Consider the following 53,095-nt stretch of genomic DNA (forward strand, 5'->3'; position numbering starts at 1 on the left):
CTCCCCACCCACCCGCTCCGCGATCGCCGACAACATTCGCAACATCGGCTCGAACGCGTCGGCCGACGTATTGCCGAAACCGAGCACGAGCCCGTTGCCCGCCGATCCCGCATCGATCGAAAAACCCGACAGCGGAAACGGCCCGATGCCATGCGCACGCGCGGCGTCGACGATCGCACGATCGCGGTAACGCGCCGGCAGCCGCAGCGCGAGATGCAGCCCGCACGGCCCGCCCTCGATCTGATGCGGCACGCTCAGGTTGCCGTCGAGCGCAGCCAGCAGCAAGCGCCGCCGGTCGCGATACAGCCGGCGCATGCGGCCGAGATGGCGGCCGTACTCGCCCGTCTCGATGAAATCGGCCAGCGCGAGCTGCACGTGGCGCGTCCCGCCGCGCAGCATCTCGGGCAACACCGGCCGCACCGCGGCCAGCAGCGCGTCGGGCAGCACGAGAAAGCCGATCCGCAGCGCCGGAAACATCGTCTTGCTGAACGAGCCGAGATAGACGACGGGCGAATCGGGCGCGAGCCCGTGCATTGCGCCGATCGGTTCGCCGGTGTGACGGAATTCGCTGTCGTAGTCGTCCTCGACGATCCACGCGCGATGCCGGCGTGCGGCATCGATCAGCGCAAGCCGGCGCGAGATCGACAGCACGGCGCCGGTCGGGAACTGGTTCGACGGCGTCGTGTAGACGAGGCGCGGCGTCCGCGCGCGCCAGTCGTCCTCTTCGGCACGCAGCCCTTCCGCGTCGACCGGCATCGGCACGACGTCGAGGTCGGCCGCCTGCATCGCGGTGCGCGCGCCGCGATAGCCGGGCTCCTCGACCCACACCGTATCGCCCGGGTTCGTCAGCAACTGCGCACACAGCGCGATCGCACCCTGTGCACCTTCCGTGATCACGATCTGCTCGGGATCGCAGCGCACGCCGCGCGTCACGGCCAGGTGGCGCGCGATCGATTCGCGCAGCGCGGGCTCGCCGAGCGGGTCGCCGTAGCCGAGCAGGTCGCGGCCCGCGCGGCGCAGCGCGCGGTCGATCGCGTGGCGCCATGCGTCCGCGGGGAAATGCGTCAGCGCCGGGACGCCCGGACGGAAGCCCTCCGATTCACCGGTGCCGATGCGGCTCGGGCGAATCCGGCCGAGCCGCTGCGCGACGGCCGGCGGCGCGGCACGCCGGCGCGGCGGCGCCGGCCGCGACATCCCGACCACGCGCGTACCGCGGCGGTCGGACTGCAGGAAGCCTTCGGCGACGAGCTGCTCGTAGACGGCGGCCGTCGTGTTGCGCGACACGCCGAGTGTCTCGGCCAGCGCACGCGTGCCGGGCAAGCGCGTGCCGGCCGGCATCGCGCCGCCGAGAATCGCGTCGCGCACGCGGCGCAGCAACTGGCGCTGCAGCGAAGGCGCGCCCGGCGTGCGCGCCAGCGGCGCGTCGAGCGGCAGCAACGGCGCGTCGCCGGAAGGAAGAACAGTCGTCATCGGAACATCGCAGCGTGAAAATGTCGGAACGTGGCGCACGGCAAGTGGCGCACGGCGAGGTGCACACGGCCTGTGAAAGACGGCTCGCGATTCGCGCCCCTTCAATCATGGCACCATAAATTTGCCGATCTCTGGCGCTTCTCATGGTACCTCGTCAATACTACGATCGTCTGCATGCCGGTATGTCGCCGGCCGCCAACCGAAGCGAGATCGACCTTGTCCACGCTCACCAATGCTTTCCAGCAACCCATCGGCCACCCCGTTCCCGACTGGTCCACGCGCCCGCGCCCGGAGCGCATCGTGCTCGAAGGCCGCTACTGCCGGCTCGAACCGCTCGACGCCGAGCGCCACGCGGCCGACCTGCACGCCGCCTACTCGCAGGCGCCGGACGGCAGCGACTGGACCTATCTCGCACACGGCCCGTACGCCGACGAAGCGAGCTACCGCGAGTACGCGCGCACCGCGCAGGCGAGCCCGGATCCGCTGCACTACACGGTGATCGACCGCGCCACCGGCCGCGCGGTCGGCACGCTCGCGCTGATGCGCATCGATCCGGCCAACGGCGTGATCGAAGTCGGCTCCGTCACGTTCTCCCCGCTGCTCAAGCGCACGCCCATTTCGACCGAAGCGCAGTTCCTGCTGATGAAGTACGCGTTCGACACGCTCGGCTACCGGCGCTACGAATGGAAGTGCGACGACCTGAACCTCCCGTCGCGCAAGGCCGCCGCACGCCTCGGCTTCCGCTACGAAGGCACGTTCCGGCAGGCGATCATCTACCGCGGCCGCAATCGCGACACCGCGTGGTTCTCGATCATCGACGGCGAATGGCCGGATGTGCGCGCCGCGTTCGAAGCGTGGCTCGCACCGGAGAACTTCGACGCCCACGGCAAGCAACGCCAGTCGCTCACCGCGATCCGCCATGCGCAGGCAAGCGCGCGCGATGCGGCCAGCCGCGCGAACGACGCGACACGCGTCACGGTGCGCCCGCTCGTCGCCGCCGACGAAGCCGCGTGGCGCCCGCTGTGGCAGGGTTATCAACAGTTCTACGACACCGCGCTGGGCGAGGCGGTGTTCGCCACGACGTGGGCACGCCTGATGGATCCCGCCGAGCCGATGTTCGTGCTCGGCGCATTCGACGCATCGGGTGCGCTGGTCGGAATCGTGCACGCGATCTACCACCGCTCGTGCTGGACCGAAGGGCCGTACTGCTACCTGCAGGACCTGTACACCGCACCCGACGCACGCGGGCAAGGCGCCGGCGGCGCGCTGATCGAGGCCGTGTACGAACATGCCCGCGAAGCCGGGGCGAGCCGTGTGTACTGGCTCACGCACGAAACCAACACGACGGCACGCGCGCTGTACGACAAGCTCGCGAACAACGCCGGGTTCATCCAGTACCGGCACGACGTGAAGAAGTAACGCGGCGGCGCAGCCGGCCGGCGTTCAACCGCAAACGTCGGCCGGCTCGCGCGCGTCGTCGCCCTCCGCGGCGGCGTCACGTGCCAGTCCGGCCGCTCCCGGCACCGACGCCGGGCAGATCATCTCGTCGCCATTCGCCGGCACCGGCCTTCGCACCGGCCGGAACACCGGCTCGCCCGCCTCGATCGGCTGCCCCGAGATCGCACAGTGGCCCGGCTGCAACGCGACGCGCAAGCGCCAGCGCTGCTCGCCGTAATGGCACCGGCCGCTCTCGACCCAGCGGATCAGCAGCGCATGCTCGTCGGCCTCCAGCACCGTGACGAACAATTGCGGGCGCAACGGCGCCGCTGCGGCCGCCGCATGCTCCGGAATCGGCGCTCGGCCGATCGTCAAGAGCGGATGCGCAACCACGCCGCCGCACGACGGCATCGCGACGGCATCGGCCGCGACAGGCGCTTCGGTCATCTTCACCTCCGTTGAAGCGCCCGCGTGCAACGGGATGTCTCACGCGAGCGCAATCGGGACTGGCGCACATGATACAAATTGAAGTTAACTTCAAGTAAAGGGGTGAGTGCAACGATCCGTATCGGCGATGGCAGCGACGGCGGCAATGGCCGGCACGGCACGCGACGGCATCCTGGTCTAAGCTGATAGCTTCGCCTCGACAACGCCCCCCGCATGCCGACCGCCTCCCCCGCACCGGCCACGCTGTTCCCGCTCGACGAAGCGTGGTCCACCTTCTCGCGCCGCAAGGCGGCCGTGCGCACTTTCATCGCCGGGTACTGTGCCGCGCGCGACAGGCGCGATGCGCCGCTGCACGACGGCCCGGACGGCCATGTCGTGCAGTTCGACGACACGATGGGCCGGCCTTTCGAGCATTTCATGATCGAGGGTGCGCCGCTGGCCGGCACCGGCTCGTTTGCCGTCGGCGCGTGGATCACGCGCTACGGTGCGGCGCCGCTGCCGCCGGCACTGCACGGCAGGACGCGCCGGCTGACCGACGAGCACTTCATGGCCGCCGATATCGACGGGCTGTCCGGCGACGACGCGCTCGCGCAAGCGCTCGCCTGCGACACTGCGGACGCGATCGACGCGTTCAACGCCAGCGGCGCCTTCCCGCCGTTCCAGCCGAATCCGGCCGCGTTCCTGTTCGCTCACCGGCTCGACGGGCAGATCGCGGCCACCGCGCGCTATGGCTTCGCGTCGCCGCGCGATATCGTCGTCGACCGCGTCGGAACGGCCGACGCCTACCGGCGCCGCGGCCTCGCGACGCAACTGCTCGCCGCGATCGTCGCGCACGCACGGCACCGCGGTGCGCGCCGCGTGTGGCTCATCTCGACCGAAGCCGGCCAGCCGCTGTACCGCGCCGCCGGATTCACGCCGCTCGCCGCGGTCACCGTGGACGCAGTCATCGCCTGAACGCGAAGCGAGCCGCGTCGCGCGTCACCGTTCGTCTCGTGATTCGTCTCATTGCGCTGAGACGAACGTCCCGGCGTCTCACGCCACCCACCGTTTCGCTGCCGCAGCAAATTCGGCACTCCATTTCCACCCGATCCTTACCGGTTGGCAGAACGCGACATGGTGCATCGCACTCTCCGCACACGTCCGATCGCCACGCACCGCCCCGATTCACGCTGGCCCCGTTCCTGCATACCGGTCGATCGCGCAATCGCGCGACGGGCGCACCGGCAGCCACGCCTCGCGCCCGACGACAACCTGATGGAGACAGCAACGTGAGTACACCGGCATCGACCACCGCCCCCAGCATGAAAGCCGCCGTCTGGCACGGCCGCCACGACATTCGCGTCGAACAGGTTCCCGTTCCCGAGCGCCCGCCGGCAGGCTGGGTGACGATTCGCGTGCACTGGTGCGGGATCTGCGGCTCCGACCTGCACGAATACGTCGCGGGCCCCGTCTTCATCCCGGTCGATGCGCCGCATCCGCTGACGGGCCTGAAGGGCCAGTGCATCCTCGGCCACGAGTTCAGCGGCGAGATCGCCGCACTCGGCGCGGGCGTGACGGGCTACGCGGTCGGCGATCGCGTGACGGCCGACGCCTGCCAGCATTGCGGCACCTGCTGGTATTGCAAGCACGGGCTGTACAACATCTGCGAGAACCTCGCGTTCACCGGGCTGATGAACAACGGCGCATTTGCCGAATACGTGAACGTGCCGGCCGAGTTGCTGTACAAGCTGCCCGACGACTTCCCGACCGAGGCCGGCGCGCTGATCGAACCGCTCGCGGTCGGGCTGCATGCGGTGAAGAAGGCCGGCAACATCGTCGGGCAGACCGTCGTCGTGGTCGGCGCGGGCACGATCGGCCTGTGCACGATCATGTGCGCGAAGGCCGCGGGCGCCGGGCGCGTGATCGCGCTGGAGATGTCGGCCGCGCGCAAGCAGAAGGCGCTCGAAGTCGGCGCGAGCGTGGTCATCGATCCGAAGACGTCCGACGCGATCGCGGAAGTCAAGGCGCTGACCGGCGGCTACGGCGCCGACGTGTCGTTCGAGTGCATCGGGCACACCACCACCGCGAAGCTCGCGATCGACGTGATCCGCAAGGCCGGCAAGTCGGTGATGGTCGGGATCTTCGAGGAGCCGGCGCCGTTCAACTTCTTCGACATCGTGTCGACCGAGAAGGAAGTGATCGGCTCGCTCGCGTACAACGGCGAATTCGCGGACGTGATCCGCTTCATCGCGGACGGCCGCATCGACGTGCAGCCGCTCATCACCGGGCGCATCGCGCTCGGTGACATCGTCTCGCACGGCTTCGAGGAACTGGTCAACCACAAGGACCGCAACGTGAAGATCATCGTCCAGCCCGCCGTCGCCTGACCGCACACGCGGCCGCGGCAGCGATTCGCGCCGCGGCACACGTGCTGCGAGTGTCACCCTGAAGCGTCGTCCGTGCGCGGGCGGCGCACCTGCCTGCCGTTCCCTTCCCCCTTCCCCTTCCCTGCCGCCGGCATCCGTCGCGAACGTCGTGCCGCGCGCCGATCGAACACGACGATCGGAAACATTCGCAATCCAAACTATCCGTCGTAATGCGCCACCGGCTCGATTCGCGATCAGGGTTTCTCCGGATCCAGCGAAATTCGTCCGGTGTCGACAGGACACTGACGCAAGGTGATCCTGTGCAAGGCACGATCCGGCTGCCTGCCGCGATCGTGGCCGCCCCCTCGAAGGTGGCCCCGCCCCCCACAAAACCTTACGGTGTCACGGCGCCGACAGGCCGAGAATACGGGCCCACCCGGGATAGCTTGCAAACATGGTGTGTCATGAATCGTTCATTCTCGTTTAGCCGGGAACGCGCATATAACAATCGATCGCTGACGATCCAGCAGAAGACCCATATCGGCTTCGCACTCGTCACCACGCTGCTGGCCTTGCTGTGCGGCACGATCATCTGGGGGAGCTTCCGGCAATACCGGCAGGAGAACGCCGACCTGCAGAGCTTCGAATTCGTCCGTGGCGCGATGAGCGCCGCCAACGTGATCTCGGCCGAACGCGGCCCGACGAACGACCTGCTGGTCCGCCTGAAGGACGACGGCGCCGCCGAGGCCCGCAACCTGCTCGCCGCGCGCGTGCGTTCCGACCAGGCGCTCGAACGCTTTCGTGCCGGCATCGCGCAGGCGAGCGTGCTCGACGATCGCGAACGCAGCAACCTGCTGCATGCACTCGACTCGGTCCGGATCACGCTCGCCGATGCGCGTTCGGAAGTCGATGCACTCGGCATGCGGCCGCTCGCGACACGCAGCGTTCACGACATCCAGCACGCGCAGGCGCGCCTGTTCCGGATCGTCGACACGCTGTCGCTGCTGATCGACGGCGCAATGACCGATACCGCGATGCGCGACCCGCGCACGTCGGGTGCGATCCTGCTCGCGCGGCTTCTCGGCGAACTCCGCGAATACGCGGGCCGCACGGGCTCGCTGCTCATCGCGCCGATGTTCGCGCGGCAGGCGCTCGACCGCACGCAGTTCGCGGACATCATGCGGATGCGCGGCCACATCGAGCAATTGCGCGCGCTGATCGACGGCTCGATCGGCGCGCAGCTCGACGACCCCGACGTGGCACGCGAATACGCGCAGCTCAACGGGGCCTTCGACGCGCACATCCTACCGCTCGTCGACGCGGCCGTCGCCGGCGGCAAGAACGGCGCCTATGCGATGAGTGCGGCCGCCTTTTCCCGCGCGATCGTGCCGCATTTCCGGCCGAGCGAGCTGTTGCGCGACCACGTGATCGACCTTGCGCGGCGTCGCGTGATCGGCGACCGGAACACCGCCCGGATCAAGGTCGCGTTGTCGGCGTTCGCCACGACACTGTGCATCGCGATCCTCGCGTCGCTCGCGCGCGGCGTGCAGCGGCTGCTGTCCAAGCCGCTCGATGCGCTCGGCCGCCGGATCGTCGCACTCAGCGATGGCGATACGTCGCACGTCGCGATGCCGCGCGGCATCGGGCCGGAGATCACGCGGATCCATGACGCGCTCGAAACGTTGCGCCACGCGACCGTCCGCCGCGACATGCTCGAGCGCCAGCGCAACGACATGCTGACGCTGTTCTCGCACGACATGCGCGCTCCACTGACCTCGCTGATCATCCTGATCGACACGCAGGCGCGACAGGCGGGCGATGCGCAGACGAAGCAGCAGTTCGCGAGAATCGGCAAGCTCGCGCGGCACACGCTGGCGATGGCCGACGGCTTCGCGCAGCTCTCGCGGGCGGAGGCCAGCGACTACGAACGCGTGCCGGTCAACCTCGCCGACCTGATGAACGAGGCCCGCGACGCGGTGTGGCCGCTCGCGCACCGGAAATCCATGTCGATCGACGACGTGCCGCGGCGCGACGACACGATCGTGCTGGGCGACCCGGCGCTGCTGTCGCGCGCGCTGATCAACCTGCTGGACAACGCCATCAAGTACAGCGCGTCGCTGACGAGCGTCGAATGCAGGGTCGAGCCGGGCGCCGACGGCAAGACCGTGCGCTGCACGATCCGCGACAACGGGTGCGGGATCAGCAGCGCGGACCAGATGCGGCTGTTCGAGCGCTACCGGCGCTTTCGCACCGCCGGCCAGCCGGAAACCAGCGGCGTCGGGCTCGGCATGGCGTTCGTCAAGGCCGTCGTGGAACGGCACGAAGGCAGCATTCACGTCGACCGCGCCGTGCTGCAGGGCACCACGGTCACGATCACGCTGCCGGCCGCGGCAACGCCATGACGACGGCGCTGGCGGCGACGGCGGCACAAGCTGCAAGCAGCGAGGCGATGCCGCAGCCGCGCCCGATTCTTCGATATACTGGACCGAACCCTTTTCGGGGCAACCGCGGGCCACCACGCCCTTTGCAGGTTCGCCCCAACCTGCGTGGAATTGCCCACCGTGAAACCGCGAGCCGGACTGATCCTCGAACTCTTCGTCAACCTGGTGCTGCCCTGGGTCGCCTACCGGGCCGCGCAGCCGTATTTCGGCGAAACCGGCGCGCTGTATGCGTCGGCAGTCCCGCCGATCATCTGGTCGATCGTCGAATTCATCCGCTCGCGCCGCGTCGATGCGGTGGCGGCCATCGTGCTGCTGGGCATCGCGCTGTCGATCCTCGGGATGGCGCTCGGCGGCAGCCCGCGCACGCTGCTGATGCGCGAATCGCTCGCGTCGGGCACGATCGGCGTCGTGTTCCTGCTGTCGCTGTTCCGCGAACGCCCGCTGATCTTCTACCTCGCCCGCGCCACGGTGGCCCGCGAGATGGATGGCGGCGCCGCGCATTTCGAAGCCGTCTGGAACGCACAGCCGGGGCTGCGGCAGATGCTCCGGCGGATGACCTTCGTGTGGGGCGCGTTCATGACGCTGGAAATGCTGCTGCGCCTCTGGATGGTCATGACCTGGCCGGTCGAACGCGTGCTGGTCGTGTCGCCGGTCATGGGCTACACGGTGTTCGGCTGTCTGCTGCTGTGGACGTTCTGGTACCGGCGGCGGATGCGCGAGCGCAACAGCGTCCACGTCCCGGGCCGCGACGGCGCCACCGAAACCGCCGGCCGCTGACCGCTCCCCACCGTCGTCGCAAGACGGCTGCTGTATGATGCGCGGCGTCTCGTCCGACGAATGCCGCTCCTGTCATGTCCCTTTCGCTCCTTCCGTCCGCCACGACCTGGCTCGCCCTGTTCGCGGCCGCCGCGTTCGCGTGGCATCGCCCGCAGCACGGCCTGAGCGTCGGCCTCGCCGCGCTCGGCTATGCGTGCGCGCTGGCGTTCGGCATGCTCGGGCCGCTCGCGCTGGCCCCGCTCGCGTTGCTGGCCGCGGCCGCCTGGGGCGTGATGCCCGAGCGCCCGCGCGCGGTGCGCATCGCTGCGCACGTCGTCTTTGCCGCCATCGCGATCGCGCTCAGCCTGCACCTGATTCCCGGCTTCCACAATCCGCGCGTGATCGGCCCGACGCGATTCACGCCGGATGCCGCGCCGTTCACGATGTACCTGAATCTCGACAAGCCGCTCGTCGGCCTGTGGCTGGTGTGGGTGCTGCCGTGGGTCGCCCCCGACATCCCGCTGTCGCGCGCGCTGCGCACCGGCGCGGTGGCGGCCGTCGCAACGGCGGCCGCGTGCCTGGCCGGCGCGCTCGCGTTCGGGATGGTCGGGTGGGCGCCCAAATGGCCGCCGTCGGGCTGGCTGTGGCTCGTGAACAACGTGCTGCTCGTGACGCTCGCCGAGGAAGCGCTGTTCCGCGGCTACGTACAGGGTGGGCTGACGCGCGCGCTGCACGCGTTCGCATGGGGGCCGTGGGCCGCGCTTGCGATCGGCGCGGTGCTGTTCGGCGCCGCGCATGCGGCCGGCGGCTGGCAATGGATCGTGCTCGGCACGGTGGCCGGCGTGGGCTACGGCCTCGCCTGGCGGCGCGGCGGGCTGCTCGCGTCCGCGCTCGCGCATGCGGGGCTGAACGTCATCCACTTCGGCCTGTTCACCTACCCGATGCTCGACGCCGCGCGCTGACGGCCGCGCGGCGCCGCCGCTCAGTTGATCCCGACGACCGCGTGCGGCACGTACGGGCGTTCGAGCGTGGCGATCTCGTCGTCGGTCAGTTTCAGTTCGAGCGCGGCCAGTGCGTCGTCCAGCTGCCGCGGCTTCGAAATGCCGACGATCGGCGCGGTAACCCCGCGCTTCTGCGCGACCCAGGCGAGTGCGACCTGCGCACGCGGCACGTTGCGCGCGGCCGCGATCGTCGCAACGGCATCGACGACCGCCTTGTCCGACTCCGCCGTCGCGTCATAAAGCCGCTGGCCGACCGCGTCGCTCTGCTGCCGCTCGGTCGATTCGTCCCAGCTGCGCGTGAGGCGGCCGCGCGCGAGCGGGCTCCACGGAATCACCGCGATCCCTTCGTCTTCGCACAGCGGCAGCATTTCCCGCTCTTCTTCCCGATACAGCAGGTTCAGGTGGTTCTGCATGCTGACGAAGCGGGTCCAGCCGTGCAGCTTCGACGTGTGCAGCGCCTTCGCGAACTGCCACGCGAACATCGACGACGCGCCGATGTAGCGCGCCTTGCCGGCCTTCACGACGTCGTGCAGCGCCTCGAGCGTCTCCTCGAGCGGCGTGCCGTCGTCCCAGCGGTGAATCTGGTAGAGATCGACATAGTCGGTGCCGAGCCGCTTCAGGCTCTGGTCGATGTCGGTCATGATCGCCTTGCGCGACAGCCCGGCGCCGTTCGGCCCGGGCCGCATCCGGTAGAACACCTTGGTCGCGATCACGATGTCGTCGCGTTTTGCGAAATCGCGCAGCGCGCGGCCGACGATCTCCTCCGACGTGCCGTCGGAATACATGTTCGCGGTGTCGAAGAAGTTGATGCCGGCTTCGACCGCCCGCTGGATGATCGGACGGCTCTCCGCTTCCGGCAGCGTCCACGGGTGCGTGCCGCGTAACGGTTCGCCGAACGTCATGCAACCCAGCACCAGCTTCGACACTTCCAGCCCTGTCGATCCGAATTTCACGTATTCCATTGCGCGCCTCGCCATTGAAGTTGAGCTGACGGCCGGATGCGCGCCGCGCATCCGCCGAACCGTCGCATGGTATCCCGGGCGGCAGAAATGCGTGCGGCGTCGCCGCAAGGTGCGAAGGAGGTGCCCGCGAGCGCGAGGTCGTGCGGGGCGCCGGCCGCGCAGCACGTGCGCAGCGGCGCGAGGCGCCTGCTTACTTGGCCTGGTCGGCGATCGGCTGCAGGAACGCGGAAAAGCCGGTCAGCATGATCTGCACGCCGATGCACAGCAGCAGGAACGCCGACACGCGTTTCGCGACCTTGGTGCCTTCGCTGCCGAGGTAGCGCGACAGCAGCGCGGAGCGGCTGTAGACCTGCCAGATCACGATCGCAACCAGCACCGAGACGGCAATCGACACGATGCTCGACAGCGCGAACTCCGACAGCTTGTGCGTGCGGTTCGCGTTCAGCGCGATCGCGGTCGCGATCGAGCCGGGGCCGACCGTCAGCGGCATGGTCAGCGGGAAGAATGCGCGCGTCATGATCGCGTTCGCGTCGATCGGCTTGACCGGCGTGTCGCCGCCGCCGGGCCCGTCGGGCTCGTTCAGCATCTGCCAGCCGGCCACCGCAACCGCGAAGCCGCCGCCGATCCGCAGCGCTTCCATCGAGATACCGAAGAAATGCAGCACCGGCGTGCCGGCGAAGAACGCGACCATCAGCACGACGAACGCGTTGAACGCGACCTTCCTCGCGAGCAGGTCGCGTTCATGCTCGGTGAGCGCCTCGGTCCGTTCGAGAAACAGGAACGCGATGCCGATCGGGTTGATGATGCCGATCAGGCCGGTGAAGCCGAACAGGATCTCGGAGATAAGGCGGTTGACGATCATCGGATGAAGAATCGGTCGGGGCTGGGCCGGCAGCGCGCCGGAGGTCACGCATTGTAGAGCAAGCGCCCGCGCCCGAGCCGCAAAATTCGGCCGGGCCCGCCATGCCGGCGATCGTCGCCGTTTCCCCCTGGTTTCCCGTCGGTTTCCCCGCGGTTTCCCCTCGGTTTTCCGTTACTCGGCGCCCGCCTCCCACGCCGGCGGCCGCTTCGCGAAGAACGCGGCGAAGCCTTCCTTCGCTTCCGGCGTCGCCCGCACGCGGGAGATCGTCTGCGCGGTGAAGGCCGCACGCTCGTCCGACGGCGGATACTCGCCGATCGCATCGAAGAAGCGCTTGATCTCCATCAGCGCGCTCGGGCCGTTGCGGCCGAGTTCGGCGAGCGTCTTGTCGAGTGCTTCGTCGAGCGCATCGAGCGGCACGGCCTGGTGGATCAGGCCGATCGCGACCGCTTCGCCCGCGGCGATCTGGGTCGCCGTCAGCGCGAGGCGGCGCGCCTGGCGCTGGCCGACCGCCTCGACCAGATACGGGCCGATCACGGCCGGCAGGATCCCGAAGCGTGCCTCGCTGACCGAGAAGCGCGCGTGATCGCTCGCGATCACGATGTCGCACGCCGCGCACAGGCCGACGCCGCCACCGAACGCATGGCCCTGCACGCGCGCTACCGTCGGCTTCGGGCATTGCCGGATCGCGCGCATCATCGCGGCGAACCGCTCCGCATCGCGCAGGTTCGCGGCCGCATCGTTCGCGCTCGCGCGCTGCATCCACTGCAGGTCGGCGCCCGCGCAGAACGCGCGGCCATCCGAACGCAGCACGATCGCGCGCACGTCGTCACGACGGCCGAGCGTGGTGAACGCATCGGTCAGTTCGGCGATCATCGTCTCGTCGAATGCGTTGAGCACGTCGCCGCGCTGCAGCGCGACCGTTGCGATGCCGCGCGCATCGACCGTGACGGCCAGGGTCTTCAATCCATCCATCGAACAGGTTTCCTCGGGTAGAACGGCAAACATCGAAATCAGGCGGCCTGGCGACGATCGATCACGCGCCGCGCCTTGCCGGTCGCGGTCGCGGGAATGCCGCCGGCGGCCAGCACCGTCACGCCGGACGACACGCCGACCATCGTCTTGATCCGGTGCTGCAGCTCGCGCGCGAGTGCCGCGCGATCGCTTTCGCTGACGGACGCGGCCGCTTCGGAGCGCAACTCGACCGCGAGGTCGAGCCGATCCAAGTGCCCGTCGCGCGACAGCGTGATCTGAAACTGGCCCGACAACTGCGGCAGCGCGACGACGATCTCCTCGATCTGGCTCGGGAACACGTTCACGCCGCGCACGATCAGCATGTCGTCGGAGCGGCCCGTGATCTTCGCGAGACGGCGCATCGCACGCGCGGTCGGCGGCAGCAGTGCGGTGAGGTCGCGCGTGCGGTAGCGGATCACGGGCATCGCCTCCTTCGTCAGCGACGTGAACACGAGCTCGCCCTGGCTGCCGTCGGGCAGCACTTCGCTCGTGACCGGGTCGATGATCTCCGGATAGAAATGGTCTTCCCAGATCACCGGGCCATCCTTAGTCTCGACGCATTCGCACGCAACGCCCGGGCCCATCACTTCCGACAGCCCGTAGATGTCGAGTGCGTCGATGCCCACGCGCGTCTCGACTTCCTCGCGCAGCGCCTGCGTCCACGGCTCGGCGCCGAAGATGCCGATCTTCAGCGACGTCTCGGCCGGGTCCATCCCCTGCCGCACCATCTCGTCGATCAGGTTCAGCATGTAAGACGGCGTGACGAGGATGATCTTCGGCTCGAAATCGCGGATCAGCTGCACCTGCTTCTCGGTCTGGCCGCCCGACATCGGCACGACCATGCAGCCGAGCCGTTCCGCGCCGTAGTGAATCCCGAGGCCGCCGGTGAAGAGCCCGTAGCCGAATGCGTTGTGCAGCGTGTCGCCCGGGCGGCCGCCGGCCGCGCGGATCGAACGCGCGGTCACGTTCGCCCACGTGTCGATGTCACGCGCGGTGTAGCCGACCACCGTCGGCTTGCCCGTCGTGCCGCTCGACGCATGCACGCGCACGACCTGCTCGCGCGGCACCGCGAACAGCCCGAACGGATAGTTGTCGCGCAAGTCGCTCTTGGTCGAGAACGGGAATTTCGCGAGATCCGCCAGCGACTTCAGGTCGTCCGGATGCACGCCCGCCGCATCGAACGTGCGGCGATAGTGCGGGACGTTGTCGTACGCGTGGCGCAGCGACCACTTGAGGCGCTCGAGCTGCAGCGCCTGCAGTTCGTCGCGGCTGGCGGTCTCGATCGGCTCGAGGGCGGCGGCGGGATGCGTCGGGTGAGTCATCGGGGTGCTCCTCCAATGGAGTGATGTCGTTATCGTGTTCGAAGCAACGGGAGGCGAGGCTACGACCGGAACGTGCGGCCGGCGGCATGCAGCGCGGCGATGCGCGGCGACACGCGATAGCGGTCCTCGCCGTAGCTCGCCGCCAGGTTCGACAGCACGCGATGCACGCGGCCGATGCCGATCGCATCGGCCCACGCGAGCGGGCCGCACGGGTAGTTCACGCCCTTCTCCATCGCGAGATCGAGATCGGCGGGCGAGCACACGCCCTGGTTCACCGTATCGGCCGCCTCGTTCGCGAGCATCGCGACGGTGCGCATCGCGACCATGCCCGGCACGTCCGCGACGCCGACGACGCGAAAACCCGCCTGCTGGAACAGGCCGACCGCATCCGCATAGGCCGCATCGCTGCACTGGAGCGCGCGCGTCACTGCAATGAGCCCGGCCTGCGCGTAATCGCGCGCAAGATCGACCAGCACGAGATCGGCCACGCCCGTCTGCGCGGCGCGCACGGTCGCGGTACGGCCGTCGGTCAGCGCGATCGATGCACGGCCGGCCGTCGCGAGCAGGTCGTCGGCATGCGCGCCGGCCTGCCGGGCGCCCGGAATCCGTTCGGCGAAGCGCGCATGCAGCGCGGCGGCCGGGCCGTCCTGCGCAAACAGCGCGACGTCGGCCGGCGCGTCGCGCGGTGCTTCGAGATCGGGTGCGGGCGGCGGCGCGCCGTCCGCATATGAATAGAAGCCGCGGCCCGACTTGCGCCCGAGGAACCCCGCGTTCACGAGTTCCTGCTGGATCAGCGACGGCGTGTAGCGCGGATCGTTGAAGTACGCGCGGAACACCGATTCGGTCACCGCGAAGTTCACGTCGTGGCCGATCAGGTCCATCAGCTCGAACGGCCCCATCCGGAAGCCACCGGCCTCGCGCATCACCGCGTCGATCGATGCCGGTGTGCCGCCTTGCTCGTTCAGCACGCGCAGCGCCTCCGCGTAATACGGCCGCGCGACGCGGTTCACGATGAAGCCCGGCGTCGATTTCGCCATCACGGGCTGCTTGCCCCACGCGGCGGCGGTCGCCACCAGCACCTGGGCAACCTCGGGCGCGGTCGCGAGCCCGCTGACCACCTCGACGAGCGCCATCAGCGGCGCCGGGTTGAAGAAATGCAGGCCGGCAACGCGCTGCGGCACACGCAGCCCGGCCGCAATCGACGTGATCGAGATCGATGACGTATTGGTGGCCAGCAGGCACGCGTCGTCGACATGGCGCTCGAGCGTCGCAAAGATCTCGCGCTTCACGTCGAGCCGCTCGGCCGCCGCCTCGACGATCAGCGCGGCGCCCGCGAAGTCGGCCAGTTCACGCACCGCGCGAATCCGGCTGCCGGCCGCATCCGCCTGCGCCGGTTCGAGCCGGCCCTTCTCCGCGAGCCGCGCGAACTGCGCGCGGATGCCGGCCAGCGCCTTGTCGCAGGCGGCTTCGTTCAGGTCGTACAGCAGCACCGCATGGCCGGCCGCCGCCGCGACCTGCGCGATGCCTGCGCCCATCGCGCCGGCGCCGATCACGCCGACGACGGCCGACGGCGCCAGCGCGCCCGGGTTCACCGAATGTGGAGAAGAAACAGCCATCGCTTGCGATCCGTCATGAAGTGGAAGTGCGAGCGATTATAAACCGACCGGTCGGTAGATTTATGTCAGGGCGAGCCCGAATTTGTCGTGCAAGAGACCGTTACGGAAACTGCAAAGACGAAAATTTGAAAGGTCGGGGCACTTTTTATGAACAGAAAGGTCTATGAAAGGATTCGAATATGAGATAGTGGCCCCCGAACGCCTGATAAAATTCGACAAACCGCCGGATTTCAGGGGGAAACCGCGTGTCACGCCGCCACCGCCGTCCATCGTCGGCCGCCCTTTCGGGGTCGGAACCGAGCCTCCGGCCCGTGCGTCGTCACACGTGCTCGCCTCGCCGTTCGCGGCCGGCTGCATCGAACCGTTTCATCCAGCGACGGGCTTCGGCCCGCCCGCGCCCCTCGCCGCCTCATGGCGGCGAACCCCGGGCAGCACCGTTGCGTGCCGCCCCCTTCGGTTTCATCATCCTCGTTCGGCGGATAGTACGGCCGGGCTTCGTCAATCCGTGACGGCGCGTCGCGCGCCGTCACTCGCATAAGGAAACCCTCCATGCCGCTCTCGTCCAACCAGCTCCCGCGCTGGACCCTCGTGGCCCCGCTTGCCGCGTGGCTGGTGCTCGCGCTGTCGCGCGTCGTGCCGGCCGAAGGCCTCGTCATCGCGGTGTTCGCCGCCGCCCTCGCCGGCGCCGTGTTCGCCGCCGTCCACCATGCCGAAGTCGTCGCGCACCGCGTCGGCGAACCGTTCGGCACGCTCGTGCTCGCGGTTGCCGTGACCGTCATCGAAGTCGCGCTGATCGTGTCGGTGATGCTCGGCGCGGGCCCCGAGAAATCGGGCCTCGCCCGCGACACCGTGTTCGCCGCCGTGATGATCATCTGCAACGGAATCGTCGGTATCTGCCTGCTGGTCGGCGCGTGGAAGCACGGCGAACAGGACTTCCAGGGGCGTGGCGCCAGCAAGGCGCTCGCAGTGCTGGCGTCGCTGTCGGTGCTGTCGCTCGTGATGCCGAACTACCTGAACGCCGCGCCGGGCCCGTTCTTCTCGAAATCGCAGCTCGCGTTCGCCGGCGTGTCGTCGCTCGTGCTGTACGGCGCGTTCGTGTTCGTGCAGACCGTGCGCCACCGCGACTACTTCCTCGCCGAGCACGACAGCGCGAACGAGGCCGTCCACGCGGCAGCGCCGAGCAACCGCACCGCCGTGATCAGCATGCTGCTGCTGTTCGCGAGCCTCGTCGCGGTCGTGCTGCTCGCGAAGCTGCTGTCGCCGGCCGTCGAGCACGCGGTGATGCGGCTCGGCGCACCCGAGGCCGCGGTCGGTATCGTGATCGCCGCGCTCGTGCTGCTGCCGGAAGGGCTCGCGGCCGTCACCGCCGCACGCGCGAACCGCCTGCAGACCAGCATGAACCTGGCGCTCGGTTCGGCGCTCGCGAGTATCGGGCTGACGATCCCGACCGTCGCGGCCGTGTTCATCTGGGTCGGCCAGCCGCTCACGCTCGGCATCGGCCCGATGGAAACCGTCCTGCTGGCGCTCACCCTGCTCGTCAGCACGCTGACGCTCAGCCAGGGGCGCACGACGGTGCTGCACGGCGTCGTGCACCTGTCGCTGTTCGCCGCATACCTGTTCCTGTCGATCACGCATTGACGCAGAAAGGCGCGCGGCCCGGCGGATAATCTCCGCCGGGCCGCGCGCCCTCCTTCACGTCCCTTCAGCTTCCTTCGTTCACGCCGCGCCGCCGTTACCGCACCGGAATCACCAGATGCTGGCCCGCCAGGATCAGGTTCGGGTTGGCGAGGTTGTTGCGGCGTTGAATCTCGCGATAGCGCTGGCCGCTGCCGAGCTTGCTCGCCGCGATCATGTTCAGCGTGTCGCCCGCCTTCACCACGTACGTATGCTCGCCCGACGCGGCCGCGGTCGTCACCGCCTGGTCGCTGACGAAGTACTTGCGCAGCAGGTCGAGATACTGGGGCGACTGCTTGAGCTTCGCGATCGCGGCATTCAGGTAGATCAGCAGATCCTGGTCGTCCGCGCGCACGCCGATCTTGTACGCGATGTTCGAGCCGTCGAGCTTGGTCACCGCGAACTTCAGGTCGGTGTCCTTGATCGAGCTGACCGCGAACGGATAGTCGTAGATGAACGCGTCGACCGTATGGCCGTCGATGCTCTTCGCAATGAAGGCCGGATCGGAATCGTCGACCTCGACGAACTTCACGTTCGGGTACTGGCGCGTGACGAACGCACGCACGTCCGGGTCACCCTTCAGGATGCCGACCGTCTTGCCCGCAAGATCGTCGGTCGAGCGGATCGCGGAGCCCTGCCGCACGATCAGCGAGTAGCCGAAATCGTCGACGTACGGCACCGAATAGACGACGCCCGACGGCGTGTTGTCCGGGAACGTCAGCCCGTCCATCGCCACGTCGACCACGTGGTTCCCCTTCGCATCCGTATCGAGCAGCTGCTTCGGCACGCCCGGGTATGTGTCGACCTCGTGACGCGTATCGACGACCACCGGCTTGCCGCCGTGCGAGAACGACGGATCCGCGAACAGCAGCCGCGCGAATTCGACGTTGAAGCCGTGCGGCGTGCCCTTGTCCTCGCCGAAGAACGGTTCGCTCGGGTTCTGCACGGAGATCCGCACGATGCCGTTTTCGGCAATCGATTTCAGCGCGCTGGCCTGCGGCGTGAAGCCGGCCGGCAGTACGTTGGCCGACGGGGAAGACTGAGCGGACTGGCCGGCGTCGCCATTTTGCGCGGACGTCGATGCCGGGGCCGCGTCATGCGCGGGAATCAACGTCGACAGGCCGCCCTGATGCACGATCCATACGCCGACGAGCACGACCAGAAATGCGATGGCGCCAAGAAGTTTTTTCATGGTTGCAAGCCTGCGGGAAGTTATTGTTGTTTCGACGGCAGCTGTGCGGGGGTCGTCGCGTCGAGCCCGGGCGCGTGCGGCGCGTTCATCACCGCCTGCTGCTGGGCCTGCTTGACCTCGGGGTTGTCCATCAGCGACGTCTCCATTTCAGAGAACGCCTTGTTGACCGAGCGCATCACCGAATCGACGGCCACGTCGGTCTTGATCTGTTCGAACGTGTCGGACGCTTGCCGGCCCGCGAGCTTGTTCATCTGCTGCGCGGCTTGCGACATGTCCCACATCGCCTTCGCGCGGTCGATCGCCGATGCGAAGTTCTTCAGTTCGGCCTGCACCTGCTTGTAGCGGCCCTCGCGAAACGAGAGCAGCTGCTTCATCGTGTCGAGCTGCTGCCGGAAGCGCGGCGCATCGTCCGGATACTGCTTCTCGAACAGCTCCGTCTTGTTCTCGAAGTTCTTCACCTCGGTGCGAAACGCGGTGATGCTGTCCGCGAATTTCTGCGCCGCCTGGCGCTTTTCCGCGAGCTGGTTGATCAGCGTCTCGATCGGATTGGCCTGCGCCTCCTGGACGATCATCTTCACCTTCTGGTTCGCGAACTTCATCGCGACGACCGGCGCGAAATAGATCGCGCCGAGGCCGATCACGCCCGCCGTGACCAGTGCGATCACGCCCTTCAGGATGAACAACGCCGCCGGTGCCGCGATCGCGACGCCTGCGATGATGATCGCCCACTTGATCAGCTTGACCTTGCCACTCCCCGAACTGCCGTTTGCTTCTTCATTCGAAAGCTGCGACATGAGTTTTTCTCCTTGAACCTCGAACCGAACTGCGTGCGTTTGCCTCTTCAAGCTCAATCGAAATGCTTCGGACTCCGGTGCCGCCGGGCAGTCAGGCAAGCCGGCGGCGCAATGCAAGGATGGGCGCGACGGACGTCACGAGACGCCGGTGTAGGCGCCGTTCGGGATGCGGTGGTGAGGAGCGGCAGACGACGCTGCGATGCGGCGCGCCGGACGGGCGCCGTTCATCGTCGCGGCTCGTGCGCGGACGGGAAAGTGTACCGATGCACGGTACGAAACGGGATGACGGATACGTGACGCGACAGGCGTCGGGTGAAGCGTTGTTCCGGCGGGCCGACAAACGCGGGGCCGGTATTCCGGTACAAGTGCGTAAAGGCTCATCGTTGTTCTTCTGCGTATCGCGGGTGCAGGAACCGCGCGGCCGGCGCGTCCCGCTCCAAATGCACGGACGTATCCTGCGCCGACCGGCATGCAGCGTCAAGCAGTTGTCGCAGTGCAGCGACGCACTGCGTTCCTCCGTTGGAACACCGGTTGCGAACCGGCTTTCAGCACGGTAAGGATTCGCAGGACTGCGACCTGTCGTGCTCGGTCAGGATTGCTTGCCATCGCTTGCGCAAGCTTCCGGACTGAAAGCTTGTCACATCGCACGGACGTATTCCGTGCGTACGCCGTTACGCACCGCCCTGCTCCTGCGAGAGGAACCGCTCGACCATCGCGTTGAACACCGGCAGCGCCGGATTGTCGTTGTCCGCGCGCCACGCGAGATACAGCTCGGCCGCCACGTCGGCGCCCGCCAGCGGCCGGAACACCACGCCGTCGACATGCAGTTCGCGCGCCGACGCCGGCACGAGCGCGGCGCCGAGCCCCGCGCGCACGAGGCCGAGGATCGTATGCGTCTGCCCGACGTAATGCAGGTAGTTCGGCAGCCGCCCCGCGTTCGCGAACACGCCGGAAATCAGATCGTGGAAGTACTTCCCCTCGTTCGGCGAATACGCGATGAACGGCTGCCGGTCGAGATCATCGGGACCGATGCGCTCGCACGCGGCGAGCGGCGCGCCCTCCGCGACCGCTACCAGCATCGGCTCGCGCTGCACGAGCCGGTATTCGAGCGGCTGGCGCGCGGCGCGCTGGCGCACGAAGCCGGCGTCGAGCATCCGCGACGCCAGCGCATCGATCTGCACGGTCGACACCATCTCGCGCAATTCGATGTCGACGTCCGGCAGCGCGTGCGCGGCGTGCGCCAGCAGCATCGGGATCATCCGGTACGCGCTGACCGCCGTGAAGCCGAGCGTGATGCGGCCGGCGCCGCCGTGTGCGACGCGCTGCGCGGCCTGCTCGGCCCGTGCGGAGAATTCGAGGATGTGCCGCGCGTCGCGCAGAAAGCGCTCGCCGGCCGCGGTCAGGCTGACCTGCCGGCTGCTGCGTTCGAGCAGCGCGATTCCGAGCGCATGCTCGAGCAGCTGGATCTGCCGGCTGAGCGGCGGCTGGGTCATGAAGAGCCGTCGCGCCGCACGGCCGAAATGCAGTTCCTCGGCAACCGCGACGAAGCAGCGAAGCTGGTGCAGTTCAATCATCCAATTCTTGAATCAATCGATAGTCTTTTGATGTTAGACGGATATCGATGCGATTTCTATACTCGGTTGCACCTGATACGCAGCCCGCGCCGCGCACGCCGACCGAGACCTTCATGACCATCGACATCCTCCTCACCCAACCGCTCCCCGACGCCATCGACGCCGAACTGTCCGCCCGTTACGCGGTGCACCGGCTGTATGCGGCCGAGCAGCCGGACGCGCTGCTCGATCGCGTGGCCGCCCGCATTCGCGGTGTCGTGACCGGCGGCGCGAACGGCCTGTCCGCCGCGCTGATGGACCGGCTGCCCGCGCTCGAGATCGTCGCGATCAGCGGCATCGGCACCGACGCGGTCGATCTCGACCGCGCGCGGGCACGCGGCATCCACGTGACGACGACGCCCGACGTGCTGACCGACGACGTCGCCGACATGGCGATGGGGCTGATCCTGATGACGCTGCGCGACCTCGGCGCCGGCGAGCGGATCGTGCGTGCCGGCCGCTGGGGCAAGACGTCCCAGCCGCTCGCGACGCAGGTGACCGGCAAGCGGCTCGGCATCGTCGGGCTGGGTCGCGTCGGACGCGCAATCGCGCAGCGCGCACAGGCGTTCCGGATGCCCGTCAGCTACTTCGGCCCGCGCGAGCATCGCGACAGCGGCTATCGCTTCGTGCCCGACCTCGCCGCGCTCGCGCGCGACAGCGACGTGCTCGCGATCGCGGCATCGGCCGATCACGGCAACGTGCTCGTGACCGCCGACGTGCTCGCCGCGCTCGGCCAAAAAGGATTCCTGATCAATATCGCACGCGGCAAGCTGGTCGACGAAGCCGCGCTGATCCGCGCGCTCGCCGACGGCACGATCGCCGGCGCCGGCCTCGACGTATTCGCGAACGAGCCGCACGTACCGGCCGAGTTGCTCGAGCTCGACCGTGTCGTCGTGCAGCCGCACCGTGCGAGCGCGACCCGCGAAACGCGCGAAGAGATGGGCCGGATCGTGCTGGCCAACCTCGCCGCATGCTTCGCGGGCCAGCGCCCACCGACCAGCGTCACGCGCTGATCACGGCGCACCACACGGCGGCCCCTCGTTACAACACCGGATGCCTCCGCTCGACGGAGGCCAGGAGACACGCATGCCCAATCGATCCAGCGGCGCCGCCCTCGCCGCGTCGCCCGCCGCCTCGCGCACGATCGGACGCGTCCGCTATGCGGTCCTCGCGCTGATCTTCGCGGTCACCGTCATCAACTATGCGGACCGCGCGACGATGTCGATCGCCGGCACCGGCGTCGCGCACGACCTCGGGCTGACGCCCGTGCAGCTCGGCATCGTCTTTTCCGCGTTCGCGTGGGCCTATGCGATCGGCCAGATCCCGGGCGGCTGGCTGCTCGACCGCTTCGGCGCACGGCGCGTGTACGGCCTGAGCCTGCTGCTGTGGTCGGTCTTCACGATGCTGCAGGGCACGGTCGGCTGGCTCGCCGTGCAAGGCGCGTCCGCCACGCTCGCGCTGTTCGTGATGCGTTTCATGCTCGGCCTCGTCGAATCGCCGGCGTTCCCGGCCAACTCGAGAATCGTCGCGTGCTGGTTCCCGACCGCCGAACGCGGCACGGCATCGGCCCTGTTCAATTCGGCGCAGTACATGGCCGTGGTGCTGTTCACGCCCGCGATGGCGTGGCTCACGCATGCGCTCGGCTGGGAACACGTGTTCCTGTGGATGGGGATGCTCGGCATCGCGCTCGCCGCGCTGTGGTTCGCGTGGTATCGCGAACCGCACGGCCATCCGCGCGTGAGCGACGCGGAGCGCGACTACCTGCGCGCGCACGGCGCGCTCGTCGATCTCGAGGCGAACCGCGTGCGCCATCGGCCGCGCGTGTCGTGGCACGACGCGTCGCAACTGTTCCGCCACCGCAACCTGTGGGCGATCTACATCGGCCAGTACTGCATCACGGCACTCACCTACTTCTTCATCACGTGGTTCCCGATCTACCTGATCAAGGGGCGCGGGATGACGATCATGGAGGCCGGCTGGGTCGCCGCGCTGCCGGCGATCTGCGGGTTCACGGGCGGCGTGCTCGGCGGCGTGCTGTCGGACTGGCTGATCCGGCGCGGCATGCATCCGTCGAAGGCGCGCAAGACGCCGTTCGTCGTGGGGATGGCGATGGCGACGCTGCTCGTGCTTGCGAACGGCGCAACGTCGAATGCGGTCGTGATCGCGCTGATGACGATCGCGTTCTTCGGCAAGGGGCTCGCGGCGGTCGGCTGGGCCGTGCTCGCCGACACCGCGCCGGAAGGCATGGTCGGCCTGAGCGGCGGCGTGTTCAACGGCCTCGGCAACATCGCGGGAATCGTCACGCCGCTCGTGATCGGCTATTTCGTCGCCAGCACCGGCTCGTTCGCCGGCGCATTGTGGTTCGTCGCCGCGCACGGGTTGCTCGGCATTGCCGCCTACGGATGGCTCGCGGAGCGCTTCGAGCGGATTCGCATCGCGCCGCGCGCATGAACCACGCCGCGGCACCTGCGGTTCGCGCGGCGCACGCCCGTGCGGATCGTCACGCGCGCTTGCGGCCGCCCGGCATCTGTTCGGTCGTCAGCCGGTCGAGTTCGCGCAGGTCGTTCTCCAGCGCGGGCGTGAGCGTCGTGCGCAGGTGGTCGAGGAACGTGCGGATCTTCGCGTCGAGATAGCGGCGCGTCGCGTAGACGGCGTACACGCTCACCGTCTGCAGCCGGTACTCGGGCAGCACGCGGATCAGCCGCCCTTCGCGGATGTCGTCAAGCACCGTGTACAGCGCGACGCACGCGATCCCGCGCCCGGCGCGCACCGCGACGCACAGCGCGTCCGGCACGTTGACCTGGAACGGCGCGGGCTGCAGCTCGTAGACGGCCTCCTCGCCATCGCTGCGCTCGAGCCGCCATTCGCCGGCCGGCGATGCGGGCGTATCGAGGCGCAGGCACACGTGGTTCGGCAATTCGTCGGGCGACTGCGGCGTGCCGTGGCGCGCCAGGTATTCGCGCGACGCGACGAGCACGCTGCAGCTCGTGCCGCAGGTCTGCGCGACATAGCCCGAATCGGGCAGTTGCGACGCCGTCACGATCGATACGTCATACCCCTCCTCGACGAGATTCGGCATCCGCTGCGCGAGCGTCAGCTCGACCGACACGTCCGGGTTGTCCTCCTGGTAACGGACGATCGACGACACGACATGACTCTGCCCGAGCCCCGTCATCGCATGGATGCGCATCTTGCCGCTCGGCCGCAGCAATGCGTTGCGCGCCTCCGCGTTCGCGTAGTCGATTTCCGCGAGGATCGATTTCGCGCGCTCGAAATAGCGTTCGCCGCTTTCGGTGAGGCCGAGGTGGCGCGTCGTGCGATGCAGCAGCCGCGTCTGTACGTGCGCTTCGAGGTTCGATACCGCGCGCGAAACCTGCGCGGTGGTCGCGTAGATTTCCTTCGCGACCGCAGTAAAACTGCCGGATTCGACAACGCGCACGAACAGGCGCATGTTTTCGAGCATGTCCATTGAATTGGCTTCGGGGGAGTCAGTGGGGAGGCGTCGGCAGCGCTCGCGTCAGGTGGGGAACGGAACGCAGCCGCGAACCACGTCGAATCGATCACCGTGCCGGGGGAAAGGCGGGAGAGCGGGCATCGCGTACGGGGTTCTGGCATGACGGGGGATTCAGTGGCCCGAATTGTACGCCGCTGCAGACAAATTTGCGCTGGTTTCCGGCCCGCAACCTCTCATCTGATGAAAGGTTCTTGCAAGCAATGCGCGTCGCGCACGTGCAACGGCTTGATGCAGCACGACAATTTGTATCACAACACGATATAATTCGCGGCTCGTCGCTGCGCGCATCCGCGCCGTCACCTTTATCGCTTACGTCCATGTCGTCAGGCTCCCCTTCGTCGCGCCGCACGTTGCGGCAATGGCTGCACAGCTTCATTCCCCATCCGATGTCGCTGGGCTGGCGCGAGCGCCTGCGTTCGTGCACGGGCGCGCTCGTCGGCATCGCGACGGTCGGCGTGACGATGCGGCTGCTGCCCGGCGTACCGGGCCTCGTACCGCTGCTCGTCGCGCCGATGGGCGCGTCGGCCGTGCTGCTGTTCGCGGTGCCGGCGAGCCCGCTTGCGCAACCGTGGTCGATCATCGGCGGCAATCTCGTCGCGGCGACCGTCGGTGTCGCGTGCGCACAGTGGATCGCCGATCCAATCACGGCCGCCGCGGTTGCGATTGCCGGTGCGATCGGCGGCATGTTCGTGCTGCGCTGCGTGCACCCGCCGTCGGGCGCCGTCGCGCTCACGGCCGTAGTAGGCGGCCCCGCGATTCATTCGCTCGGGTTCAGCTTCGTGCTGGAGCCGATCGCGCTGCAATCGGCCATCCTGCTGTCGGCCGCGCTCGCCTATCACGCGCTGACCGGGCACCGTTACCCGCATGGCAGCGTGCGCCCGGAAGCGAAACCGCAGGCAGGCGGCGCCGCACCGGCGCGCGGCGGCTTCACGCGCGGCGACCTCGATGCGGTGCTGAAGCGCCGCGGCGAATGGCTCGACGTCGATCCGGACGATCTCGAGGCGCTGCTGCGCGAAACCGAGATGCAGGCCTATGCGCGCACCTTCGGCCAGCTCTCGTGCGCCGACCTGATGACCAGGCATGCGATCGAAGTCGCGCCGTCGACGTCGGTGACGGCCGCGCTCACGCTGCTCGACCGCCACCGCGTGAAAGCGCTGCCGGTCGTCGACGGCGAAGGTCGCCTGACCGGCATCGTCACGCGCGCCGACCTCACACGGCAGCTGCGCCGCCCGCCCCCGCTGTGGCAGCGCCTGTCGGCACGGCTGCCGCAATCGCTCGGCGGCCAGGCGGCGAGCGTCGCCACCGTGATGACGCGCGATGTCGCGTGCGTGCCGGAAACGATGCCGATCACCGCGCTCGTTCCGCTGTTTACGCATTCGGGCCACCACCACATTCCGGTCGTCGATGCATCGCGCCGGCTCGTCGGGATCATTACGCAGACGGATCTCGTCACCGGCCTCTATCGCCAGGCACACATGCTCGAGGCCGCTTAGCGCATGCCGCGCACGTAACGCCACGCAGCAGCCAACGCAACACCGAATGCATTCATTTCGCCATGATTCGGCCATTTATATCATGTCGTGATATATTTATCGCTACCGAAACTGACCGTCCGACCGCCCCGATGAACGATACCCGACGCGCGCTGGCGAAAAGCGATTTCCAGCAACTGTCCGAGTTCCGCTACCAGATGCGCCGCTTCGAGCGCTTCTCCGAACGCGCCGCGCAAAGCGAAGGCGTGACGCCGCTGCAATACCTGCTGCTGCTGCACATCAAGGGCTATCCGCATCGCGAATGGGCAACCATCGGCGAACTCGCGGAACGCCTGCAGGCGCAGCATCACGGCGTCGTTGCGCTGGTCACGCGCTGCGAATCGCTTGGCCTCGTGAAGCGCAAGACGAGCGAAGCGGATCGGCGGCAGGTCGAGGTCCACCTCGAGCCGGCCGGCGAGACGCTGCTCGCCCGTCTCGCGGCCATGCATCGCGCCGAGCTGAAGTCGCTCAAGGGCGCGTTCCAGGTTCCCCAGATCGATTACTGACCCTGCCCTTTCCACTCCGATGAACGCACCCCACAAACGCGATTTCGCGACCAACGACCGCCTGCCCAGGATCGCGTTGCTCGCCGCCGCGATCGGCCTGCTCAGCACGCTGGCCGCATTCGTGCTGTTGAGCCTGATCCACCTGTTCACGAACCTGTTCTTCTACCAGCAGTTCTCGTTCGCCGACCGCTCGCCGGCGAACCACACGCTGGGCGCATGGGTGATCGTCGTGCCGGTGATCGGCGGGCTGATCGTGGGGTTGATGGCGCGCTTCGGTTCGGAAAAGATCCGCGGCCATGGCATTCCCGAAGCGATCGAGGCGATCCTGTTCGGCAAGAGCCGCATGTCGCCGAAGGTCGCGATCCTCAAGCCGCTGTCGTCCGGCGTCGTGATCGGCAGCGGCGGCCCGTTCGGCGCCGAAGGCCCGATCATCATGACGGGCGGCGCGCTCGGCTCGCTGATCGCGCAGTGCGTGCACGTCACCGCCGCCGAGCGCAAGACGCTGCTCGTCGCCGGCGCGGCCGCCGGCATGACGGCCGTGTTCGGCACGCCGGTCGCCGCCGTGCTGCTCGCGGTCGAACTGCTGCTGTTCGAATGGCGTCCGCGCAGTTTCCTGCCGGTCGCGCTCGCCTGCGCGGTGGCCGGTTTCGCCCGCGCCGTGTTCTTCGGCGTCGATCCGCTGTTTCCGCTGACCACCGCCGCGCCGACACCTGTCGCGCTGCTGTCGTGCATCGTCGCGGGCCTGCTGGCGGGCATGCTCGCATGCGGCCTGTCGGCGGCGCTGTATCGTGTGGAGGACACCTTCGCAAAACTGCCGGTGCACTGGATGTGGTGGCCCGCGCTCGGCGCGATCGTGATCGGCATCGGCGGCTGGCTCGAGCCACGCGCGCTCGGCGTCGGCTACGACGTGATCGGCGACCTGCTGCATCAGCACATCGCATTGAAGATCGCGCTCGCGCTGCTGCTCGTGAAGGCCGTGATGTGGGTGATCGCGCTCGGCTCGGGCACGTCGGGCGGCGTGCTGGCGCCGCTGCTGATGCTCGGCGCCGGCCTCGGCACCGTGCTGTCGCCGATGCTGCCGGGCGGCGATCCGGCGCTGTGGCCGCTCGTATGCATGGCCGCGACGCTCGGCGCGACGCTCGGTGCCCCGCTGACCGCGATCGTGTTCGCATTCGGCCTCACGCACGACGCGAATGCACTGCTGCCGCTGCTCGCGGCGACGCTCGTCGCGCACGGCTTCGCGACCATCGTGATGAAGCGCTCGATCATGACGGAAAAGATCGCGCGCCGCGGTTATCACATCTATCGCGAATACGGCGTCGATCCGCTCGAGCGGCACGACATCGGCGAAGTGATGACGTCGGCCGACCTGCTCGTCGCGATCGACGGCGCAGCGACGCTCGATATCGTCGAGTCGCAGTACTTCGGCGCGAAGCAGACGCACCGTGCGTACCCGGTCGTGCAGAATGGCCGCCTGCTCGGTCTCGTCGATCGCGCGACGCTCGATGCGCAGCGCGCTCAGGCCGCGGCCGACACGCCGATCGCGGCCGCATTCGCCAACCATGCGCCTGCGGTCGCGCAGGCGCACGAAACGTGCCGCGTCGTCGCGTCGCGACTCGCGATGCTCGGCCTCGAACGCCTGCCCGTCGTCGCCGACGAGCAATCGATGCGTCTCACGGGCATCGTGTCGCGCAGCGACCTGATCAAGCCCGCACTCCAGCACTTCGACGACGAACAGAAGCGCGAACGCTTCCGCCCGATCGTCCCGGCCAACCTGCGCGACATCGGCACGCGCAAGGCCGGCTGACTCACCTGGCGGCGCGGCACTCTCACCGCGCACGACCCGCTCGCGTCACCTTCCGCCCGATGCGGCACGCCCCTCGTGTGCCGCATCGCATTCCGTCGCTTCCCGTGTTTAAAGTTGGTTAACAATCAGACGGGCGAAAGTTTGTCATCATGGTACTCATGCGACGGGGCCAACCATCCAGCCATTCCACATCGCGATCAAATAAAGAGTCACGGCACGGCATGCAGACGCATGCCGCTCGCCGCGACCGTCACGTCACCACACGACCGGGCAGCGCGCCGACCACGCAGCGCATGGCGTCGTGCCGCACACGATGCATGCCGTGCCGCAGCAAAGTGCACAGCATCGCAGCCGCCATTTGGCAAGCGCGTTAACAACTTGTTTCGGAATAGCCGGAACCGTGCTCTGCCGATGCAATCTCACTAGTACGCAGTCCTGTGCTGCGCATCCCACTCAATCAATCACGACTCGAGGGAGATAACGTGAACGCGAAATACTTACCGCTCATCGCATTGACCGTGGCATTTTCTGCTCATGCAGCCGATTCTGCCCTGCAGAACGTGGGACAAAGCCAGAAACCCGCCGACGAGGTCGCGCAGTGCATCGCGAAGACCTGGGCCGACAAGTCGCAGCAACAAGTGACGTCGCAGTATGAACTCGCGAACGGCCTCGCGATGGCCGTGTATGCGCCGGGCCAGCAGCCGCCGAACGGCGCTGCCGCCGTCGTGCGCCCGGCCAACGCCGCGAATGCGAAAACCTGGGTCGGTTTCCGCGGCGGCGATGCATCGTCGGCCGGCGACATCAACGCCTGCCTGTAACGAGAACAGGCGCTCCGGATGGCCATGGCGCCATCCGCTTGCTACAAGCCCCGCTTCGGCGGGGCTTTTTCTATTGCTGCGCGGCTGCGTGTTACAGGTAGCTGCAGACGTAATCGAGCGTCTCGAGCACTTCGATGTCGAAGCGGCTCTTGCCCGGCACCGAGAACGATTCGCCGGCGCCGTAGGTCTGCCATTCGCTGCTGCCGTCGAGCTTCACGCGGCACTTGCCGGCCTGCACTTCCATCAATTCGGGGGCGTCCGTGCCGAAGTTGAGCGCGCACGGCAGGATCACGCCGAGCGTCTTGCGCGTGCCGTCCGGGAAGAGCACGGTATGCGACACGCACTTGCCGTCGAAATAGACGTTCGCGCGCTTGACGACCGATACGTTGTCGAATTGGGTTGCACTGGTCATGAAATGCCTCTGATTGCTGGATGCCGGATGGCGATGTTGTTGGAGGCCGGCCGGAGCGGCGGGCCGGCCGCTATGATACCGGCTCGCGCGGCATGTGCCGGAATGGCGGGCCCGCCGCGCAAGCCGCGTGCCCGTTACACCATGGCAACGCCTCACGGATAATCGTCAGGATGACGATGCATTTAGGATCGTCAACCGCGGGCGCCGGTTCACCGCAGCCCCTTGCGCCGCGCGGAATCACGCAGGCAGTCGAGCAGCATCGCCGCCGCCGGGGTCAGCGGGCTGTCGCGGCGCGTGATGACCTGCACCGAGACGCCCGGCAGGCGCTCGCGGATCGGCAGCACCGCGAGCTGGTCGCGCGCCCACTCGGCCTGCAGCAATTGCTCGGGCATCGACGCGATCAGGTCGCATTCCATCATCAAGCTGCGCGCGAGCCCGAAGCTCGGGCATTCGACGACGCGCGCCGGCACCGGCAGCCCGTAGGCGACGAACGAATTGAACAGCACCTGCGTCGAGCTTTCCGGCGACGGGTTCATCAGCCAGTCTGCCTCGACGAGCTCGGCGAGCGACGTGGCCGACGCGAGCGGATGCCCCTTGCGGGCGACGATCAGCGACCGGCTGGCATAGAGCTCCGCGTGATCGAATTCGGCGGCCAGCAGTTCGGGCACGACGACGGCCACCGCGAAGTCGAGCGAGCCATCATGCAGGCGCGGCAGCGCGACGCCCGGAAACCCTTCGATCAGGTTGACGCGCGCCACCGGGAAGCGGCGCCGGAATGCGCGAAACGCGTCGGGCAGGATCGTCACGGCGGCGGCAGGCGTGATCGCCGCCGCGACGGAGCCCGTCATCGCGCCCTGCGCCTGCTCGATGTCGTCGCGGGCGCGCTGCATTTCGGCGACGATCAGCCGCGCGCGCACCTGCAATTGCTGGCCGAACGCGGTGAGCTGCACGCCGCGCGCGGTGCGCACGACGAGCGACACGCCGAGCGCGATCTCCAGTTCCTTGACCGCCTTCGTCAGCGCCGCCGGCGACACGTTCAGGCGCCGCGCGGCCGCGCGAATGCTGCCCTCTTCCGCGACGGTGACGAACGCTTTCAACTGATGGTATTTCATGGCGGCAACGCGTGACCCGTGGAAACCCTGTGCTGCGCGGCACACGCCGGATAAGGGTATTCCCGAGCGGCAACCGGTGGTGAGCACCAAAGCAATTTATCAGCTTCTGGTGCACAAAAGAAATTTATATGCTTGCTCGTCACAGGTGCGTCAAACGCCCCACCTGCCCCACAGGAGAGACCATGCTGCAAGCCGTGAACCCCGTCATCCCCGGTATCGCCGCGATCGCACCCGAGCTGGTCGACGTGCGCCGCCGCATCCACGCTCACCCCGAACTCGCGTTCGAGGAAACGCTCACGAGCGATCTCGTCGCCGAACTGCTCACCGGCTGGGGTTATGACGTGCATCGCGGCATCGGCAAGACGGGTGTGGTCGGCGTGCTGCGCGAAGGGCAAGGCACGCGCACCGTCGGGCTGCGCGCCGACATGGATGCACTGCCGCTCGGGGAAACCACCGGCCTGCCGTACGCCAGCCGCCACGCGAACAAGATGCACGCATGCGGCCACGACGGCCACACCGCGATGCTGCTGTGCGCGGCGCGCCACCTCGCGGCCACGCGCCAGTTCTCCGGCACGCTGAACCTGATCTTCCAGCCGGCCGAGGAAAACTTCGGCGGCGCGAAGGCGATGATGGACGACGGCCTGTTCGACCGCTTCCCGTGCGACGCGATCTTCGCGATCCACAACATGCCGGGCCGCGCGGCCGGCGACATGGCTTTCCGCACCGGCGCCGCGATGGCGTCGGCCGACCGCGTGACGATCACGCTGCGCGGCGTCGGCGGCCACGGCGCGATGCCGCATTTCGCGCGTGATCCGATGTCGGCCGCGGGCAGCATCATGGTCGCGCTGCAGACGATCGTCGCACGCGAGGTCGATGCGCAGCATGCGGCCGTGATCACGGTCGGCAGCGTGCAGGCCGGCGAGACGTTCAACATCATTCCCGAAACCGTCACGATGAAGCTGTCGGTGCGCGCGCTGAACGCCGACGTGCGCGCGCTGCTCGCGCGCCGCATCGAAGCGCTCGCGAAAGGCCAGGCGGAAAGCTTCGGCGTCACGGCGGAAGTCGACTACGACTACGGCTACCCCGTGCTCGTCAATCACGCGGAGCCGACCGCGTTCGCGGCCGACATCGCGCGCCGGATGCTCGGCGCCGAACGCGTCGAAACCGACACCGCGCGGTTGATGGGCAGCGAGGATTTCGCGTTCATGCTCGAAGCGCGCCCCGGCTGCTATGCGTTCATCGGCAACGGGATCGGCAGCAAGGGCGGCTGCATGGTGCACAACCCCGGCTACGACTTCAACGACGACATCCTCGCGATCGGCGCGAGCTACTGGGTTCGCATCGCCGAAGCCTGGCTCGCGGCCTGACGGCCCTTCACCCCATCGTATCGCGCCCAACCGGGGAGCCCCACATGGAAACGTCCGCCCTTTCGTTCGCCGGCACGCCGGTCGATGCCCGCGCCGCCGCGAAGAAACGCCGGCTGATCGCGGCCGCCGCCGTCGGCAACGCGCTCGAGTTCTACGACTTCACGGTCTACAGCTTCTTCGCGATCCTGATCGGCAAGCTGTTCTTTCCCGTGCATTCGTCGTTCGGGCAATTGATGCTCGCGGTCGCGAGCTTCGGCGTCGGCTTCGTCACGCGCCCGCTCGGCGGGCTCGTGATCGGCATGTATGCCGACCGCGCCGGCCGCAAGAAGGCGATGATCCTCACGCTGCTGCTGATGGCGCTCGGCACCGCGACGATCGCGGTCGCGCCGACCTTCGCGCAGATCGGGCTCGCCGCACCGCTGCTGCTCGTGCTCGCGCGCCTGCTGCAGGGGTTCGCGTCGGGCGGCGAAGTCGGCGCGTCGACGACGCTGCTGCTCGAACAGGCGCCGCAGCATCGTCGTGGCTTCTACGCGTCGTTCCAGTTCTCGAGCCAGGGGCTCGCCGCGCTCGCCGGTGCGCTGACCGGCGTCGCGCTGACGTCGACGCTGAATGCCGCGCAACTCGAAAGCTGGGGCTGGCGCGTGCCGTTCATCATCGGCACGCTGTTCGTGCCGCTCGGCTACTGGCTGCGCCGCACCGTCGAGGAAGTGCCGGCCGCCGCGCCGGCAGCCGCGCATGACGAGCCGGTTGCATCGCTGCCGCTCGCCGACGTGCTGCGCCATCACGGCAAGGCCGTATTCGCAGGCCTCGGCGTGACCATCGGCGGCACGTCGATCCACTACATCATCGTGTTCTACATGGCGATCTACGGCGTGCAGGTGCTGCACCTGCCGACGTGGCTGTCGATGACGGCCGGCTGCGTCGCGGGCGCGATCCTGATGCTCGTGACGCCGATCGGCGGCCACCTGTCCGACGTCTACGGGCGCAACCGGATCGTCTGGTGGACGCGCATCGTGCTGATGGCCGCGATCTATCCGGCGTTCGTCGCGCTGAACCGCTGGCCCGGCGCCGCATCGCTGCTGTCGATCATCGCCGCGCTGTCGATCGTGCATGCGATCAACATCGGCGCGACGGGCGCGATGCTCGGCGAACTGTTCCCGCGTGCGGTGCGCGCGACCGGCGGCGCGCTCGTGTACAGCATCGGCGTCGCGATCTTCGGCGGCTTCGCGCAATTCTTCGTCACGTGGCTGATCGCGGCGACCGGCAACCCGAACGCACCTGCGTGGTACTCGATCGGCTGCGGTGCGATGACGCTGCTTGCCGTGCGCTGCATGGATGAAAAGGCCGGGAAGGCACTTGACTGACCGGTGGCCGATGCGCGATGCGCGATTGACGTGGTGCGCGCGCATCGTGCATGATCGCTCCATGCGCCACATCACGACCACCACCTCGACCACGACGCGCACGACCGCCTTCGGCGGGCTCGTGCGGCGAGTGCGCGCAAGGTCGTAGCGCCATCCCTCACAGGCCCCGCCGGTTCCGGACGGGGTCTTGTCGTTTCTCCGTCCGTACCGGTCACTCAGGAGAAACGCAATGTCCGAAGTCTCTTCCCCGAAACGCGCACTGCTCGTCGTCGACATGCAGGTCGGCCTGTTTCACGGCCCCGAGCGTCCGTACGACGGCGAACGCGTGCTCGCCAACATCAACCGGTTGATCGGTCGCGCGCATGAAGCCCGTGCGCCGGTGTTCGCCGTGCGTCACACCGGGCCGGCCGGCTCACCGATCGCACCCGGAACGCCGCTGACCGCGCTGGTGCCGGAACTCGCGATCGATACGGCGCGCGACACCGTGTTCGACAAGACGCGGCCGAGCTGCTTCGCGGGTACGCGGCTCGCCGAATGGTTGCGCGCAGCCGGCATCGGCGAGATCGTCATCGCGGGAATGAAGACCCAGTACTGCGTCGACACGGCCTGCCGTGCGGCCGCCGATCACGGCTTTCGCGCGGTGCTCGTGACCGACGCGCACACCTGCATGGACACGCCGGCGCTGCCGGCCGAGCGGATCGTCGCGCATCACAACGCGACGCTCGGCGGCCCGTTCGCGACGCTCACCACGACCGACGCGTGCGTGTTCTGAACGACACCGTTCACGCACCGTAAACGCAACAACGCACGGGCAGCCGCCGCCCGTGCGTTGTGTACCGGTCGCGTAACCGCCCGCTCAGAACGTATGCATCATCCCGACATACGCGCCCGTCTGCGACTCGCCCGTGATCGGGCTCGTGCCCGACGTCGCATCGCGCGGCGTCGCGAGCAGCGAGAAGTTGGAGTTGCCGCCGTTGCGTACATACGCGACCGTCCCGTACAGGAAGGTGCGCTTCGACAGGTTGTACGTGGTGCCGAGCACGTACATCATCGCGTGGCCCGACGGATCGTGCGATGCATCGCCGCCGCCGTCGCCCACCTTCACGTAGTAACCGCCACCGGTCACGGCCCATTGCGGCGTCGCGGTATAAGTCGCGCCGAGCCAGTAGTGATCGGCACGATCGGCCACGCCGGCCGGGCTGTCCGGCGCCTGGTAGTGCGTATACGCCCCCTGGATCTTGAACTTCGACACCTTCACGTTCGCGCCGACGAAGTACTCGCGCGACGCGGTGAAGATGTTGCTGAACTTGCCGTTGTTGTCGCGCAGTTCGTCGTAGATGCCGCGCACGTCGAGCAACGGCGAGTGGTACGAGATCATGATCCCGTCCGAGCGGCCGAAATCGTCGGCCGCGCCGTAGTTGAAGCCGCGCGATTGATTGCCGAACGCGTATTGCGCCTGCACGTCGAAGCCGCCGATCACCGGGCTGTGATATTCGATGTTGTTGCTGGTCTGCTGCCAGTTGCGGCCGCGCACGAGCGAGGCCGACGAAAACGCCTGCTGCACGAACGGGTCGAATTCCCACACGCCGTCGCTGTCGATGAACAGGTTGCGGCCGGCCTGCAGCTGGCCCCACGTGTTGCTCTTCAGCCCGACGTACGCGCGGCGCGACCACATGCGGCCGCCGCCCGTCTGGCCGTTCATCACCTGGAACGCGGTTTCCAGGTTGAAGACCGTCGACAGCCCGCCGCCGAGATCCTCGATGCCCTTCAGCCCGAACATGCTGGTGCCCCAGTCGCCGCTTTCGGCGCTCCAGCGGGTCCCGCTGCCGCCATTCGGCTTCGCGATGTGGTTCAGGTATTCGATGCCGCCGTCGACGCGGCCGTACAACGTCACGCTCGTCTGTGCAAAAGCGGCCGCCGGTGTGGCGGCCGCGATCAGCCATGCGAAATGTTTGAGTCGCAAAATGATGCCCCCTCGGAGTCTCGACCTTCCAGCGCGCGCCCCATGCGCGCGCCCCGGGTCCGTTTATCCGCGATCGATCGAAAAACGCCCGGGGCCCGCCGCGCAAAGCGCGAGCAGGCCGCCGACGATCGCGATGTTCTTGTAGAAATGAATCATGTTGTTGATCTGCTCGCCGCCCGTCATCGTCCAGTAGTGGTGGCCGATGATGCCGGTGCCGATCGTATAGAGCGCCAGCAGCAGCGCGAGCGCCCGCGTCTGGAAGCCGACCAGGATCGCGACCCCGACGAACAGCTCCATCACGACGGAGATCGCGGCGGAGATGATCGGCGCGGGCGCGCCTTCGGAACCCATGAACGCAATGGTCCCGGGGAAGTCGACGATCTTCTTCCAGCCGAACATGATGAACAGGATCACGAGCAGGATCCGGGCAAGCAGCAGCAGCACATCGCGCTGGGACGCGAGAAACGGTTGATTCGGTGTCATGGTGTCGATCAACGAAAACGATGCGCGTAGCCCGAACAGCGCCGGCGCACCGGATTGCGAATGAACCAGGACGGGCGGCCGCCTGCGCCGCCCGCCCCGCTCTGCAACAACCGGCATCGGGCGACGACCCGATGTGCTGTACTCCTCCTCTTGTCAGTTATCGCCCTGCTTCGTCACGCGCCGCATCAACGCAGCTTCGCGACGTCCTGCTCGGTCACCTTCGCAGCCGGATTGCCGAACTGCCCGGTCAGGTAGTTCGTCAGCGCGGCGATCTGCGCATCCGACAGCTCGTGGCGGAACGCCGGCATCCCGACGTCCTCGCTGCCGGCCTTGCGCTGCACGCCGTTCAGGATCACCTGCACGAGGTTGGTCGGATTCGGTGCGCCGACCGTCGTGTTGTGGAACAGCGGCGGGTAATAGCCGTCAGGCGTGCCCTTGCCCTGCATCTGGTGACACGTTGCGCAGTTGCCGAGATAGAGCCGTGCCGGGTCGATGCCCGACGACGCGAGCGCGACGCCGCGCAGCGTCAGGCCATCTTCGGCCGGCTTGCCCCACGACGCGCGCGACTGCTTCGCATCGCCGCTGGCGACGGCCGGCACCGTGCGAATGTACGTCGAGATCGCGCCGATGTCGGCTTCGGTCATCTTCGAGAAGCTGTGCTCGATCGCCTCGGCCATCGGGCCGGCCGCCTGCGCGAGACCCGGCACGCTGCCGGTGCGCAGGTACTGGACGAGCTGCTGCTGCGTCCAGCCGCCGATCCCCGCGTTGGCGTCGGACGTGATGTTGTAGCCGTCCCAGCCCGCGAGCACCGAGCCCGACAGGAAGCTGCCGCCCGTCTCGTCAAGCGACTTCTCCTGCATCGCGATGCCGCGCGGCGTGTGGCACGTGCTGCAGTGCGCCAGGCCCTGGACCAGGTACGCGCCGCGGTTCCACTCGGCGCTCTGCGCCGGCTTCGGCTCGTACGCGCCGTCCTTCAGGAACAGCCAGTTCCATATCTTCAGCGGCCAGCGCATGCTCAGCAGCGCGGGGATCTCGTTCTTCGGCGGCGCCTGCTTGACCGGCTCGACGCCGTGCATGAAGTACGCGTACAGGGCCTTCACGTCGTCGTCGTTGATCTTCGCGTACGACACGTACGGCATGGCCGGATACAAGTTGTCGCCGTTCTTCGACACCCCGTGGCGCACCGCGCGCTCGAAGTCCTCGGCCGACCAGTTGCCGATGCCCGTGTCGGGATCGGGCGTGATGTTGCTCGTGTAGACCTTGCCGAGCATCGGGATCGGCATGCCGAGGCCGCCCGCGAACGGCTTGCCGCCCTTCGCGGTGTGGCACGCCATGCAGTCGCCCGCGACCGCGAGATATTCGCCGCGCTTGACGAGCGCCGGATCGGCCGCATCGGCCGCGCGTACGAGACCCGGCAGCGCGAGGCAGCCGGCGAGGAGGAAGGTGAGAGTAGATTTCCGCACGGTCAGACTTCCTTCTTCAGCGTGTCCGACATCCGCAGCGCAAGCGCCGCGATCGTCAGCGTCACGTTCACCGTACCGACGGTCGGCATCGTCGAGCTGCTCGAGATGAACAGGTTCGGATGGTCGAACGTGCGGCAGTCCTTGTCGACGACCGAGTCGCGTGCATCCGCGCCCATGATCGTCGCGCCCGTGATGTGGTTGTTCGGCGCGAACTCGTCGTTGAAGACGACTTCGGTGCCGCCCAGCACCTTCGCGGCCGTCGCGTAGACCTCGCGCGTGTGCACGGCGCCACGCTTCACGTAGTCGTCGATCGCATACGTGATCTCGGGGCGCGGAATGCCGATCGCGTCGGTGGCCGTCTTGCTCGGCACGATGCGGTTCTCGGGTTGCGGCAGGATTTCGTGGAAGCAGTCGAACTGCACGTAGCGCGCGGAACGGTCGCGGATCTGCGCGTCGAGCTCCTCGGGCTTCATCAGCTTGCCGCCCTTGAAGATCTTCTGCGTTTCCTGGTTGATGCGTGACATGTTCGACAGGTGGATCTTCTTCGCGGCTTCGGTCGCGCGGAACGGGCCGTCGCGGAAACCGATCAGCGACGTCATTTCCTGCGGGCCGCGGCCCGGCCATAGCTTCTCGTTCGCGTAGAACGACACGCCGGTGCCCGGGTGATCCATCAGGTTGCGGCCGACCATGTCCGAGCTGTTCGCGACACCGTTCGGGAAATCGCGGTTCGCGGACATCAGCAGGATCTTCGGCGTCTCGATGCCGTTCGCCGCAATCACGAAGTACTTGCCTTCGACGCGATGGTCGGCGCCCGTCTTGTCCTTGTAGACCGCGGCGGTGATGCGCTTGTCCGGCCCGGTCTCGAGCTTGTAGACGACCGCGCTGTCGATCAGCTTCGCGCCGGCCAGCTCGGCCTTCTCGACGTGAACGATACCGTTGTACATCGCGCCGATCGGGCAGATCGGCATGCAGTTGTTGTTCCCGCAACAGGTCGGCCGGCCGTCGTACGGGCGGCTGTTGCGCGCGACCGGCTCGGTCACCACGTGGAACTTCGGGTCGTAGCCGTTGAGCGCGCTCTTGATCGTCTGCTCGTTGAACGACAACGGCAGCGGCGGCATCGGGTACGGCTCCTTGCGCGGCGAGTACAGGTCTTCCTCGGGGCCCGGGCCCCACACGCCGAGTTCCTCTTCGGCGCGCTGGTAGTAATGCTCGAGGTCGTCGTACTGGATCGGCCAGTCGCGGCCGACGCCGTACACTGTCTTCATCTTGAAGTCGTTCGGGATGAAGCGCCACGCCGACGCGGCCCAGTGCCACGTCGTGCCGCCCACCGCGCGGATGTACTGCGAGTTGAACTTGTGCTCGCCCTTCAGGATCAGGTAGTCGTTCGGCGGGCCGTATTCCGGATGCGGCGCCCATGCGCTCGACGGATACGGCGCCATGAAATCGGTCTTGTCGACCTGGTTGCGGAAGCGCTCGACGATTTCCCAGCGCGGCATGCGCGGGCCGGCTTCCAGCAGGATCACGGACTTGCCCGCCATCGCGAGCTGGTGTGCAACGATCGCGCCTGCGACACCCGACCCGACGACGACGACGTCGGCCTTTTGCGTATCGGTATCGGCCATCAGGCTTGCCTCTCGATCGGTTTTTCGGCCCAGAAGCCGGGTTTGTTGGGGCAATACGACGGGATCACGAGCGTATCGGATACGACGCTGAACATTAATGCTTCTTCGTAGGTAATCACGACGTTGTCCACGATACCGAGATACCACGCTTCAAGAATCTTCAGCGCGAGTGCTTCCTGATCGGGATTCAGCGAACCGGACGCGAGTGCGCCGGCGAGTTGCGGCAGGCCGTCGGCCGTCTTGAACGAACCCTTCTGCAATGCCTGCAGGAAGCGCTGGCCGAGCACGCGGCTCAGCCCCTTCTTGCCTGTCACTGCTTCGGAGAGCGTCATGAACGTATCGAGCGGCGCGGTGCCGGGATCGTCGGCCAGGGCCTGCAACGCCAGCGAGCCCGTGAGGCCCGCTGCCGTCAGCGCCAGTGCGCCCTGCAGCCATTGACGCCGTGTGATGCCTGTTACGGCTGTGTCGCCTGTGCGACGCGAGTGGGGAGTGTTGTCGTTGTGCATGTTTCCTTCTCTCGAACACCGGATTCGGGAAAACCACGCTTGATATTTCTCAAACATTGGCGCGGACCTGAAATGTACGCGCACAAATCGGATCGAACAATCTTTTTATAGTCCATTAAATGTTCCGCAATCCGAGACAATCGACATTTCGCTGCATTTTTGTGTCGTTGACGCGACAAATCTGCGGCGCGCACCCCAGTGTCGCACGCCGACGACACACCGTGCAGCGCGATGCGCGCGCAGGTCGGTCGGTTAGAATCGCGTGCAATCAAACAGAAAGCTTCCCTCCAAGGGCAACGAGCGATGAAGCAACGCGACAAACAGAACAAGGCAAAGCGAACCGACCACACCACCCGGCTGCTCTGGCGCATCGGCGCCGTCGCGGCGCTCGGCGGCGCCACGGCGCTGTCGCTGCATGCGGGCGCGGCGCGCACGGTGAGCGTGTCGCCGCAAGGCACCGTCACCGAGGTCCGGCAAACCGTCGTCAAGTTCGACGAACCGATGGTCGCGTTCGGGTCGGCCTCCGCGCCGAATCCCGCCCGCGTCACCTGCAACGATTCCACGGCGGCGCGCGGCCAGGGACACTGGCTCGACGACAAGACCTGGGCTTACGATTTCGAAAACGACCTGCCGCCCGGCGTGCGCTGCTCGGTCGCGCTCAACGACACGTTGCGCTCGGTCGCCGGCAATGCGGCCAGCGGCCCGCGCCGCTTCACGTTCCAGACGGGCGGCCCGTTCCCGGTGAACGTCCGCCCCGGCTCGCGCGAGATCGAGGAACGGCAGATGTTCGTGCTGAAGCTGAACGGCCCGGCCGAACCGCGCTCGGCGCTCGCGAACATCTGGTGCGAAGCAGCCGGCATCGGCAACCGCATTCCCGTCACGGCCGCCGACGACGATGCGCGCAATGCACTCCTCGACCATTTCGGTCTGAAGAAGGATGCCGCGCGGGTGCTGACGCTGTCGTGCGCACAGGCGCTTCCGGCGAGCGCGAAGATGCAACTCGTGTACGGCAAGGGCGTCACGAGCCCGAGCGGGATCCCGAACGAAACGGAACGCCGCTTCGATTTCACCGTGCGCGCCCCGTTCGCCGCGAGCTTCTCGTGCGAACGCGAAAACGCGAAGGCGCCCTGCACGCCGCTGCGCCCGCTCACGCTGTCGTTCAACGCGCCGATCGCGCGCAAGAACGCCGAGGCGATCAAGTTGCGCGGCCCGGACGGAACGCTCTCGCCGACCTTCGCGGCCGACGACAAGAGCGAGGAAGTCACCACCGTCACGTTCAACCCGCCGCTGCCCGAGCAGGCCGGCCTCACGATCGAGTTGCCGTCGGGCCTGCGCGACGTGACCGACCGCTCGCTGTCGAATGCCGACCTGTTCCCGCTCGCGACGCGCACCGCGCCGATGCCGCCGCTCGCGAAGTTCTCGTCGGGCACCTTCGGGATCGTCGAGCGCTTCGCCGAACCCGATTCGCCCGCGCTCGTGCCCGTCACGCTGCGCAACGTCGAGGCCGACCTGCATATCGACGGCCTCAACACTCAAGGTGCGCAATTCTCGAACCTGAAGGTCGACGACGACACCGCGATTCGCCAGTGGATGCGCACGGTCGACCGCTTCGACAACTGGTCGATGACGGCCGGCTCGATCGACAGCCAGATTCCCGGCCTGCTCGAACGAAAGGGCCAGCATCCCGTGTACGTGCCGCGCGAAGCCGGCGAGAAGGCGCCCGCGCCGAAGGATCGCCGCATCGACGTGCGCTCGCTGACGCTGCTCAAGGGCCAGCCCGGCGTGCAGGCGCTGACGCTGCCGAAGGCGGACCCGAAGGCGCTGCGCCCGTTCGAAGTCGTCGGCGTACCGATCGAGAAGCCCGGCTTCTACGTGCTCGAGCTCGCGTCGCCCGCGCTCGGCCGCTCGCTGCTCGCGAAGCCGTCGAGCATGTACGTGCGCACCACGGTGCTCGTCACCAACCTCGGCGTGCACCTGAAACAGGGCCGCGAAAACAACCTCGTGTGGGTCACGACGCTCGACAAGGGCAAACCCGTGCCGAACGCGCAGATCCGCGTATCGGACTGCAACGGCGACGAGATCGCGTCCGGCAAGACCGATGCGCAGGGCCTGCTGAAGATCGACGGCGCGTTCGAATCGAAGCGCGCCTGCAGCTCGTCCGATTCGGAGCAACGCTTCGACGACTACTTCGTGTCGGCCCGCGTGAACGATCCGAAGACGGGCCCCGACATGGCGTTCGTCAGCTCGGGCTGGAACCGCGGAATCGAATCGTGGCGCTTCAACGTGCCGACCGACACGGACAGCGCACGCACCGTGCGCGCGCATACGGTCTTCGACCGCACGCTGCTGCGCGCCGGCGAAACCGTGTCGATGAAGCACTTCATTCGTGCCGAAACGCTGCAGAGCCTCGCGTTCCCGGCGCAATACCCGACGCGCTTGACGATCCGCCATCTCGGCACCGGCCAGACCTACAAGCTGCCGCTCACGTGGGCAGCCGACCACAGCGCGGACACGCAGTTCACGCTGCCGGCCGCCGCGAAGCTCGGCGAATACAGCGTCGAGCTCGAAGGCGGCCCGGAAGACGCACCGACCGCCACCTATTACAGCGGCAGCTTCCGCGTCGAGGCGTTCCGCCTGCCGGTGCTGAAGGGGTCGATCGGCGCGCGCGACGCGCAGAAGAGCCCGCTCGTCGCCGTGAAGGAAGCGCCGCTCGCGGTGCAGATCGACTACGTATCGGGCGGCGGCGCATCGAACCTGCCGGTGCAGGTGTCGGCGCTGATGAAGTGGGCGTCGCCGCCGTTCGCGGATCGCTTCGAGGACTTCAGCTTCACGCCGTATCGCGCCGACAAGAGCGACGGCAACGCCGACGACGATTCGCAGGACGGCGACAACGCATCGGCGTCGAACAACGATCCCGACGCAACGAAGCTGATCGCCGACAAGCTGCCGCTGACGCTCGACCGCAACGGCGCGGGCTCGGTCACGCTCAAGGGCCTGCCCGACGTCGACGCACCGAAGCGCATCGCGCTCGAAGCGACGTTCGCCGACCCGAACGGCGAAGTGCAGACGATTCGCGGCGACACGATCCTGTGGCCGGCCGCGGTGGTGGCCGGCATCAAGGCGGGCCGCTGGGTATCGGTCGGCCAGCGCGTGCCCGTGCAGGCACTGGCGGTCGACCTGCAAGGCAAGCCGCGCGCGTCGGTGCCGATCGAGATCAAGGGTGTCGCGCACGTCACGACGTCGTCGCGCAAGCGGATGGTCGGCGGCTTCTACGCGTACGACAACAAGAGCGACACGCGCGACCTCGGCGTGCTGTGCTCGGGCAAGACTGACGACAAGGGCCGCATGGCCTGCGACGCGACGCTCGAACAGGCCGGCAACGTGCAGCTGATCGCGGTTGCCAAGGACGGCGACGGCCGCACGTCGAACGCATCGACGTCGGTGTGGGTCACGCGCGAGGACGAACTCTGGTTCGGCGGCGACAACACCGACCGGATCGACGTGATCCCCGAGAAAACCGCGTACGAGCCGGGCGAAACCGCCCGCTTCCAGGTACGCATGCCGTTCCGCTACGCGACTGCGCTGGTCGCGGTCGAACGCGGCGGCGTGATGGAAACGCACATCGTCGAGCTGAACGGCAAGAACCCGACGGTCGACCTGAAGGTCGACGAATCGTGGGGGCCGAACGTCTACGTGTCGGTGCTCGCGCTGCGTGGCCGGATTCGCGAAGTACCGTGGTACTCGTTCTTCACGTGGGGCTGGAAGGCGCCGGTCGAATGGGCGCGCGCGTTCTGGCGCGAAGGCCGTCACTATGAAGCGCCGACCGCGTTCGTCGACCTGTCGAAGCCCGCGTTCCGCTATGGTCTCGGCGAAATCAAGGTCGGCACGGGCGTGCACCGTCTCGGCGTGACCGTGACGACGGACGCGACGCGCTACACGGTGCGCAGCAAGGCGCAGGCGCACGTGAAGGTCACGCTGCCCAACGGCCAGCCCGCACCGGCCGGCACGCAAATCGCGGTCGCGGCCGTCGACGAGGCGCTGCTCGAACTGATGCCGAACAACAGCTGGGACCTGCTCGACGCGATGCTGCGGCGACGCGCGTACGGCGTCGAGACATCCACGGCACAGATGGAAATCGTCGGCCGCCGCCACTTCGGCCGCAAGGCCGTGCCGGCGGGCGGCGGTGGCGGCAGCGCGCCGACGCGCGAGCTGTTCGACACGTTGCTGCTGTGGAATCCGCGCGTGACGCTGGATGCGAACGGCAGCGCGACCGTCGAGGTGCCGCTGAACGACGCGCTCACGCGCTTCCGGATCGTCGCGATCGCTGCGGTCGGCCCCGACCGCTTCGGCACCGGCAGCACGTCGATCCGCAGCACGCAGGACCTGCAGCTGATCTCCGGCCTGCCGCCGCTCGTGCGCGAAGGCGACGCGTTCCGTGCGCAGGTCACGCTGCGCAACACGACCGACCGTGCGATGCAGGTCGTCGTGACGCCGCGCGTGACGGGCCTCGACGTCGCGCCGCAAACCGTCTCGCTCGCGGCCAACACGGCCACCGAGGTCGCGTGGACGATCACCGTCCCCGAGCAGGCGCTCGACGCGGCCGGTGCGCTGAACTGGCGCATCGAGGCGGCCGAGCAAGGCGGCAAGCGCGCGGCCGACGCGCTGGCGGTCGCGCAGAAGGTCGTGCCCGCGCTGCCGGTCACGGTCCAGCAGGCGACGCTCGCACAAGTCGACGGCACGCTGACGGTGCCGGTCGCCTCCCCGGCCGGCGCCGCGAACAACGCGCAAGGCCTGCCGCGCGGCGGCATCGCCGTGTCGCTGCAGTCGAAGCTCGCCGACGGGCTGCCCGGCGTGAAACGCTGGTTCGAACGCTATCCGTACCGCTGCCTCGAACAGCAGACGTCGCGCGCGATCGGCCTGCGCGACCCCGCGCAATGGCAGGCGCTGATCGCACGCATGCCCGTCTATCTCGACAGCGACGGGCTCGCAAGCTACTTCCCGCCGTCGTCCGACGATTCGCATGCCGGCAGCGCGACGCTTTCGTCGTACCTGCTCGTGGTGTCCGACGAGGCGAGCCGTCTCGACCCGCGCTTCGCGCTGCCGGAAGACCTGCGTACGCAGCTCGAGGCCGGGCTCGTGCGCTTCGTCGACGGCCGCCTCGAGCGCAACGCGTGGGCGCCGCGCCAGGATCGCGACCTGCGCAAGCTGGCCGCGATCGAGGCGCTGTCGCGCTACGGCGCCGCGCAGGGCCGCATGCTCGGCTCGATCGAGATCGCGCCGAACCAGTGGCCGACTTCCGCGGTGATCGACTATCACGCGATCCTGACGCGCGTGAAGGACATCCCGCAACGCGACGAGAAACGCGCGCAGGTCGAACAGATCCTCCGGGCACGCCTCACGTACCAGGGCACGCAGCTCGTCTTCTCGACCGCACGCGACGACGACCTGTGGTGGCTGATGACCAGCAACGAGACCAACGCGGCACGTCTCGCGCTGGAATTCGCGGGCGACCCGGCGTGGAAGGACGAAATGCCGCGCGTGACGGCCGGCCTGCTCGCGCTGCAACGCCAGGGCGCATGGCAGACCACGACGTCGAACGCGCTCGGCCTGCTCGCGGTCGAGCGCTTCTCGCGCACCTACGAGAGCACGCCGGTCACCGGTGCGACGAAGGTCGCGCTCGGCGGCGACGCGCGTACGATCTCGTGGTCGCAAGGAGCGGCACCCGCGGCCGCCGACACGCCTGCGTCGGCAACCCCGGCCACCCGCGCCGCCGCGGCCCGCAGCGTGATGCTGCCGTGGCCGCGCGCGTCGCAGGCGCCGGCCACGCTGTCGGTCACGCAGGACGGCACGGGCCGCCCGTGGGCCACGATCGAAAGCCTCGCGGCTGTGCCGCTGCGTTCGCCGTTCGCGGCCGGCTACCGGATCACGAAGACCGTCACGCCCGTATCACCCGCGGTCAAGGGCGTGCTGACGCGCGGCGACGTCGTGCGCGTGCATCTCGACATCGATGCGCAGAGCGACATGACGTGGGTCGTCGTCAACGATCCGGTTCCGGCCGGTTCGACGATCCTCGGTTCGGGCCTCGGCCGCGACTCCGAAGCGGCGACGCAGGGCGAGAAGACGCCGGACGGCGCGTGGCCGGCGTTCATCGAGCGCGATTTCGACGGCTACCGCGCTTACTACGACTATCTGCCGAAGGGCAAATTCTCGGTCGAGTACACGGTGCGGCTGAACAACGTCGGCACGTTCGGGCTGCCGCCGACGCGTGTCGAGGCGCTGTACGCGCCGTCCGTGTACGGCCTGTGGCCGAACCCGCCGATGACAGTGAAGCCGGCCGAAGCGGGCAAGTAACGAGACCTTGATGATCGATCCGGTATTGCCGCGGCCGGCGCGTTTCGCCGGCCGCGTATTCGTCGCCATCGTGCTGGCCGCGCCGCTCGTCGCACATGCGCTGCCGAGCTACGACGAAGTGCGCCGCAACTGGCGCAGCTCCGACTGGGTGCTGCTCGCGCGCGACGGCACGCCGCTGCAGCGCACACGTGTCGACCTGACCGAACGGCGCGGCGACTGGGTGTCGCTCGCCGATGTGTCGCCCGCGTTTCGCGAGGCGATCGTCGTGTCCGAAGACAAGCGCTTTTATGAGCACAGCGGCGTCGACTGGCGCGGCATCGCCGGTGCCGCATGGGGCAACCTGTGGAACGAGCGCACGCGCGGCGCATCGACCGTCACGATGCAGCTCGCCGGGCTGCTCAGCGATTCGCCGCGCCGCTCGGGCCAGCGCTCGCTGCCGCAGAAGGCGACGCAGGCGGTCAATGCGCTGCTGCTCGAACGCGGCTGGCGCAAGGACCAGGTGCTCGAGGCGTACCTGAACCTCGTGCCGTTCCGTGGCGAGACGATCGGCCTCGCCGCGCTGTCGCAGGTGCTGTTCGGCAAGGCGCCGTCGGGCCTCGATGCACGCGAAGCCGCGATCGCGGCCGCGCTCGTGCGCGCGCCCAACGCAACACCCGCAAAAGTCGCCGAGCGCGCGTGCCGGATCCTGCGCGACATGCATGCCGAGCAGGCCTGCGCGTCGCTCGACGGCTACGTACAGCTCGTCATCGCGCGCCCGGCCAGCGCCGCGCGCGACGACGGCGCCGCACTCGCCCCGCACTTCGCGCGACGCATCGCGGCCGAGGTCCGGCCAACGGCCGGCGCGCAGATCCGCACGACCCTCGATGCGCCGCTGCAGCGCTTCGCGCGCGACACGCTGGTGCGCGCGCTGACCGAGCTCAACGCGCCCGCGCACCGGCGCAACGTGCAGGACGGCGCGGTCGTCGTGATCGACAATGCGACCGGCGAGATTCGCGCGTGGGTCGGCTCGTCCGGCGCGCTGTCGGGCGCGCGCGACGTCGATGCCGTGCTCGCGCCGCGCCAGGCCGGCTCGACGCTCAAGCCGTTCCTGTATGCGCAGGCGATCGACGAGAAACGGCTGACGGCCGCGTCGCTGCTCGACGATGCGCCGATCAACCTCGCCGCCGGGGGCGGCCTGTACATTCCGCAGAACTACGACAAGGATTTCAAGGGCTGGGTGAGCGTGCGCAGCGCGCTCGGCGGCTCGCTGAACGTGCCGGCCGTGCGCACGCTCGTGCTCGTCACGCCGCACCGCTTCGCGCGCACGCTGACCGCGCTCGGCCTGCCGCTCGCGCAGGAAGGCGACTACTACGGCTTCAGTCTCGCGCTCGGCAGTGCGGACGTCACGCTGCTGTCGCTGACCAATGCGTACCGCGCGCTTGCGAACGGCGGCATGGCCCGCAAGGTCGTCGACCGGCCCGCGCCGGCGCCGGCATCCGGCACGTCGGCAGCTGCGCCAGCGACCGACGGCACGCGCGTGTTCAGCGAGGCAGCCAGCTTCGTCGTGACCGACATCCTCTCCGACAACAACGCGCGCGTGCGCACGTTCGGCTTCGACAATCCGCTCGCGACGCGCTTTTTCTCGGCGGTCAAGACCGGCACCAGCAAGGACATGCGCGACAACTGGACCGTCGGCTTCACGTCGCGCTATACGGTCGGCGTGTGGGTCGGCAATGCGGACGGCTCGCCGATGTGGGACGTGTCGGGCGTCACGGGTGCGTCGCCCGTGTGGTCGGCCGTCGTGGGCTACCTGCACCGCGACCAGCCGAGCCGTGCGCCGCGCGCGCCGGCCGGCGTCGAGACGCGCCGCATCGCGTTCGAACGCGATATCGAACCGTCGCGCAACGAGTGGTTCGTCGCGGGAACGGCGGTCGACACGATCCGGCTCGCCGCCCCCGTCACGCCGGGCAAGGACGGTGCGCGCGCGCCGCTGACGATCGGCACGCCGACCGACGGCACGATCTTCGCGATCGATCCGGACATTCCGCCGAAGAACCAGCGGATCTGGTTCGAGCGCTCGGCCGGGCGCGCCTCGAAATTCGCGTGGCGGCTCGACGACAAGGTGATCGGGCATGCCGATCGCATCGCGTGGATGCCGTGGCCGGGGCGGCACCGGCTCGAACTCGTCGATGCGCGCGGCAATGTGGCCGATACGATCAGCTTCGAGGTGCGCGGCGCATTCGCGAAGGCGGCCGCGCGCAAGCCCTGAGCGGGTGAATGCGTGAGCCGGCGTTGCCTGTTGCTCGCCCAGGTGATGGCGCCAGCACGCTCACCGCACGACTGACGCCCCGCCGCCGGCGTGGCGGCACGGCGCACGACCCGCTCGACGGCAGCATGCCAAACGGCCGAGCAGCGCCCCGATTCGGGACCTAGAATAGGAACGGCGCCTCACTTTCTGCGCCAACCGGTTGCCCCACTCTCTTCAAGGCCCGCGACCATGAACATTCACCCCAGGCGTTTCATCCGCCCCGCGCTGGGCACGCTCTGCCTCGCCACCCTCGCGACGCTTCAGGCGTGCAACGGCGATGCCTGCTTCGGCGTCGATGCCTGCTTCAACAACAACACGCAGACGGTCGCGCTTTCCGGCACGGCCGCGACGGGCGGCGCGCTCGCCAGCGCGCAGGTCACGGTCAGTTGCGTGGCAGGGTCGGCGACGACGCTGACGGATGGCGGCGGCAACTACCGCTTGACGGTCAATGCGGCGCTGCCGTGCGTGATCACCGTGACGTCGGGCAGCACGAGCCTGCATTCGCTCGCCTATGCGGGCGGCACGTTCAATACGACGCCCGAGACGGAGCTGATGCTCGTCTATCTCGCCGCCCAGCTCGGCACGAACACGGGCACATTGATCGGCAATTTCCAGGGGAATTCGCGCTATCAGCAGGCGATGAACAACGCGGACACCGTACAGGCCGCGCAATCGGCCGTGGTGACGAACCTGCAGCAGCGCTATTCGGTGGCGCTCACCGCGCCAGCGTTCCTGACCACATCGTTCACGGTCGGGCAACCGGGTGTCGACAGCGATCTCGCCGCACTCGCGAAAGCCGGCGCAATTGATTCAAACGGGATGCCTGATCCGGCTGCGGTGTCGCTGCTGACGCAGGCCGGCGCGGCGCATCCGCTGTAAACGGCCTGTGGTGGAAAGAAATTCGCCCGGTAGCGGCCGTCAGGTGCGCGCTTCGGATTCGCCATCCGCCAGCAACGCCCATCGTTCGTGGTCGCGCCATTCGCCGCCGATGCGCAGATAGCGCGGCGAAAACCCCTCTTTCGCGAAACCGAGCCGCCGAACCAGCGCGATCGACGCGTGGTTGCCGGGCTGGATGTTCGCTTCGAGCCGATGCAGCCCGAGTTCGCCGAACGCGACGCCGATCGCCGCGCGCAGGGCTTCGGTCATCAGCCCCGTACGGCTGAACGCCGCCATTCCGTAGTACCCGAGATACGCGCTCTGGAACACGCCGCCGACGATCTCGTTGAGGTTCACCACACCGACCACCGCCCCGGACGTGCGTTCGCGCGCGACGAGGCCGACGTTCGGCCCCGTCAGGCAGCGGCCGAACCACTGGTCGAATCCCGCCTGGTCGGTGAACGAATCGACCCACGGGAGATGGTGGCTCCGGCTCGCGCGGTTGGCGGCGATCAGGTCGGCGGCGTCGGCACGGGCGACGCGGTTCAGCAGGATCGGGCTCATGGCTCGTCGACGGCGGGCACTTACGCGGCCTCCTCGCGCCCGCACGCGACGGGCGCGGCCTGCGCCTGCTGCTGCGACAGGTACCGCAACAGCTTGGTGACCATCCACACGACGATGCACGACAGCAGGACGAAGAACACCGCGAGCGGCGTCAGCACGTGAATCGACACGAAGCCGGCCAGCCCCATCATCGCGGACGACACGAGCAGCAGCGCGCACCCGAGGATCGCGCTCGTCAGGCCGGCGATATGCGGAAACAGCGAATTGCCCTTGGCCATCAGCGTCGGATACATCGCGCCCGCGCAGAAGCCCATCACGAGCACCGGCGTCGCGAGCGTCCAGACGCGCAGCCCGACGGTCAGCGCCAGCACCAGCATCGCGACCGACGCGCCCGCCATCACGCGCGCACCGATGCGCAGCCGTTGCTCGGCGCTCGGCAGCCCGGGCCGGTGAATCCGGTTCGACAGGCCGCCGAGGAAATACATCAGCCCGATTCCGAGCGCGAGATAGCCGAAGAAGGTCGGCGGCTTGTGCAGCGTGGTCTGCACCATGAACGGCCCGACGATGTTGAACACGAGCAGGATGCTGTAGCACAGCCCCTGTGCGAGGAAGCAGCTCTGGAACACCGGGCTCGCCAGCACCTTGCCCGCGTTCGTCATCAGCGTGCGCGGCTCGAGATGCACCGGTTTCGGCAAGGTTTCGCGGTAACGCCACAGCAGCGCCCACATCACCAGCGAGTACACGAGCAGGAACACGAGGCACGCGCGCCAGCCGAACCATTCCTGCAGGTGCGCGCCGATCACCGGTGCGACGATCGGCGCGAGCCCCCACGCGATCGACATGTATGTGAACGCGTGCATCAGCGCCTGGCCGGAGAACGAATCGGTGATGATCGCCTTCGCGAGCAGGTTGGTGGTCGCGATCCCGAAACCCTGCAGGCAGCGCGCGAGCACGAACGTCTCCAGGTTCTGCGCGCCGAGCGACAGCAGGCAGCCGATCGTGTAGATCACGAGCCCGAACGCGAGCACACGCTTGCGCCCGTAGGCATCGGCGACCGGCCCGAAAATCAGCTGGCCGAGCGCATAGGCCGCCATGTAGCCGGACACGCTCGACTGGATCGCCTGCGGCGTGGTGGCGAACGAACGGGCCATGTCGGGCAGCGCGGGCACGTAGATGTCGATCGCGAGCTGGCCGGCGGACGCGAACAGGCAGATCAGGAACAGCAGGAAACGCGGCGAATTCGACTCGCGCGCGGGAGTGAGCGTGGCGTTCATGACGACGGGGAAGGAGGTCGGGCAGCAGTGCCGCAGCGTCAATGTTCGAATGTCGAACACGCGTGCGTGTCGCGGCGAATTCCGTATTGTGCCTGTTGTTGCATCGGGCGACAGGATTCCCCTGGCACGGGCGAGGTTGAATGCCGATTGCGGCGCGTCCCGACATGCGCTAACCGGCGGCGGCCGGCGGCGGTTTTAATGTTGATTTAAGCCGACGGCGGCATTGTCTCGGATGGCTCACTCCGTGAGCCGCACGTCATTGTTGATTCGATCAGTCTCGTTTGATGGAGATACGAAGATGCGATTCCGTTCGTATATGGCGGCGGGCGCGCTGGCGCTGGCGCCCGTGTTCGCCTTGGCCGGGCAGGCCGGCGCGGCTGCCGCCCAACCGATGTTCGTCAACGTCGACGGGCAGGCCGTGCCCGTGAAAGCCGAAACGCGGGTCGTCCAGACGGCCGTCGGCCCGATGAAGGTCAGCACGTGGAGCTGGCATAGCCCGCAAGGCGGCGCGAGCTTCGAGATGCAGACGTCGTCGTCGGGCGGCCTGCCGCCCGCGGCGGCGCTGCGGCAAATGCAGGCCGCGCAGTACCGGATGCAGGCGGCTCAGGCACAGATGGTCGCGATGCAGCAGCAGATGATGGCGCTCCAGCACATCGCGTTCGCCAATGCACTGGCGATGCCGATGCCGCAGCCCGTCGGCTTCGCGATGGCGCCGTGGGCCATGCCCGAGCCGGTGCTCGTCATCGTGCCGGCGCAGCCGTCGGTGCGTTCGACGGCCCCGGCAACGCCGGCCGCCCCTGCCGCCCCCGCCACGCGCGGCACGGAAATCAAGGCCTGACACGCGTCGCGCCGCTCGGCGCCACGCGCTCGAACCGCCGGCATACGCCGGCGGTTTTTCATTGCGACGGCCGAATCAATACTGCGCCTGATCCGTCGGATTCCTGAACAGCTGCTTCATCTCCGCCGACAGCGGATAGCCGAGGCTCACGCCCTTGGGCGGAATCGGCTGCGTGAACCACTGGTTGTAGAGCTTCTCGGCCGCACCCGACGTCTGCATCTTCGCGATCTCGCCGTCGACGACGTGCTTGAACGCGGGATCGTCCCTGCGCATCATGCACGCGTAGTTCTCGTGGACGAGCGGCGTGCCCGTCACCGTGTACGCGCCCGGATTACGGTCCTTCGCGATCTCGCCGTACAGCAGCGGCTCGTCCATCACGAACGCCACCGCGCGCCCGGTCGTGACGTTCATGAACGCTTCGGCATGATCCTTCGCGCTGATGATCGTCATGTTCATCGCCTTCTCTTCGTTGAGCTTGCGTAGCAGGCGCTCGTCCGACGTGCCGGCCGTCGTCGCGACCGTCTTGCCGGCCAGGTCCGCGAAGTCCTTTACGCCGGAATCCTTGCGCGTGCTGAAGCGAATACCGTACAAAAAGATGCTGTTCGAGAACGCGGCCTGCTTCTGCCGTTCGAGCGTGTTCGTCGTCGAACCGCATTCGAAATCGATCGTCCCGTTCTGCAGCAGCGGAATCCGGTTCTGCGACGTGATCGGGATTTCCTTCACCGCGAGGTTCGGCGCGTTCAGTTCCGTCTTCAACTGGTCGATGATGCGCGACGCGATGTCCCGCGAATAGCCGATGTTCTTCTGCTGGTTGTCCGAATATGAGAACGGCACCGACGATTCGCGAATGCCCAGCGACACGACGCCCGTGTCCTTGATCTTCTTCAGCGTGCCGGTGAGGGCCTGCGCGTGCGCGGTGCCCGCCAGCGCACAGGACAGCGCCACGGCCAGCCAGCGTAAGCGGCGATCCATGCTTTTCTCCTGACGAAACGTTGATCGAATCGCGATCGTACGCCCGACAAAATTCGCGTCGCATCAGGGAAAGCGTAATCAACCTTCCACCGCGGGCCGGGCCGTGAAAGATGTTTTCCGTACCGCGCAAACCGGCCCGCGCCGCACGTATCGCCCGACCGGCCGCGCAAGCACTCGCCCCACCTTCTGTGTCATGCGTTCCAAACGCGTGTTCATGCTGCGACGCAGCAACGTAATCGTTTGCGCCCGCCCCGGTTTTTCTCGTGAAACGCACTCAAGAAGCCGCCGCGCTGGCCGTTACCCAGTGCATGGCGCGTCGCAGCAACCTTGCTGCAACCGTCAGACAAAAAAGACAAGGTCCGGGTCAGCCGGACCAGCGCCACCGCCGGCACGACGGTTATCTACGAGGATCGAGTTTCAACATGAGAACCAAGCGTTTCAATATTGCGCTGGCGCGCTCCGCACATGCGCGCATGCTCGCCGGCATGCTGTCCGCCGCCGCCCTCCTGCCCCTCGCCGGT

At 67.9% G+C, this 53,095-nt stretch carries 42 protein-coding genes and 1 pseudogene; 21 read left to right on the plus strand and 22 right to left on the minus strand.

The window, feature by feature from the left end; all coding sequences use genetic code 11:
- Positions 1–1,470: PLP-dependent aminotransferase family protein (locus FFS49_RS35285; RefSeq protein WP_105816577.1), on the minus strand; the 1,470-nt coding region annotated here is incomplete at its 3' end.
- Between the two features lie 216 nt (positions 1,471–1,686).
- On the opposite strand from FFS49_RS35285, the gene FFS49_RS35290 reads away from it, so the two are divergent.
- Positions 1,687–2,889, plus strand: coding sequence for a GNAT family N-acetyltransferase (locus tag FFS49_RS35290; RefSeq protein WP_105816578.1), 1,203 nt, complete (start codon positions 1,687–1,689; stop codon positions 2,887–2,889).
- A 24-nt stretch (positions 2,890–2,913) separates the two neighbouring features.
- On the opposite strand, the gene FFS49_RS35295 is transcribed toward FFS49_RS35290, so the two are convergent.
- Complete coding sequence (locus tag FFS49_RS35295; protein WP_039351043.1) at positions 2,914–3,354, minus strand: DUF3331 domain-containing protein; 441 nt, start codon at positions 3,352–3,354, stop codon at positions 2,914–2,916.
- Positions 3,355–3,567: 213 nt separating this feature from the next.
- Here FFS49_RS35295 and FFS49_RS35300 point away from each other — a divergent pair, with 213 nt between their 5' ends.
- The 5 genes from FFS49_RS35300 to FFS49_RS35325 all read left to right on the plus strand — a co-directional run bounded on the left by FFS49_RS35300 (position 3,568) and on the right by FFS49_RS35325 (position 9,858).
- Positions 3,568–4,308: a GNAT family N-acetyltransferase gene (locus tag FFS49_RS35300; RefSeq protein ID WP_105816579.1), complete on the plus strand. Its 741-nt coding sequence runs from the start codon at positions 3,568–3,570 to the stop codon at positions 4,306–4,308.
- A gap of 347 nt (positions 4,309–4,655) precedes the next feature.
- Positions 4,656–5,720: a 2,3-butanediol dehydrogenase gene (locus tag FFS49_RS35310; protein ID WP_105816580.1), complete on the plus strand. Its 1,065-nt coding sequence runs from the start codon at positions 4,656–4,658 to the stop codon at positions 5,718–5,720.
- Positions 5,721–6,163: 443 nt separating this feature from the next.
- Complete coding sequence (locus FFS49_RS35315) at positions 6,164–8,101, plus strand: HAMP domain-containing histidine kinase (protein ID WP_105816581.1); 1,938 nt, start codon at positions 6,164–6,166, stop codon at positions 8,099–8,101.
- 159 nt (positions 8,102–8,260) lie between these two features.
- The gene (locus FFS49_RS35320; protein WP_039351053.1) at positions 8,261–8,917 is read left to right on the plus strand and encodes a VC0807 family protein; all 657 of its coding nucleotides are present in this window, start codon (positions 8,261–8,263) and stop codon (positions 8,915–8,917) included.
- A gap of 74 nt (positions 8,918–8,991) precedes the next feature.
- The gene (locus FFS49_RS35325; protein WP_039351056.1) at positions 8,992–9,858 is read left to right on the plus strand and encodes a CPBP family intramembrane glutamic endopeptidase; all 867 of its coding nucleotides are present in this window, start codon (positions 8,992–8,994) and stop codon (positions 9,856–9,858) included.
- 20 nt (positions 9,859–9,878) lie between these two features.
- On the opposite strand, the gene FFS49_RS35330 is transcribed toward FFS49_RS35325, so the two are convergent.
- The 5 genes from FFS49_RS35330 to FFS49_RS35350 form a co-directional block, all read right to left on the minus strand.
- Positions 9,879–10,859: an aldo/keto reductase gene (locus FFS49_RS35330; protein WP_039351059.1), complete on the minus strand. Its 981-nt coding sequence runs from the start codon at positions 10,857–10,859 to the stop codon at positions 9,879–9,881.
- Between the two features lie 190 nt (positions 10,860–11,049).
- Positions 11,050–11,721: a MarC family protein gene (locus FFS49_RS35335; protein WP_039351062.1), complete on the minus strand. Its 672-nt coding sequence runs from the start codon at positions 11,719–11,721 to the stop codon at positions 11,050–11,052.
- Positions 11,722–11,892: 171 nt separating this feature from the next.
- Positions 11,893–12,693: an enoyl-CoA hydratase-related protein gene (locus FFS49_RS35340; RefSeq protein WP_071332444.1), complete on the minus strand. Its 801-nt coding sequence runs from the start codon at positions 12,691–12,693 to the stop codon at positions 11,893–11,895.
- Positions 12,694–12,731: 38 nt separating this feature from the next.
- On the minus strand, positions 12,732–14,054 hold the full coding sequence (gene paaK, locus FFS49_RS35345; RefSeq protein ID WP_105816582.1) for a phenylacetate--CoA ligase PaaK: 1,323 nt from the start codon (positions 14,052–14,054) through the stop codon (positions 12,732–12,734).
- A 59-nt stretch (positions 14,055–14,113) separates the two neighbouring features.
- The gene (locus FFS49_RS35350) at positions 14,114–15,670 is read right to left on the minus strand and encodes a 3-hydroxyacyl-CoA dehydrogenase (protein WP_105816583.1); all 1,557 of its coding nucleotides are present in this window, start codon (positions 15,668–15,670) and stop codon (positions 14,114–14,116) included.
- A gap of 549 nt (positions 15,671–16,219) precedes the next feature.
- On the opposite strand from FFS49_RS35350, the gene FFS49_RS35355 reads away from it, so the two are divergent.
- Entirely contained in the window at positions 16,220–17,308 is a 1,089-nt protein-coding gene (locus tag FFS49_RS35355) for an ionic transporter y4hA (protein ID WP_039351079.1), read from the plus strand.
- Positions 17,309–17,402: 94 nt separating this feature from the next.
- Here FFS49_RS35355 and FFS49_RS35360 read toward each other — a convergent pair whose 3' ends face one another.
- From FFS49_RS35360 to FFS49_RS43010, 4 genes are all read right to left on the minus strand, one after another.
- Positions 17,403–18,536, minus strand: coding sequence for a transporter substrate-binding domain-containing protein (locus FFS49_RS35360; RefSeq protein ID WP_039351081.1), 1,134 nt, complete (start codon positions 18,534–18,536; stop codon positions 17,403–17,405).
- A gap of 20 nt (positions 18,537–18,556) precedes the next feature.
- Positions 18,557–19,330 carry a hypothetical protein gene (locus FFS49_RS35365; RefSeq protein WP_046548017.1) on the minus strand — a complete coding sequence of 258 codons (774 nt, stop codon included), beginning with the start codon at positions 19,328–19,330 and terminating at the stop codon, positions 18,557–18,559.
- A gap of 671 nt (positions 19,331–20,001) precedes the next feature.
- A complete protein-coding gene (locus FFS49_RS35370) occupies positions 20,002–20,904 on the minus strand; it encodes a LysR substrate-binding domain-containing protein (RefSeq protein WP_039351088.1) in 903 nt (300 codons plus the stop codon).
- Entirely contained in the window at positions 20,897–21,025 is a 129-nt protein-coding gene (locus FFS49_RS43010) for a hypothetical protein (protein WP_258181721.1), read from the minus strand. The genes FFS49_RS35370 and FFS49_RS43010 overlap by 8 nt, the downstream gene beginning before the upstream one ends.
- On the opposite strand from FFS49_RS43010, the gene FFS49_RS35375 reads away from it, so the two are divergent.
- Together FFS49_RS35375 and FFS49_RS35380 are read left to right on the plus strand one after the other, a co-directional pair.
- On the plus strand, positions 21,018–21,956 hold the full coding sequence (locus tag FFS49_RS35375; RefSeq protein WP_105816584.1) for a 2-hydroxyacid dehydrogenase: 939 nt from the start codon (positions 21,018–21,020) through the stop codon (positions 21,954–21,956). The two genes, FFS49_RS43010 and FFS49_RS35375, sit on opposite strands and share 8 nt — an antisense overlap.
- A 73-nt stretch (positions 21,957–22,029) precedes the next feature.
- Entirely contained in the window at positions 22,030–23,394 is a 1,365-nt protein-coding gene (locus FFS49_RS35380; protein ID WP_105816585.1) for an MFS transporter, read from the plus strand.
- A 49-nt stretch (positions 23,395–23,443) separates the two neighbouring features.
- Here the strand turns inward: FFS49_RS35380 and FFS49_RS35385 are convergent, their stop codons facing one another.
- Positions 23,444–24,412 carry a LysR family transcriptional regulator gene (locus FFS49_RS35385; protein WP_105816586.1) on the minus strand — a complete coding sequence of 323 codons (969 nt, stop codon included), beginning with the start codon at positions 24,410–24,412 and terminating at the stop codon, positions 23,444–23,446.
- 362 nt (positions 24,413–24,774) lie between these two features.
- Between FFS49_RS35385 and FFS49_RS35390 the strand changes: the two genes are divergently transcribed.
- From FFS49_RS35390 to FFS49_RS35405, 4 genes are all read left to right on the plus strand, one after another.
- Positions 24,775–25,950, plus strand: coding sequence for an HPP family protein (locus FFS49_RS35390; protein WP_105816587.1), 1,176 nt, complete (start codon positions 24,775–24,777; stop codon positions 25,948–25,950).
- A 131-nt stretch (positions 25,951–26,081) separates the two neighbouring features.
- Positions 26,082–26,495, plus strand: coding sequence for a helix-turn-helix domain-containing protein (locus FFS49_RS35395; RefSeq protein WP_039351101.1), 414 nt, complete (start codon positions 26,082–26,084; stop codon positions 26,493–26,495).
- A 19-nt stretch (positions 26,496–26,514) separates the two neighbouring features.
- On the plus strand, positions 26,515–28,302 hold the full coding sequence (locus tag FFS49_RS35400) for a chloride channel protein (protein WP_105816588.1): 1,788 nt from the start codon (positions 26,515–26,517) through the stop codon (positions 28,300–28,302).
- 482 nt (positions 28,303–28,784) lie between these two features.
- Positions 28,785–29,120 carry a hypothetical protein gene (locus FFS49_RS35405; protein WP_046196524.1) on the plus strand — a complete coding sequence of 112 codons (336 nt, stop codon included), beginning with the start codon at positions 28,785–28,787 and terminating at the stop codon, positions 29,118–29,120.
- Between the two features lie 91 nt (positions 29,121–29,211).
- On the opposite strand, the gene FFS49_RS35410 is transcribed toward FFS49_RS35405, so the two are convergent.
- Together FFS49_RS35410 and FFS49_RS35415 are read right to left on the minus strand one after the other, a co-directional pair.
- Complete coding sequence (locus FFS49_RS35410) at positions 29,212–29,532, minus strand: pyrimidine/purine nucleoside phosphorylase (protein WP_006478890.1); 321 nt, start codon at positions 29,530–29,532, stop codon at positions 29,212–29,214.
- Positions 29,533–29,741: 209 nt separating this feature from the next.
- Entirely contained in the window at positions 29,742–30,644 is a 903-nt protein-coding gene (locus FFS49_RS35415; protein WP_039351118.1) for a LysR substrate-binding domain-containing protein, read from the minus strand.
- A 182-nt stretch (positions 30,645–30,826) separates the two neighbouring features.
- On the opposite strand from FFS49_RS35415, the gene FFS49_RS35420 reads away from it, so the two are divergent.
- The 3 genes from FFS49_RS35420 (at position 30,827) to FFS49_RS35430 (ending at position 34,147) form a co-directional block, all read left to right on the plus strand.
- On the plus strand, positions 30,827–32,011 hold the full coding sequence (locus FFS49_RS35420) for a M20 aminoacylase family protein (RefSeq protein ID WP_105816589.1): 1,185 nt from the start codon (positions 30,827–30,829) through the stop codon (positions 32,009–32,011).
- A gap of 44 nt (positions 32,012–32,055) precedes the next feature.
- Positions 32,056–33,375, plus strand: a complete 1,320-nt coding sequence (locus tag FFS49_RS35425; protein WP_105816590.1) for an MFS transporter — start codon at positions 32,056–32,058, stop codon at positions 33,373–33,375.
- Between the two features lie 229 nt (positions 33,376–33,604).
- The gene (locus FFS49_RS35430) at positions 33,605–34,147 is read left to right on the plus strand and encodes a cysteine hydrolase family protein (protein WP_105816591.1); all 543 of its coding nucleotides are present in this window, start codon (positions 33,605–33,607) and stop codon (positions 34,145–34,147) included.
- Positions 34,148–34,231: 84 nt separating this feature from the next.
- Here the strand turns inward: FFS49_RS35430 and FFS49_RS35435 are convergent, their stop codons facing one another.
- The 5 genes from FFS49_RS35435 to FFS49_RS35455 form a co-directional block, all read right to left on the minus strand.
- Positions 34,232–35,338, minus strand: a complete 1,107-nt coding sequence (locus FFS49_RS35435) for a porin (RefSeq protein WP_039351144.1) — start codon at positions 35,336–35,338, stop codon at positions 34,232–34,234.
- Positions 35,339–35,401: 63 nt separating this feature from the next.
- On the minus strand, positions 35,402–35,821 hold the full coding sequence (locus FFS49_RS35440; protein WP_105816606.1) for a DoxX family protein: 420 nt from the start codon (positions 35,819–35,821) through the stop codon (positions 35,402–35,404).
- 185 nt (positions 35,822–36,006) lie between these two features.
- Positions 36,007–37,284, minus strand: coding sequence for a cytochrome c (locus FFS49_RS35445; RefSeq protein ID WP_039351157.1), 1,278 nt, complete (start codon positions 37,282–37,284; stop codon positions 36,007–36,009).
- Positions 37,285–37,286: 2 nt separating this feature from the next.
- Complete coding sequence (locus FFS49_RS35450; protein WP_105816592.1) at positions 37,287–38,906, minus strand: GMC family oxidoreductase; 1,620 nt, start codon at positions 38,904–38,906, stop codon at positions 37,287–37,289.
- Entirely contained in the window at positions 38,906–39,412 is a 507-nt protein-coding gene (locus tag FFS49_RS35455; protein WP_105816593.1) for a sugar dehydrogenase complex small subunit, read from the minus strand. The genes FFS49_RS35450 and FFS49_RS35455 overlap by 1 nt, the downstream gene beginning before the upstream one ends.
- A gap of 303 nt (positions 39,413–39,715) precedes the next feature.
- Here FFS49_RS35455 and FFS49_RS35460 point away from each other — a divergent pair, with 303 nt between their 5' ends.
- From FFS49_RS35460 to FFS49_RS35470, 3 genes are all read left to right on the plus strand, one after another.
- Entirely contained in the window at positions 39,716–45,763 is a 6,048-nt protein-coding gene (locus FFS49_RS35460; RefSeq protein WP_105816594.1) for an MG2 domain-containing protein, read from the plus strand.
- A 10-nt stretch (positions 45,764–45,773) separates the two neighbouring features.
- Positions 45,774–48,011, plus strand: coding sequence for a penicillin-binding protein 1C (gene pbpC, locus FFS49_RS35465; protein WP_105816595.1), 2,238 nt, complete (start codon positions 45,774–45,776; stop codon positions 48,009–48,011).
- Between the two features lie 228 nt (positions 48,012–48,239).
- Complete coding sequence (locus FFS49_RS35470) at positions 48,240–48,929, plus strand: hypothetical protein (protein ID WP_105816596.1); 690 nt, start codon at positions 48,240–48,242, stop codon at positions 48,927–48,929.
- Positions 48,930–48,968: 39 nt separating this feature from the next.
- Here the strand turns inward: FFS49_RS35470 and FFS49_RS35475 are convergent, their stop codons facing one another.
- Together FFS49_RS35475 and FFS49_RS35480 are read right to left on the minus strand one after the other, a co-directional pair.
- Positions 48,969–49,490 (minus strand): GNAT family protein, encoded by a 522-nt coding sequence (locus tag FFS49_RS35475; protein ID WP_105816597.1) that lies wholly within the window; start codon positions 49,488–49,490, stop codon positions 48,969–48,971.
- A gap of 20 nt (positions 49,491–49,510) precedes the next feature.
- Complete coding sequence (locus FFS49_RS35480) at positions 49,511–50,764, minus strand: multidrug effflux MFS transporter (protein ID WP_039351180.1); 1,254 nt, start codon at positions 50,762–50,764, stop codon at positions 49,511–49,513.
- Between the two features lie 298 nt (positions 50,765–51,062).
- Here FFS49_RS35480 and FFS49_RS35490 point away from each other — a divergent pair, with 298 nt between their 5' ends.
- Positions 51,063–51,602: a hypothetical protein gene (locus FFS49_RS35490; RefSeq protein ID WP_105816598.1), complete on the plus strand. Its 540-nt coding sequence runs from the start codon at positions 51,063–51,065 to the stop codon at positions 51,600–51,602.
- A 75-nt stretch (positions 51,603–51,677) separates the two neighbouring features.
- Here FFS49_RS35490 and FFS49_RS35495 read toward each other — a convergent pair whose 3' ends face one another.
- The gene (locus FFS49_RS35495) at positions 51,678–52,574 is read right to left on the minus strand and encodes a glutamate/aspartate ABC transporter substrate-binding protein (RefSeq protein ID WP_105816599.1); all 897 of its coding nucleotides are present in this window, start codon (positions 52,572–52,574) and stop codon (positions 51,678–51,680) included.
- Between the two features lie 308 nt (positions 52,575–52,882).
- Here FFS49_RS35495 and FFS49_RS42225 point away from each other — a divergent pair.
- Positions 52,883–53,095: pseudogene (locus tag FFS49_RS42225) on the plus strand (peptidase S8); the annotation flags it as partial.

The organism is Burkholderia sp. 4NA327C6 (genome assembly GCF_005502655.1).
In the GTDB taxonomy this organism is placed as follows: domain Bacteria; phylum Pseudomonadota; class Gammaproteobacteria; order Burkholderiales; family Burkholderiaceae; genus Burkholderia; species Burkholderia contaminans.

What these genes read in the sequence shown, in the direction of transcription:
- FFS49_RS35470 (WP_105816596.1), top strand. Translation starts at nt 48,240, where the DNA reads ATGAACATTCACCCCAGGCGTTTCATCCGCCCCGCGCTGGGCACGCTC.
- FFS49_RS35475 (WP_105816597.1), bottom strand. Translation starts at nt 49,490, where the DNA reads ATGAGCCCGATCCTGCTGAACCGCGTCGCCCGTGCCGACGCCGCCGAC.
- FFS49_RS35390 (WP_105816587.1), top strand. Translation starts at nt 24,775, where the DNA reads ATGTCGTCAGGCTCCCCTTCGTCGCGCCGCACGTTGCGGCAATGGCTG.
- FFS49_RS35415 (WP_039351118.1), bottom strand. Translation starts at nt 30,644, where the DNA reads ATGAAATACCATCAGTTGAAAGCGTTCGTCACCGTCGCGGAAGAGGGC.
- FFS49_RS35370 (WP_039351088.1), bottom strand. Translation starts at nt 20,904, where the DNA reads ATGATTGAACTGCACCAGCTTCGCTGCTTCGTCGCGGTTGCCGAGGAA.
- FFS49_RS35360 (WP_039351081.1), bottom strand. Translation starts at nt 18,536, where the DNA reads ATGAAAAAACTTCTTGGCGCCATCGCATTTCTGGTCGTGCTCGTCGGC.
- FFS49_RS35330 (WP_039351059.1), bottom strand. Translation starts at nt 10,859, where the DNA reads ATGGAATACGTGAAATTCGGATCGACAGGGCTGGAAGTGTCGAAGCTG.
- FFS49_RS35410 (WP_006478890.1), bottom strand. Translation starts at nt 29,532, where the DNA reads ATGACCAGTGCAACCCAATTCGACAACGTATCGGTCGTCAAGCGCGCG.
- FFS49_RS35460 (WP_105816594.1), top strand. Translation starts at nt 39,716, where the DNA reads ATGAAGCAACGCGACAAACAGAACAAGGCAAAGCGAACCGACCACACC.
- FFS49_RS35325 (WP_039351056.1), top strand. Translation starts at nt 8,992, where the DNA reads ATGTCCCTTTCGCTCCTTCCGTCCGCCACGACCTGGCTCGCCCTGTTC.
- FFS49_RS35335 (WP_039351062.1), bottom strand. Translation starts at nt 11,721, where the DNA reads ATGATCGTCAACCGCCTTATCTCCGAGATCCTGTTCGGCTTCACCGGC.
- FFS49_RS35310 (WP_105816580.1), top strand. Translation starts at nt 4,656, where the DNA reads ATGAAAGCCGCCGTCTGGCACGGCCGCCACGACATTCGCGTCGAACAG.
- FFS49_RS35455 (WP_105816593.1), bottom strand. Translation starts at nt 39,412, where the DNA reads ATGCACAACGACAACACTCCCCACTCGCGTCGCACAGGCGACACAGCC.
- FFS49_RS35340 (WP_071332444.1), bottom strand. Translation starts at nt 12,693, where the DNA reads ATGGATGGATTGAAGACCCTGGCCGTCACGGTCGATGCGCGCGGCATC.
- FFS49_RS35385 (WP_105816586.1), bottom strand. Translation starts at nt 24,412, where the DNA reads ATGGACATGCTCGAAAACATGCGCCTGTTCGTGCGCGTTGTCGAATCC.
- FFS49_RS35380 (WP_105816585.1), top strand. Translation starts at nt 22,030, where the DNA reads ATGCCCAATCGATCCAGCGGCGCCGCCCTCGCCGCGTCGCCCGCCGCC.
- FFS49_RS35315 (WP_105816581.1), top strand. Translation starts at nt 6,164, where the DNA reads ATGAATCGTTCATTCTCGTTTAGCCGGGAACGCGCATATAACAATCGA.
- FFS49_RS35420 (WP_105816589.1), top strand. Translation starts at nt 30,827, where the DNA reads ATGCTGCAAGCCGTGAACCCCGTCATCCCCGGTATCGCCGCGATCGCA.
- FFS49_RS35450 (WP_105816592.1), bottom strand. Translation starts at nt 38,906, where the DNA reads ATGGCCGATACCGATACGCAAAAGGCCGACGTCGTCGTCGTCGGGTCG.
- FFS49_RS35300 (WP_105816579.1), top strand. Translation starts at nt 3,568, where the DNA reads ATGCCGACCGCCTCCCCCGCACCGGCCACGCTGTTCCCGCTCGACGAA.
- FFS49_RS35365 (WP_046548017.1), bottom strand. Translation starts at nt 19,330, where the DNA reads ATGTCGCAGCTTTCGAATGAAGAAGCAAACGGCAGTTCGGGGAGTGGC.
- paaK (WP_105816582.1), bottom strand. Translation starts at nt 14,054, where the DNA reads ATGACTCACCCGACGCATCCCGCCGCCGCCCTCGAGCCGATCGAGACC.
- FFS49_RS35295 (WP_039351043.1), bottom strand. Translation starts at nt 3,354, where the DNA reads ATGACCGAAGCGCCTGTCGCGGCCGATGCCGTCGCGATGCCGTCGTGC.
- FFS49_RS35495 (WP_105816599.1), bottom strand. Translation starts at nt 52,574, where the DNA reads ATGGATCGCCGCTTACGCTGGCTGGCCGTGGCGCTGTCCTGTGCGCTG.
- FFS49_RS35440 (WP_105816606.1), bottom strand. Translation starts at nt 35,821, where the DNA reads ATGACACCGAATCAACCGTTTCTCGCGTCCCAGCGCGATGTGCTGCTG.
- FFS49_RS35430 (WP_105816591.1), top strand. Translation starts at nt 33,605, where the DNA reads ATGTCCGAAGTCTCTTCCCCGAAACGCGCACTGCTCGTCGTCGACATG.
- FFS49_RS35400 (WP_105816588.1), top strand. Translation starts at nt 26,515, where the DNA reads ATGAACGCACCCCACAAACGCGATTTCGCGACCAACGACCGCCTGCCC.
- FFS49_RS35375 (WP_105816584.1), top strand. Translation starts at nt 21,018, where the DNA reads ATGACCATCGACATCCTCCTCACCCAACCGCTCCCCGACGCCATCGAC.
- FFS49_RS35355 (WP_039351079.1), top strand. Translation starts at nt 16,220, where the DNA reads ATGCCGCTCTCGTCCAACCAGCTCCCGCGCTGGACCCTCGTGGCCCCG.
- FFS49_RS35425 (WP_105816590.1), top strand. Translation starts at nt 32,056, where the DNA reads ATGGAAACGTCCGCCCTTTCGTTCGCCGGCACGCCGGTCGATGCCCGC.
- FFS49_RS43010 (WP_258181721.1), bottom strand. Translation starts at nt 21,025, where the DNA reads ATGGTCATGAAGGTCTCGGTCGGCGTGCGCGGCGCGGGCTGCGTATCA.
- pbpC (WP_105816595.1), top strand. Translation starts at nt 45,774, where the DNA reads ATGATCGATCCGGTATTGCCGCGGCCGGCGCGTTTCGCCGGCCGCGTA.
- FFS49_RS35490 (WP_105816598.1), top strand. Translation starts at nt 51,063, where the DNA reads ATGCGATTCCGTTCGTATATGGCGGCGGGCGCGCTGGCGCTGGCGCCC.
- FFS49_RS35395 (WP_039351101.1), top strand. Translation starts at nt 26,082, where the DNA reads ATGAACGATACCCGACGCGCGCTGGCGAAAAGCGATTTCCAGCAACTG.
- FFS49_RS35350 (WP_105816583.1), bottom strand. Translation starts at nt 15,670, where the DNA reads ATGGCTGTTTCTTCTCCACATTCGGTGAACCCGGGCGCGCTGGCGCCG.
- FFS49_RS35480 (WP_039351180.1), bottom strand. Translation starts at nt 50,764, where the DNA reads ATGAACGCCACGCTCACTCCCGCGCGCGAGTCGAATTCGCCGCGTTTC.